Below are 50,958 nucleotides of genomic sequence, written 5' to 3'. Positions count from 1 at the left end.
GACGACGGCCACGCCCTCCAGGGTGGACCAGCGCGCCCGGTCCACCTGGCAGAGGGCGACCCGCAGCCCGGCCGGCCCGGGCACCGTACGATCGCGCCCATGGCCCATGATCCGCGCGACCTCGACGACGCCTTCCTCGCCTTCTGGCGGGAGCGGCACATCGCCACCCTGACCACCGTCCGCCCGGACGGCACGCCGCACGTGGTGCCGGTCGGCGTGACGTACCAGCCGGAGACCGCGACGGCCCGGGTGATCACCAGCCGCACCAGCCGCAAGGCGCGCAACGTGGCGGAGGCCGGGCCGGCCGGGCTGCGGGTCGCCCTCTGCCAGGTGGACCGGGCGCGCTGGTCCACCCTGGAGGGCGTGGCCGTCGTCCGGGACGAGCCGGAGCAGGTCGCCGAGGCCGAGCGGCGCTACGCCGAGCGCTACCGCGAGCCCCGGGTGAACCCGGACCGGGTGGTCATCGAGATCGCCGTCGACCGGGTGCTCGGCCGGGCCTGAGGGGCGGCAGCCGCGGCCCGAGCGGCGGCACCTGGTTCTGAGCCGTGGCGTCCGGCGCGGTCAACCGGCGAGCGCGCCGTCGGTCACCCGGCGAGCGCCGGGGCGAGCCGGCCGAACACCCGGGGCCAGCCCTTCTCGCCCATGCCCTGGTAGGCCTGCCGGCCGATCGGGGTCTCCAGGTCGAAGCCCGCGTTCTCCAGCAGCAGCCGGGTGCCGCCCTCCTCGGGCACCAGCCGCCAGGTGACGGTGGTGTCCAGCTCGCCCTCGGCGAAGGTGTAGCTGATCAGCCGCTCCGGCTCGACGGCGAGCACCTCGCACGGGGTGTGGCCGAACTGCCCCATGTCCAGCGTGAACCGGTGGCCCACCTCGGGCTTCACGTTCCCGGGGACCCACCAGCGGGCCAGCTGCTCCGGGACGGTGAGGGCCTCCCACACCCGCGCGGGCGGGAAGGGCAGGAACTCCTCACGGTTGATCACGGCCTTCCCGGCCGGCGCGGTCGTACCAGCCGTCGCGACCTGTTCGGTCCGCTCGGTCATCGGTTCTCCTCGTTCGGTGGTGTGCCCGGCGGACGCGCACCCGCGCCCGCCGCTCCTGCTCCGGGGCGCCGCCTCAGCGCTCCGCGTACGCCAGGTGCGGGCGTTCGGCGGTGGCGGCCCGCGGCGTGTCGTGCCGGGTGCCCGCCCGGTGCGCGGCGTCCAGGACGGCCGTGACGGAGGCGGCCACCGCCTGGGCCTGGGCGCGGATCTCGGGAATGGCCGTGCTCTCCAGCAGGCTGCCCCGGCGCAGCGCGCCGAGCGTCCACAGCGGGGCGGGGTCGGCACCGGTGGCCGGCCGCAGCCGGCCCTGCGCGGTGGTGCGGAACCCCAGCCCGACGTCGTCCGGGTCGGCCAGTCCGGCCGCCAGCAGGTCCGCCACGAGCGGATCGCCGACCCGGCGGATCTCGGCCTGCGGGCCGGTGCAGTTGACCACCGCCGCGACGTCCAACGTCCGGCCGTCCCGCAGGCGCACCCGGACGGCGTCCGCGGTGACCTCGGCGTCCGCGATCTCGCCCGGGCCCACCTCGATCCGGCCCGCGATGACGGCCTCGGCGAAGGCCCGGGCGGTGGTGACCGGGGCGCGGTGCCGGTGGACGTCCCAGAGCCGCTGGTCGGTGGCGAGGAACCGGGCCCGTTCGGCGGGCGTGAGGCCCTGCCACACGGTGGCGGTGACCGGCCGCAGGCTGTCCACGCCCACCCGCCAGTCGCCGTGCGTGCGGCGACAGGCCGAGACGTGGGCGAGCAGGGTGCGGCGGACCCTGGTCAGGCCCTGCGCCGGGTCCACGGCCGGCGGGGGGACGGCCGGCAGCGCGGAGGCGGCGTGGGCGCGCGGGAGCAGCCCGTGCCGGGACACCGCGTGGACGCGCCGCCCGGGGTGGTGCACGGCGAGCGCGACGTCGATCATCGTCAACCCGGTGCCGACGAGCAGGAGGTCGCCCTCCTCCGGCAGGGCGGCCAGCGCCCCGGGCGTCCACGGGTCGGCGACGTAGCGCGCGGAGGGGCGCAGCGCGGCGGGCACCCAGGACTGGTCCGGCGGGAAGGTTCCGAGCGCGAGCACGGCCGCGTCCGCCCGGAACGTCCCGCCGCCGTCGAGGCACAGCGACACCCCCGGGCCGACCCGGCGCGCGGCGACCACCCGGTCGCGGACCCGGGACAGCCGGGCCGGGCCGGGGCGGGCGGCGGCCGCGGTGAGCACGTCGTCCAGGTAGGCGCCGTAGAGCCCGCGCGGCACGTGGTCGCCCGGGGCGAAGGTGCCGGGGGTGCGGCGCTCCAGCCAGGCGGTGAAGTGGTCCGGCGCGTCGGCGAAGGCGCTCATCCGGCCGGCCGGGACGTTGAGCAGGTGGTGCCCCGCCGAGGTGGCGTACGCGGTGCCCCGGCCGGTGCCCGGGCACGGGTCGACGAGGTGGACGTCGAGCCCGAGGCCCTGCTCGGCCGCCCGGAGGAGGAGGTGCGCCGCGGTGAGGGTGCCGGCGGCACCGGCACCCACGACGGCGACGCGCTGGAGGTTCGTGGTCATCCGAGGGTGCTCCGTCCTTCTGGGGTGAAGCGTCGCCCTCACGATCACCGGTCCGGGTGGAGTCCGGGTCGGCGGCCGGTCGAGACGCCCTGGAGCACCGGCGCCCGGGCCGGCGGCCACCCGGCCCCCCGGCGGCCGGCCGGTCGCCACCCGGCACTGCCCGGCGGCTACCCGGCGGCGCCCGGCTGCGGGCGGACGGTGAGGCTCTGCTGCGCGCAGCCGACCGGGCCGTGGCGGTCGTGCAGGACGCTGCTGGTGAGGCCGAGACCGGTGGGGCCGAAGGAGACGGTGGTGTCCAGGCCGGTCCAGCGGCCCTCGGGGTGGCGGTGCAGGTGGACGGTCAGGTCCACGTTGGGGAACATCCAGTCGGTGTGCGGCTGGCGGGGTGCGATGCCGTTGGCGGTGTCCACCAGGGCGAGGTAGGAGGCGAGCGCGCTGCTCGGCTCGCCGGCGACCAGGGTCACCGGGCTGGAGATCCAGGCGGTGGCGCGGCCCGGCCGGTGCTCCGGCCCCCGGCGGACCTCGATGGAGGAGACGTAGCCGCCGTCCCACTCGCCGTCCATCGCCCAGGGCTCGCACTCCTCGGGCGGCGCCATCCGCTCCTGCGCGGTGGCGGCGACGGCGGCGGTGTCGGAGGCGGCGAGCAGCCAGGCGCGGGCCCGCACCACCGGGCGGTCGCCGATCACCACGACGGCCTCCAGCAGTTCGACCGTGCGGCCGGGCCGGATGCTCTCCACGCTGATCGTGCACTCGTCCAGCGGGAGCCGCCCGAGGATGTCGTAGCTGATCCGGGACAGCGTCAGACCGGTGTCCGGGCGCGCGGCGAGGTGGCGGTCGACCGCGTGGACGACGAGGCCGGCCAGCGGGCTGAAGTGCTGCTCGGCGGTGTCCCAGGCGCCGCCCGCGTGGGCGGTGGGCTTGTAGTGGTCCTCGTCGATGCGCTGGTAGTAGCTGTCGGGCGCGGTGGTGCCGGTGGTCAAGGGACGTGCTCCTCGGGCCGATCGCGGGGTGACGAACAGGGCGGGCCGGGCGGCGGCCCGGCCCGCGCTGGTGATCGTAGGGGCCCGAACCGCCCACCGGTGCCCGGCGGTGACGCATCCCACAGCCCGCCCCGCGGCCGCGCTGACGGCCCGCCCCGCGCCGACGATCCGGGGCGGGCCGCAGCGATGGGTGCCGTCCTGGTGGATCCCGGTCGTCGTGCGGGCGGGAGCGGCTGGACTGATGGGCCGTCAGATCGATGCGTCGTAGGGCCCGGTCCCCCGACGTGTCCGCCGACCCGTCCGGCTCGGTGGGAGCCCCGTCCGGCCGTAGGGACGTGTGCGTATGATCATCCGGACTCCAGTCGATCACTCGTCGAGAGGGCTGAACGGCAATGACGGACCAGCGAGTTGTCATCGTCACCGGCGGGGGGACCGGCATCGGTGCCGCAACCGCGCGGTTGCTGCGCGCGGCCGGGCATCACGTGGTCGTCTCCGGGCGCAGGCCCGAGCCGCTGCGTCGGGTCGCGGAGGAGTCCGGAGCCCTTGCGCACCCCGCCGACATCGGCGACCCCGACGCCGTTCGCGGCCTCGTGGACGCGACCGTGGCGGCCTACGGTCGGCTGGACGGGCTCGTGCTCAACGCGGGCACCGGGCGCAGCGGGGGTGTCGGCGACCTGTCGATCGAGGACTGGGAGGCCGTGATGCGGATCAACGTCACCGGCCCCTTCCTCCTTCAGCGCGCCGCGCTCCCTCACCTGCTGGAGGCCCGTGGCTCGGTGGTCGCCGTCGCCTCGGTGTCCGCGCTGCGCAACGGGGTGGGCAACGCCGCTTACGCGACGTCCAAGGCCGCCCTGCTCCAGCTCTGTCGGTCCCTGGCCGTCGACTACGGGCAGCACGGGCTGCGCGCCAACACCGTGTGTCCCAGCTGGGTGCGCACCGATATGGCCGACCGGCGGATGGCGCGCTTCGCCGACGAGGCGGGCCTGGGGGAGGGGGGCACGGAGGCGGCGTACGAGGCGGCGACCCGGCTCGTTCCCGCGCGCCGCCCCGGCGAGCCGGAGGAGGTCGCGGAGGCCATCGCCTGGCTGCTCTCGCCGGCCGCGTCCTTCGTCAACGGGGCGGTGCTCACCGTCGACGGCGGTGTGACGGCCGTCGATCCCGGGACCGTCGCGTTCGACTTCCGCGTCGAACCGCGCAGCACGCCCGCGGGCTAGGGACAAGCCCCGGTACCGACGTCGTTCAGTCGGCGGCCGTCGGGGTTCGCCCTTCAGGGCCGGCGGGGTGTCAGGGCGCGGCGACGCCCGGGGTCAGGTGCAGGCGCCCGGGCCGGGCCGGCGGGCGCCGCAGCTCCGGGGCGAGGGCGTCACGGCGCTCCAGCCAGTCGCGCAGCCGGGTGCGGGCCTGGCGGTCGCGCTCGTCCGCCGACTCGGCCGGTCCGCCCGGGCCCACCTCGCGCAGCAGGACCCGGTCCGGGCAGCCCTCCGCGGCGGGCAGGACCTCCAGGACGGAGAACCGGGAACCGGGCGGGAACACCACCTCGGGCTCGCCGTCCTCGGCCATCACCGACGTCCGGCGGCCGGTCGCCGACCACACCAGGAACTCGACCGCCGTCCCCGGCAGCACCTCCGCGGCGGGTGTCCCGACCACCGGCGCCGGCTCCACCAGCAGCGCCCCCGGGGTGTAGTGGCGCAGCACCTCGGCCCCCGCGTCGGCACCCAGCAGGACGGCCCCGCGGTGGTTCGGCAGCCGCCGCAGCCCGGACCCGAGGCAGGCCAGGTACGCCGCCAGTGCACCGCCGCCGGGCCGGCGGGCGGACGCGACCAGCTCGGCGCGGGACACCGGGACGCCCGTGTCGACGTGGTGCAGGTAGACCGCGGCGAGGTCGCTCTTCAGGTCGTCCCGGGTGTGCGAACGCAGTGCCGGCAGCCGGGTCGCGGCCTGCTCGGCCCGACTGGCGCTGCGCTGGAAGTGCTCGCCCACCAGGGCCCGGAAGGCGGCCCGTTCGGCGGCGGTGCTCGGTCGCCCGGAGACGGTGCCGCCGTCCGGTGCGAGGAGCCGGGCGGGGGAGGGAGCGGGGGCGGGGGCGACGGGAGGTTCCGCGGGCGCGGTGGGCTCCCGGGGTTCCTCGGCGGCTTCGGGCACCTGCGAGGCCTCGGGCGCCCGGGAGGCCTCGGGTTCCGCAGCGGCCCCGCTCGCCCCGGTCGGGGGCCCGGCGCTGAGAACCGCGGGCGGCGGGACGGCGGCGGCCGGCTCCCCGGCGGCACCGCGCGCGGACACGCCCTGGACCAGCAGGTCGGGTGCGGTCGCGCCCGGGGCGGTGAGGGCGGCGCGGAGGTCCTCCAGGACGCCGAGCACCTCCGGCGGCACCGGCAGCCCGTCCGCACCGGCGATCAGCAGCGGGCGGGCCCGGTCCGGCTCCCGCAGGCGGGGGCCGCGGTCCTGCGGCTCCGCCCGGGGCCGCAGCCAGAGCCCCGCGGGCACCGCCTCCAGGAGCCAGCCCGGGACGGGGGTCCGGTACAGCGCCGGTCCGCAGCTCGGCGGTCCGCCGGGGGCGGTGCGCCAGGCGGAGGCGACGACGCGGCCGCGGGCGGGGGAGGCGGTCAGTTCGGTGAGCCAGGGCTCCCAGGCGGGGGTGCCGTCGGCGGCGAGCACCCGGGAGGAGGCGCCGGCGGCCGTGCGCAGCGGCAGTCCGACGGCGGCGCGAAGGTCGCGCCCGAGTGCGGTGGCGAGGCCGTCGGCCAGGGCGGTGAGCGCGCTGACGGTGGCCCAGGGGGCGCTGAGCAGCAGCTCCGGGGGCTCGCCGCCGGGCCCGCCGGGGAGGAGGGCGCCGAGCCGGTCGGCGAGCTCCTCGGCCGGGGGGAGGGGCGTCCCGGGGTGGCCGACCACCAGGACGACGGTGCCCTCGTCGGCCCGGGCCCTGGTCAGCGGGCCGGGGGGACCGTCGGGGGCGGGGCGGGTGCGGATCCAGTAGCCGTGCGGCAGCGCCGTGACCAGCGGGTCGGCGGGGTGCGGGCCGTCCGGGGCTTCCGGAAGGTCCGGTCCGGGCATCGCGGCGGCGGGGGGTGCGGCGGCGGGCCGTGCCGGGTCGGCCGCGGGCGGCACGGGTGCCGACCGGGCGGGCGGTGCGGCGGGTTCCGGGGGCAGCGGCCAGAGCGGCCCGAGCCGTCGCAGGTGGCCGGCCGGGGTGCAGAGCCACCAGGAGGACGGCGTGTCGTCGCTGGGCCCGCTGGTGAGCAGCGTGCCGTCGGGCCGCAGGGTGACCAGGCCGTCCGGGGCGACGACCCCGAGCCCGGCGAGTTCAGCGATCCGTTCGGCGGGCCGGCGCCCGGTGTCGGGGGCGGCGGCCAGTCCGGAGGCGGCGAGGACGAGGGCGGTGGCGTCCCGGGCGGCCGCGGTGCGGGTGAGCTCGTCCAGCCGGCCGAACAGGACGGCGGGCGCGTCGGGGGCGGCGGCGAGGACGGTGACGGTCCGGGCGACGGGGCTGAGCAGCTGCAGGGCGTCGGTGAGCGCGCCCGGCAGGGCGGTCGGAGCGTCACCGTCCGCACCGCCGGGGGCGATCACGAAGTGCGGTCCGACCCGGTGGAGCGCGGCGGGCGGCGGCGCGGCGGCGGTGCGGCGGCGGGTCAGCAGGCGCCGGCCCGCCCCGGCGGTGCGGGGGGCGTCCCCTGCCGCGTGCGCTGGTGTGCTCATCGTCCCGCCTCCTCGGCGCCCGGTCGCGTCTGCCGGGCGCGTCACCCGGCTCTACGGCCGCGGCGCCGGACCGGGTTCACCGCCGAACCGGGTTCACCTCCGGACCGGGTTCACGGCGGGGCCGGGTTCACGGCGGGGCCGGGTTCACCGCCGGACCGGGTTCACCCCGTTGCCGGCCGGCGGCCGCCCGCCCCGACCTCCTCCCTGCCGCCCGCCCCGACGAGGCTCCCCTCAGGACGCCTCCTCGATGTCGCCCTCCTCGACGACCGCCGTCTGCAGCTGCACCGTGCGGCGCCGGGTGATGTACAGGCCGCGCCCGGCCGGGAGGACGCGGGGCTTGGTGTCGCCGAACAGGTAGCCCTCGCTGGGCGGGCAGGACAGCAGCACCGCCGGGGTGTTGACCTCCGCCAGCCGGCGCAGCAGCTGGTCCGAGGAGGCCCGGCCGACGCCGTTGGCGCTGCGCGCGACGATCAGGTGCAGGCCGAGTTCGGCGCCCTGGGCCAGGTAGTCGAGCAGCGGCTCGAAGGGGTGGCTGCCGTAGCCGCCGGGGGAGCCGGAGACCAGTTCGTAGTCGTCGACGACGATGAACAGTTCGGGCCCCTCCCACCAGTCGCGCAGCCGCAGCCGCGCGGGGGCGATGTCGGCGCCGGGCAGCCGGTTGGCCATGGCACGGGCGGCGCCGTCGACGATCTGGCGCAGCACGTCGACGCTGACGGCGTGTCCGAGCCGGTACTCCTGGGGCACCGCCTCCTGGAGGACGCGACGGTAGTCGATGAGCATGATCCGCGCCTCGTCGGGGCGGTAGGCCGTGGTGACGGCGTCGGCGACGAGCTTGAGCAGGTTGGTCTTGCCGGCCTCGCTGTCGCCCACCACGACCAGGTGCGGGGTCTCCTCGAAGTCGTGCCAGAGCGGGGCGAGCGTGACGTCCTGGAGCCCGAGCGGGACGCGCAGCCGGCCCTCGGGGGCGGGCAGGGCGGACGCGGGCAGCTGCAGCGGCAGCATCCGGATCTCGGGAGCGCGCGGACCGCTCCAGTGCTCGGCGACGGCGTCGACCAGGTCGGCGACGCCCTCGCCGAGGTCCTCGGCGCTGCCGCCGCCGTCCAGCCGGGGCAGGGCGGTGAGGAAGTGCATCGCGTCCGTGGTGAGGCCCCGGCCGGGGACGTTCGGGACGGTGCCGGCGGCCCGCATGTTGACGGCGGAGTCGACGGCGTCGCCGAGCCGCAGTTCGAAGCGGGTCCCGAGGAGGTCGCGCAGGGCGCCGCTGACCTCGCCCCAGCGGGTGGTGCCGACGATCAGGTGGATGCCGTAGTTGAGGCCGCGCTGGGCGATCAGGGTGAGGGCGGGGGCGAGGTCGGTGAACTCCTGGCGGACGGTGTTCCAGCCGTCGATGACGAGGAAGACGTCGCCGTGCGGCTCGTCCGGCAGCTCGCCGGCCGCGAGTCGGCGGCGGAAGGCGGCGACGGAGTCGATCCCGAGCTCGGCGAAGCGCTGCTCGCGCCGGACGAGGATGCCGTTGACCTCGGCGACGGTGCGCAGCACCCGCTCCGGGTCGTGCCGACCGGTGATCCCGCCGACGTGCGGCAGCCCGCGCAGCGAGGAGAGCGTGCCGCCGCCGAAGTCCAGGCAGTAGAACTGCACCTGACGCGGGGTGTGGGTGAGTGCCAGCCCGGTGATCAGGGTGCGCAGCAGGGTGCTCTTGCCGCTCTGCGGGCCGCCGGCGACGCCGACGTGGCCGCCCGCCCCGGACAGGTCGGCGGTGAGCAGGTCGCGGACCTGTTGGAAGGGGCGGTCGATGACGCCGACGGGCACCGTCAGGGTGCCGCGGCCGGACCCGGTCTCGGTGGTGAGGCCGCGCTCGGGGTGCGGGGCGAGCGGCGGCAGCAGCTGGTCGAGGGTGGGCGGGACGCCCAGCGGCGGCAGCCACACCTGGTAGGCGGGCGGGCCCGCGTCGGTGAGCCGTTCCGCGGCGAGGTCGAGCAGGGTGCGGGTCTGCTCCGGGGTCTCCTCCGGCTCCGTGGCGACCGGCGGTGCGACGGGCTGACGCGGCGCCACGTAGCCGGTGCCGTAGTGGGCGACCTGGCCCGCCGCGGCCTCCTGACGGGCGGCTGCGGGGCGCCGGGCCCGGTAGGGGCCGGAGACGTAGGCGGCCTTGAACCGGGTGAGGGTGGCGATGTCGCTGCGCAGGAAGCCGTTGCCGGGCTGCGGGGGCAGCTGGTAGGCGTCGGGGACGCCGAGCACGCCGCGGCTCTCCATGGCGGAGAAGGTGCGCAGGCCGATCCGGTAGGAGAGGTGGGACTCGAGGGCGTGCATGCGGCCCTCGTCGAGGCGCTGGGAGGCGAGCAGCAGGTGGACGCCCAGGGAGCGGCCGAGGCGGCCGATCATGATGAAGAGGTCCATGAAGTCGCGGTGGGCGGCGAGCAGTTCGGAGAACTCGTCGACCACCACGAAGAGGGTCGGCAACGGGTCCAGCGGGGTGCCGGCGGCGCGGGCGGTCTCGTAGTCCAGCAGCGAGGTGTAGTTGCCCGCCGAGCGGAGCAGCTCCTGACGGCGGACGAGTTCGCCGTGCAGCGCGTCGCGCATGCGGTCGACCAGGGCGGCCTCGTCGGCCAGGTTGGTGATCACCGCCGAGGTGTGCGGCAGGCGGTCCAGGCCGAGGAAGGTCGCCCCGCCCTTGAAGTCGACGAGCACGAAGTTGAGGGTCTCCGAGGAGTGCGTCAGGGCGAGCGCCAGCACCAGGGTGCGCAGGAGTTCGGACTTGCCGGAGCCGGTGGCGCCGATCAGCATGCCGTGCGGGCCCATGCCGCCCTGCGCGGACTCCTTGATGTCGAGTTCGACCGGCGTGCCGTCGCCGGCGATGCCGAGCGGCACCCGCAGCCGCTCGCGCGGGGCCCGCCCGGCCCACCCCTGGCCGACGTCGTGCCGCTGCAGGTCGCGGATGCCGAGCAGGGCGGCGAGGTCGAAGTCGGTGGCCAGCGGCTCCCCGGCGTCCGCCGTGTCGCCGATCCGGTAGGGGGCGAGCAGGGTGGCCAGCCGGCGGGCCGCCGGCAGCGAGAGGGCGTCGGGCCGGCCGAGGTCGGTCACCTCGTCGCGGTGGTTGCGGTCGGCCCCGACCATGGCCAGCCGGCCGTCCTCGATCCGCAGCCGCAGCCGGTGCCGCAGCGGCTTCCACTCCAGGGTGTCGCCGAGGTCCAGCAGCACGGCGTTGCGCCAGCCGGCCAGTGCGGCGCGGCCGGCGGGCGGCGCCTGCGGGCCGTCGAGCACGATCACGGTGAACGGCTCGTCCCGGCCGGGCTGGGCCTCCGGCTCGTACGGCGGGCGGCCGGCGAACTCGTCGCCGAGCAGCTGCTCGATCTCCACCAGCGACCCCGCCACCAGCCGCACGGGCCCCACCCCGTCGACCTCCTCGGGGTGCAGGGCGTGCGGCAGCCACTTGGTCCACTCCCACTCCTGCTGCCGCGCGGGCTCCGTCACCACGGCGATCCGCAGCTCGTCGGGGGCGTGGAAGAGCGCCAGCTGCGCCAGCATCGCGCGGGCCAGCGCCCGGTTGGCGGCGTCGTCCCCGCCGCGCAGCAGGACCTGGGCGTAGCCGCGCAGGTAGACGGCGATCGGCTGGTCGGCGACGGTGCCGTACGCGTGGATGAGACGGCGCAGCGCGTGTGCGCACAGCGGCTCGAGGTCCTCCACCGGCTTGGTGGACAGCGGGGCCAGCCGCACCGCGAGCCGCTGGTGCCCGGTGCCGATCCGCACGTCGCCGAAGTCGGGGTGGGCGCTGCGCCGCTCCCACAGCCGGGAGGTGCGCACCAGCGAGCCGAGTGCGGCGGGCGCAGGGTGGCGCCAGGCCAGCGCCGCCTGCTGACGGGCGATCCGGTCGCGCACCTGGCGGCGGACCTGGGAGAGGTAGCGCAGGTAGTCGCGGCGTTCCGCGCGCAGTTCCCGCTTGCGGTCACTGGCTCCGCGGATCAGCTGGGTCACCAGCATGCCGACGGCGGACAGCGCCATCATGCCCATCGCGACGTAGGTCATGACGCCGCCGCCGTCGCCGGGGCGCAGGAAGACGAAGACCATCGACAGCGAGCTGAGCGCCATCGGAGCCATCATGATCATGTTGGACATGCCGCTCTGCGACTCCGGCAGGACCGGCGGCTCCTGCAACTGGATCTCGCCGTCGGGCATCGCCGGGCCGGGGCGCCGCGGCGGACGGTTGACCAGCACCACACTCAACGAAGGGCTCCTCGGCTCGGAACGGCTCGGGACGGCTCGGAACGGCTCGGGACCGGCCGCCCGGACCGCCGGCCGCGACGGACGCGCACCGTCCACCCGGGACGACGGACCGGGCGCCGGGCCGGGTTCAGCGCGAACCGGTTCCACCCGCGGTGAACCCGGCGCGCTCCGCCGCCCGTGGCTCCAGGTGAGGTGACGCCCGGGCCCGCCCCTCCCCCAGACGGGCCCGGGCGGCCACCTCGCCACACCGGATCTGGGCGTGTCGTGAGGGAGAGCAGTGAACGGGAGCGCGAACGGGACCGCCGTCGCCGGACTGTGCCGACTGAGGTTCCGCACCCCCGCGGCGGTGCTCGAACTCGCCGTCCCCGCCGACGTCCCGCTGGCCGACCTGCTGCCGGCCGTCCTCGCCCACGCCGGCCCCGAGCTGGAGGAACAGGGCGTCGAGCACGACGGCTGGATCCTGCAGCGCCTCGGCGGCCCGCCGCTGGACGAGGAGCTGGGCGCCGACGCCCTCGACCTGCACGACGGCGACGAACTCCACCTGCGCCCGCGCCGCGACGCGCTGCCCGAGGTCCACTACGACGACCTGCCCGACGCCGTCGCCACCGGCATGCGGGCCCGCTCCGACACCTGGCGCCCGGCGCTGACCCACCACCTCGCGCTCGGACTGGCCGTGACCGCCCTGGCCGGCGGCCTCGCCGTCCTGCTGCTCCCCGGCCCCGCGCAGCCGCGGGTGCTGGCCGCGGCCGCCACCGGCCTGCTCCTGCTGCTGGGCGCCCTGAGCGCCTCCCGGGCCGTCGGCGACGCGGGCGCCGGCACCGCGCTCGGCGCCGCCGCCGTGCCCTACCTGGCCCTGGCCGGGGCCCTGCTGCCGACCGGCGGCGGGCCCGGCGCGACCGGCGCCCGGTTCCTGGCCGGCGGCTGCGCGGCCGCCGGGGCCGCGGTGCTGGCCCTGGCCGCGGTCGGCTGTGCGGCGCCGCTGTTCCTCGGCGCGGTGCTGACCGCGCTGTACGGCGTGCTGGCGGGCGCCCTGCTGCTGGGCGGTCAGGACGGCGGGCAGACGGCGGCGGTGCTGGCCGTGCTCGCGGTGATCGTCGGGGCCTTCGTGCCGGGGATCTGCTTCCGGCTGTCGGGGCTGCGGCTGCCCGCGCTGCCGCGCAACGCCGAGGAACTGCAGGAGGGCATCGCGGCCGTGCCGAGCGCCACCGTCCGCAGCCGCAGCGCCGTCGCCGACGGCTACCTGACCGCCTTCCACCTGGCGCTCGGCGCCGTCCTGACCGGCTGCGTGACACTGGTCGCCGACGAGCCGGGCTGGGCCGGCACGGCCCTCACCGCCACGCTGTCCGTCCTGCTGCTGCTGCACGCCCGCGCCATCGGCAGCATCCCGCAGCGGCTGTCCGTCCTGCTGCCCGGCGTCTACGGCCCGGCGCTGCTGCTCGGCCACCGGGTGGTCGGCGAACCCACCGGCGGCCGGCTGTCGGTGCTGGTCCTGCTGCTCGTGGTGGCGGCCGCGCTGGCCGTCACCGCCTGGACGATCCCCGGGCGCCGGCTGCTGCCGTACTGGGGCCGGGCCGCCGACCTGCTGCACACCGCGGCGGCGGTCGCGGTGATCCCGCTGGCGCTGGCGGTGGCCGGCGTCTACCACGCGCTGCGCGGCCTGGCCGGCTGAGCCGGAACCGGCACGCACCCCCCGTCCCCGGCCCGGCAGGTGCCGGGAACACGCCCTAGGAGACCCCGAGATGCAGTCGAAGCGCGACCAGGTGCAGGCCCACCTGTTCGTGATGGGCAGGCTCGCCACCGGCATGCTGCGCGGCGAACCCGACGCGGCCGACACCCCCGCCGGGCGCACCTCCCGCGGCACCGTCGCCGGACTGGTCGTCGCCGTGCTGGTCTGCCTGGGCGTCGCCGTGTACGGCGTGATGGTCCCCGGCGGGGCCACCGGCTGGCGCAAGCCCGGCACCCTGGTGGTGGTCAAGGAGAGCGGCGCCCGCTACCTCTACCTGGACGGCGCCCTGCACCCCGTGCTGAACGAGGCCAGCGCCCGGCTCCTGACCGGCGAGCAGCTGGTCGTCGACCAGGTCGGGGTGCGCTCGCTGGCCGACACCCCGCGCGGCGCCCCGATCGGCATCCTCGGCGCCCCCGACGGCCTGCCCGAGCCCGGCCGGCTCGCCGACGCGCCCTGGCTGGCCTGCGCCGTCAGCCGGCCCGGGCCCGCCGGCGGCCGGCTCCCCGAACTGGACCTGGCCGTCGGCGCCGCCGCCCGGGGCGCCGGGCTGACGGACGGCCAGGCCGCCCTGGTCGCCGCCCCCGACGGCACCGAGTACCTGCTCTGGCACGGCCGCCGGCTGCGCCTGGACGGCGCCGGCGGCGCCCGGCGCGCCCTCGGCCAGCCCGCCGTCACCGCCTTTCCCGTGACCTCGGCCTTCCTCAACGCGCTGGCCGCCGGTCCCGACCTGGCCTTCCCCGACGTCGAGGGCCGCGGCACCGTCGGACCGCAGCTGGCCGGGCAGCCCACCCGGATCGGCCAGCTCTTCACCGGCCCCGGCGGCGACCCCTACCTGCTGACCGCCGCCGGCCTCGCCCCGCTCGACCGGATGGCCTTCGAACTGCTCGCCAACGACCCCCGCACCCAGCACACCGCCTACCAGGACGGCGCCGTCACCCCGGTCGCCCTCGGCCCGGCCGACCTCGCCGCGCACACCGCGCCGGCGCGCCCGGCCGGGCGGTCCGGCACCCCCGGACTGCCCTCCGCGCCGCCCGAGTTGGTGACGGTCCCCCCGGGCCGGGGCGTCTGCGCCGAGCTGCACCTCACCGGGCAGGCGCCGACCACCTCCGTCACCCTGCTCGACGCCGGCGCCGTCACCGGTGCGCCGCCGGCCGCCCAGCCCGGGGTGGCCCCCGCCTGCGCGGGCGCCGACCGGATCGCCGTCCGGCCGGGCGGCGGCGCCCTCGTCCGGGCGCTGTCCAGCGCGGGCCTCGGCAGCACCCTCTACCTGGTCACCGACGCCGGGGTGAAGTACCCGCTCGCGTCGGCGGCCGCCGTCAAGCAGCTCGGCTACGACGGCACCGCGCCGTCCGCCCTGCCGGAGAGCCTGCTGGCCCTGCTCCCGACCGGCCCCGGCCTCGACCCGGCCGCGCTGGCCGGCCCCGCGGAGCCGGCCCCGGCGGCCACCGCCGCCCGCCCGTCCGATCCGCTCTGTCCGCGCTGAACCACCGCGTTCCGCACCGCCGTTGAACCGGATGTACCGGGCTCCACCGGCAGCCCGCACCGACGAAGGGAAACCCGTGACCGCCTTCTTGCAGGTCCAGGACGCGGCCGTCAGGAGCGTCCTGACCACCCTCGACACCCACATCCAGGCCATGTTCCAAGCCGGGATGAAGGTCGAGGACGTCAACCTCGAGGTCCACCGCCACTTCCAGGCCGCGTGCAGCACGGCCTACCAGAACAAGATCCACGAGTGGCAGGACCAGTACCGGCAGCTCAAGACCGCCTACCAGACCTTCCAGGACCACTTCTCCAGCGGGCACCAGCAGATCCGCAACGCCCACACCGAGGCGCTCGGCGCCAGCACCAAGTGGAGCGGCAGCAACCTCTCCCTCGAGGTCGAGCACGGCCTCAACCCCCGCTGACCCCCTCTCACCAGACCGACGTACCACCGAAAGGACGGCCATGGCCGACACCCCGCGGGACCAACCGAGCGACATCGCGCTCCACCACGCCAACATCGACGAGGCGGCGGACGCCCTGCAGCAGGCCAGTGACGGCATGCACGCGGCGATGAAGGACTGCATGACGGCGATCAGGACCGCCCAGGCGCAGCTCAGCGGTGACCTCGCCACCGCGGCCGACACCTTCTACAACTCCCTGTCCGACCGGGACCAAGACATGGTGAACGAGATCAAGGACGGCGTCGGCACGCTGCGCCTCATGCACGGCCTGCTGCGCGACGCGGACCGTCGCGCCGGCCAGGGCGTCGGCTGATGACCGCGGCGCACCGGGTCCGCGGGACGGGCGGGCGCGATGGGTAGCCCGACCCCGCCCCCGGACCCCCAGGTCACGACCCTCAGCGTCGACCACGACGACCTGGTCAACTTCGCGGACACCGTCCTCCCGGCCTACGTGCGCAAGCTGGAGGGCGACCCGGGCTTCACCGCGATGCTGGGGTTCAGCGGCAAGGGCGGTGAGAGCGGGACCAACCACTTCACCGAGCTGCTCGCGGGCAACTTCGAGAACGGCACCCACCTGCACGACCTGTTCGCGAACAGCCTGGCCGGCCCCGTGGTGGAGGACTTCAAGAAGTTCCACGCCCAGCTGGAGAAGTCCCGGCTCGACATCAAGGACTTCCTCCGGCAGATGGACGACGCCCACGAACACGCCCTGACGGCGGCCCAGATGATGCAGATCCTGCAGGACGTCATCGGCGCCGGCGGGGGCGGCGGGGGCGGTGCGGGCGGCGGGAAGTAGCAGCCCGCCCCCGACCGCCCCGGCCCGCCCCGTCCGTCGCCGGCCCCCGTCCGTGACCGGTCCCGTCCCGTCCCCGCCCGTTCACCCCTCCGGAGACCCTCGTGCCCCTGCTCTGGGAAGACATCCTCACCGCGTTCAACCCCAGGAAGTCGGGGGTGCCGGTCGAGATCGTCCGACGGGCCGACGTCGCGGGGCCGAAGGCGGCCCCCTGGCTGACCGGGAACTTCGAGGTCCTCGACGGGTACTTCTCGGCCGACCAGAAGGCGTGGGACGGGTCGGGGACGGGCGTGCCGGACGTCTGGTGGGCGATGAACTTCTACGACGGCGCGCAGAAGAAGGAGCGCCACTTCCGGGTCTCCATCCACATCGACTACTCGAAGTGGGGGAACGACCCCACCGGCCCGCTGTCGAAGTTCAACCACCAGGCGGAGCTGATCCTCGGGCCGATCCGTCCGGACGTGAAGGTGAAGGTCCCGGCGGGCTCCACCGAGAAGCTCGCCATCAGCACCAGGGGCAACGACACGATCCACCCGCAGAGCCTGCTCGCCGCGGCCACGGCCATCGACGACAGCGTCAAGTGGCTGACGATGCAGGCGAAGGCGGCCCGCGAGTGGGCCTCGAAGATCAATTCCTCGGGTGACACCTGGGAGGGCGACGCGGCGGGCGAGTTCAAGATCCTCCTGCAGCGCTTCGCCGGTGAACTCGACGACCTGCAGAACCAGTTGGTCGGGGCCAACTACAAGCCGATGCTGGAGACCGCCGCGCAGCAGATCGGCGTCACGATCGAGGAGCTCTGGACCGCCCAACAGGCCTGGTACGCGACCGGCTTCCCCTACCAGTGCATCCTGGAGGAGCTGGTGAAGGTGATGCACGCCCACGCCCCGGACTGGACCGGGGAGACCACCGGCTGGAAGTTCGACACCCCCTTCGGGGACCCGCACAACGCCGAGTTCTACACGGCGCTCGACGCCGCCGCCAAGACGAACTGGCTGGCCAAGGTCCAGACCGGTCTGGACGGGCCCGGCAACACCGCGATGACGGCGCTGGACACCGCCTACCAGCCGCTGATCAACAAACTGTTCTTCGGGCTCCTGCCCGTCGGCATCACCCTCCCCCCGAAGGACGCGCCGGACCCGGGCACCGGCACCGGAGGCGGCCCGCCGCCCCCCGGCGGCGGCGACGGGAGCGAGACCAAGCTCGGCGGCGACGGCAGCGGGGGCGCCGGCGACAAGAGCGACCTCGGCGGCGGCACCGGCCTAGGCGGCGACCACCAGAACACCGGCGGCGGGGGAGGCGGCACCGGGCACGTGCCCCCGCCGGTCATCGGCGGGATCGGCACCGGGGGGAGCGGCGGCACCGGGGGGACGGGCGGCGGCACCGGCGCCGGCACCCCGATCCTCGACAAGGACGGCAAGCCGCTGCTGGACAAGGACCGCAAGCCGGTCCTCCTCCCGCCCGGCGGCTACATCGGCGACGGCGGCAAGGTCTACGACGCCAACGGCAAGGAGGTGCTCGGCAAGGACGGCAAGCCTGTCGTCGTCCCCCCGGGAGCCTACGTGCCGGCGGGCAGCGGCGGCGGTGTCTACGGGCCCAACGCCAAGGTGCCCAAGGGGTCCACCGTCAAGGAGGACGGCTCGGTGGTCGACGCCGACGGCAAGCCCGTCCTCGACGCCAACGGCAACCCGGTCGTCGTGGAGAAGGGCTCCAGCGTCGCCGCGGACGGCACCCTGCTGGACCCCCAGAAGAAGCCGATCTCCGACTACCTCCAGCGCGTCCGCGACCAGCAGCAGGCCCTGGCCTCGTCGGGCGGCGGCACCGGCAGCGGCGGCCTCGGGAACTGGACCGGCGGAGCGGGCAGCGGCGGCCCGGGGAACTGGACCGGCGGCAACGGCAGCGGGGGCCTCGACGGCGGCTCGCGCTGGTCGGGCTCCGACCCGGCCTCCTGGACCCTCGACCCGGGCACCGTCGACGGCACCTCAGGCACCGGCTCGCTCGGCCTCTACCCCGGGCTGTTCGGCTCCGGCGGCACCCAGGAGGGCATCGGCGGAGCCGGCGCGAACGGCTCCCGGATCGTCGGCACCGCCAGCGGGCTCGGCCCCCGGGCGCTGGAGAACGGCGGCCCGGTGCCCACCGTCGGCAAGGGCGCCATGGCCGGTTCCGCGGCCGCGGCGGAGAAGGCCGCGGCGAGTCAGAAGGCCGCCGCCGAGCTCGCCGCGGAGGAGGCCGCCGCGCTGCGGGGCCGCACGGTGAACACCAGCGGCGCCGGCGGGATGCCCATGGTCCCGCCGATGGCCGGCGGCATGGGCGGGACGGGCCAGGGCGAGAAGGGCCGCCAGCGGACCACCTGGCTGGCCGAGGACGAAGAGGTCTGGGGCACCGACACCGGTGCGGTCAGCGGCGTGATCGGCCGCTGAGACCCGGCCGGCGATTCGAGAGTGGAGAGGGAGACACGGAGATGACGTTCTCGATCGAGCAGCACCTCGCGCAGGCGATGGCTGCCCTGGAGGAACAGCAGGCCAGGATGGCCGAGACGGCGCGCGAGCTGCAGGCCGCGACCGCCTCGGCGACGTCCAAGGACCGGATGGTCACCGCGCAGGTCGGCTCGCAGGGCGAGGTGCTCGCGCTCACCTTCCACACCACCGCGTACCAGGAGATGGCCCCCGCCCAGCTCGCCGCCGTCCTCAAGGACGTGCTGAACGAGGCCAAGGCGCGGATGGGCGAACAGATCACCCGGTCCATGCGGGCCTTCGACGGGGTCGGTGAATCGCTGCGGCTGGCCGTCGCCGGCGAGGGGGAGGACGAACTCCTCTCGGTGGTGAGTGGCCTCGACCTGGACGCACTGCTGGCGCCGCTCACCGCCATGCGGCCGGGCGCCGACGCGGCCCGGCCCTCCCACCGGCAGGAGGAGTTCAATGGCTAAGCGGCTGATGAAGCTCGAGGACCTCAAGTCCGCGTTCGGCAAGTTCGACGAGATGTCGGAGCTGGTCGAGAAGGTCAAGGTCGAGATCGTCGAGGTCGGAGCGAAGAACCGCACGGCCGCCGGATCCGACCAGATCGGCAAGCAGTACCACGAGAAGGTCGACGAGCCGACGGAGAACCTGACCAACCTGGTCGACGGCATCCGTAACAAGCTGCTGAGCATCTCCCGGCACGGCCAGGACACCGCCGACCTGTTCGATGCGACCGACCAGCACGCCACCGACCTCGTGAAGTGAGCCTCCCCCGGCGCCACTGAGGCGTGTCCGGCAGGCGCCCTCCCCACCCCGCACCAGCAGCTCCACGCCCGGAGGCTCCCCCCGCCATGGCCCACTCCACGCTCCAGGTCTCGCCCGGTGTCGCGTCGTTCTTCCACATCCTCACCGGGATGCCGTGGCCGGAGTCCAAGGAGGGGGAGCTGCGGGACGTCCGCGACGACTACCAGGCGCTGTCCGAGGACCTGCCCAAGCTCAGGGAGTACATCGCCGAGCTGGTGGCGGTGTGCCAGCAGCAGTTCGAGGGTGAGGCGGCGGACGCCTTCACCCGCGAGATGGGCCGGTTCATCGGCAGCTCGGGTGAGGACGACTACCTGACCACGGCCGGCAGGCTCTGCCACGAGCTGGGCGAGTTCGCGGGGAAGGTCGCGAACACCGTCGAGTACACGAAGTGGATGATCATCGGTCAGATCGTCCAACTGGTCATCGAGATCGCCCTGGCCATCTTCTGGGCCCCGTTCACCGGCGGCGCCTCGCTGCTCGCCGTCGAGGGCGCCAAACAGGCGGCGAAGGCGATCATCATCGCCCTGCTGAAGAAGCTCCTCCAGGTGATCCTCACCCACACCTTCTTCGGTGTCCTCGGCGCGCTGGTGCTCGACGGCATCATCCAGGGCGTCCAGTTCGCCCAGGGCAACCGGCACGAGTGGGACAAGGACCTCACCAAGCAGGCCGCGATCTTCGGCGCGATCAGCGGCGTGATCGCCGGACCGCTCCACCTGCTCGGCATGGGCCTGGGGAAGCTCTTCGGGATGGGGATCGGCAAGCTGTTCGTCCAGAAGGAGCTGGGCAACTCGCTGAAGGGCCTCGCCGGCGGCCTCGCCAAGGCCGGCGCCGGAGACCTCGGGAAGATCGGCGGCAAGGAGCTCGGCAACCTCGGGGGCAAGGAGCTGGGCAACGTCGGCGGCAAGGAACTCGGCAGCGTCGGCGGCAAGGAGGCCGGGGCGGGCGCCGGACACGCCCTCGGCGACGAGGCCGCCAACCGGTTCGCCGCCAGCATCGACAAGATCCTCCGGGAGAACTCCTCCTTCCTCGGCAGGGGCTTCACCGCCGGCGGCAAGAGCGGCGCCAACGCCGGCGCCCGGTTCACCGAGAGCCTGGCCACCTCCTTCGAGAAGCACCTCGGCGACGGCATCGGCAAGGACCTCGCCCGGCAGCTCGGCACCAGGTTCGGCGAGGCCTTCGTCGAGAAGTGGGCCAAGTCGCCGGAGAGCCGCGCGGCCCTCGCCACCGCCCTGCGCGAGATCGCCGAGAACTCCAGGGTGGCCAACGGCGAACTGCGCCTGCTCGCCGAGAAACTGCCCGAACTCGCCGGGCGCGTCGACAAGCTGAACACGATGTTCGTGCTCGGCCACGCGCTGGGCGAGCAGGTCAAGATGGGCGCCAACCAGTACCTCAGCGAGGGCTTCTACAACCTGATCTTCGAGCCGGAGCACCAGTTCACCGCCAGCGGTGCGAGCTTCCTCGCCGGCTTCCTGATGGGCGGCGCACGCCACCTGCTGCACGCGGCGGCCTCGCCCCTGATGACCAAGTACGTCAGGTTCGTCGACAGCCTCCAGCACGCCGACATCCCCCCGGGCGCCAGCAAGTACTTCGGCCCGCTGCACCCCCTGACCCTGCTCTCGCTGGCCACCAACCTGTCGGGCCACGCCGTGCCGTTCCCGGTGCCCAGGCTCGGTGAGCACGTCCCCGGCCCCACCGAGGGCGGCGGCGCGCACCGGACCGGCCTCGAGGGCGGCAGCACCACCTCGCTCACCCCGCCCCGCACCGAGGGCGGCGGATCGGCGAAGAGCGGCCCCGAGAACGCGAAGGAGACGGGCGGGAAGCCGTCCGTCTCGACGGAGTCCTCCTCCCGCGGCGGTGCGGACGGTAACGCGGGGTCGACCTCGCAGGGCGCTCGCGCGACCGCGGAGGGCGGCGGTGGCGGGAACGGGAACCCCAGGGGGAACGCGCCCGGCGACGGGAGCGGCAGCGGAAGCGGCGGCGCCGGCGGCAACCGGAAGGTCCCGGAGCCGCCGACCCGCCGCGCCACGGAGTCCGGGAACACGGCCACGACGGGCGACGGACCCAAGGCGGATCCGAAGGCTGACCCGAAGCCGGACCCGAAGGCTGACCCGAGGCCCGAGCGGAAGCCGCCGCACCCGTCCGGGGAAGGCGACGGTGACGGCCCGCCGCCCGGGACCCACCCCGACCCCGACGGCGGAAGGGGCCCCGAACCGGAAGGCCCCGGCCCGCAGAACGACCAGCCCAAGAAAGCCGAATCGCTGCAGGAGCAGCTGCGGCGGGCGTTCCTCGACCGCCAGGCGGAACTCCGGGACTTGCGGCGCCCGACGGCGGACAAGGCCTCCGAGGAGGCCGATCCGGTGGTGCCGTCCTCGGGTGGGGGGCACAGGTTGGACGGGGCGTCGCACGGGCCGCGTGGTGAGCGGGTGTCGGCGTTCCTGGATCGTCAGGCGGAGTTGAAGGGGGACCGGAAGCCGACCGCCGATTCGCCGTCGGAGAGCCCGCGTGGTGGCGGTGATGGCGGTGGTGAGGTGCCGCCGGTGGTGCCGTTCTCGGGTCGTGGGGATGGTTTGGGTGGGTCTGCGTCGGGGCCGCGTGGTGAGCGGGTGTCGGCGTTCCTGGATCGTCAGGGGGAGTTGAGGGGGGATGGGAGGCCGACGGCGGATTCGCCGTCGGAGAGCCCGCGTGGTGACGGTGGCGGCGGTGGTGAGGTGCCGCCGGTGGTGCCGTTCTCGGGTCGTGGGGATGGTTTGGGTGGGTCTGCGTCGGGGCCGCGTGGTGAGCGGGTGTCGGCGTTCCTGGATCGTCAGGCGGAGTTGAAGGGGGACCGGAAGCCGACCGCCGATTCGCCCTCCGAGGGCCCGCGCCGTGACGGCGACGACGGAAAGCCGCGGCCTCCGCGCAGGTCCAGGATCGTCGCGTTCAACGAGCTCAAGGAGAGGGACGGCGACGACTCCGGTGCCGTCGCGCCCAACAAGGGCTCCGGTGGCCGCGACCAGGCGGGTTCGGCTCCGTCCGAATCCGGTGTGCAGACCCGCCGGCAGTCCGAGGGCAGCCGGACGCAGGTGGTACCCGGGCCTGCCGGGCCCGAGCACCCCGGCGGCTCGGACACCCCCACGGCCCCGGACAGGTTCCCGGGTCAGGGGCACCGGTTGACGGACGGGCCCGGTGACGGCCCGCGGGAGGAGCGCCCGCCCGCGGCACCCCCGAAGGCGCGCGGCGACTTCCCCGGCCAGGGCCACGTCCTCGGGGGGAAGGACGCCACCCGCGACGGGCGGGCCACCGAGTCCGGTCAGCAGAGCGCGAGCCACCAGGCCGCCGAGCGCCGACGCGAGGAGCAGACGAACGACCCGCAGGCCCGCGAACGCGCCGCACAGCGGGCCCGGGAGGCCGCCGAGGCGGAGCAGCGCAGGGCCGAGCGGCAGGCGCAGCGGGAGGCCGACGCGACGGCCAGGGCCCGGGCGCGCGCGGAGGCCCTGGAGGAGCAGAAGCGTCTCCTCGCCGACGAGCAGGCCCGCGAGGAGCAGCGCGATGCCGATCGGCAGGCTGCCCACCGGGCGACGCGGGAGAGTGCCCGGCAGAGCCGGAAGGCTGCCGAAGAAGCCGACTGGCAGCGGCTGTTGGCTGACCTGCGGGACAAGTCGGGCGGCAGCTCCGGCGAGCACGGGGACCTCTCGCTCGCCGATGCCCGCGCCCTGCTCGCCCGGTACGAGGCGGACGGACTGGCAGACCCCTGGCACCGGCTGGCCGCCGAACTGGGTGTGAACGTCGAGTCGTTGGCCCGTCGAGGCTTGATGCCGGACTTCCCCCGTGGCAGCGGCGAACGGGATCGGTCCGACGCCGCCTCCGAAGTCCGACGGACGGTGGCGAGGCACCTCCTGGGGGAGGACGACGACAGCGTCTACGGAGAGGATGACGACAGCGTCTACGACGAGGACTTTGACAGCACCGACGACGAGTACGACGACGACTACGACGACGACACGACGAGCTTCTCCGGACGGGCCAAGAAGCCCGCGGTGACCACGCCTCCCACCTCACCGGCGGCGATCCTCACCCGTGGCATCGACGGTGCGGGCGGCACGGTCACCCGGGACGCACTGGACGAGGTCGCGCGCGAGCTGGCCGAGGAGCCCACCACGACCGGTGACCCTGCCGTGGTGCCGCCCGGCGAGGAGTCCTCGGCATCCGCGCCCTCCTCGCGGGAACGGCTCGCCGCCGGTGCACTCTTGAAGATCCACGACGACCTCTACCACCGGGACGTGGCCCCGGAGGCGATCACGCGCGACCTCGACAGGGTCAGGGCGCTCCGGCGACTGGAGCAACTAGCCCGCGACCACTACCGGATGAGGGTCGCCTACCTGACCGGCGGCTGGCTGGCGGGCATGGCACACGACCTGCACGGCCTGCCGGACCGGCAGCGCCCGTCGCCGGAGCACCTGAAGGCCGTCGTGGACGCGATCCGAGCGATCGATCCGTCCCTGAGCGGGTCCGCCTTGCGGGATGCCCTGCTGAAAGTCCTGCTCCCGGCCGCGCTGCAGGGGGAGCAGTCGGCGTCCGGCGAGACGGCCGCGCCGCAGACGCTCCCCGAGCCCCTCTCCGAGGGCGCCGGTGAGGCGAAGGAGGAGCCGGACAAACGGCAGAAGCGCTATCAGACCCGCCCCTTGACCACGTCCGGAGGCGTCACGGTCGGCCTGTTGCTGCGGGCCCGGGCCTGGCCCGACGAGCTGCCCGCCGTGGCCGATGACGTGCGCAGCGTCTATCACTGGTCCTCGCCGGTGAAGCCCGTCGACGGGCCGTACCAGCCGGTGGAGCGGAGCGTGGCGGCTCCGGACGTCACCGCGGAGGGCGCGGCGGCGGAGAGCCTGCCGAGCGCCACGACCGCCGTGCAGGCCGGGAAGAAGGCCAGGTCCGCGAAGCCGGAGAAGCCCGCGAAGCCTGAGAAGGCTGCGAAGCCCCCGAAATCGACGAAGCCGGCGAAGGACGCCGAGGACGGGAGCGACCCGGAGGATCAGGACGCCAAGGAGCAGAAGAACAAGAACTACAGCCTGACCGAGATCACCGGGCACGAGCCCTTCCTCCTGCTGATCCCCACGAAGCTGTCGGACCTCGACCCCGACGACCTCGCCAAGGCCGTGGCGGCCGACCTGCCGGGCGACGTCCTCGCCCCGGAGACCCCGCTGGTTCTGGTCGGACCCTCCGACCTCGGCACGGACCTGGTGTTCCCGCGGGCGCTGGCCGCGGCGACCGGACGGACGGTGTGGACCAGTTCGGTGGCGACGACGTTGACGGACGGCCAGATCCGGGTCCGGGGAAGGCTGCGCTCCGACCTGAAGGGCAAGGGCGGGGCGAAGGCCGAACGGGGCTTCTGGATCAAGGAGGTCCCGCCGGATCCGACGATGCCGGAGGCGCCCGAGGGTTCCAGCATCCCGACCAAGGGCGTCACCAAGGAGAACGGGCGCCGGGTCGACGCGAAGAAGCCGGACATCGTCGACGAGGACGACCTCGACAGTCAGCCCATCCTCTTCCCGCTGGGCAGGCAGTCGGGCGGCCGCTTCTTCCGGGACGACTCGCTCACCCGGGAGTGGGAAGCAGTGCGTGACGGCTTCGATCCGACCAGTCCGCACTTCGAGTACCTGTCCTCCGACTTCCGGGACAATCCCACGCTGGCGGCCGCGTCGGACGATCCGGACCTCGGCTCCATCGGCCTCGTCCCCTGGGACGTCTCGGCGCCGATCTACACCGTCATGACGCACGCCACGCACCTGGCGGCCATACTGCCGACGCTGTCCGGGCAGCCGGCCAACGGGAACAAGAAGAAGGTGTACGTCTCGGGCACGGGGCTCGGCCAGGTCGTGCGTCGGCGCCCCAGCTTCCGGCGAATGCCGCCGGACACGCAGATCGTGCTGCTCGCGTGCCAGGCGGGAGCCCTGGGCGACAGCGGGAAGGCGGTCGCGCAGGAGCTCGCCGAGGCCACCGGCCGCGTGGTCTGGGCGTCCACGACCACCATCCACGTGGCCGTCGGACAGCGTGTCGCCCAGCTCGGCATCCTCAGCGACGAACACGGCACGCGCGGGCGCTGGGTCAAGTTCGTGCCGGGGACGGAGCCGGACACGGAGCGGGGCTCGCACCCGCCCGTCGAGCCGGAATCGACCAAGAAGACCAGGAAGTCCAAGGACTCCCGGCGTGTCGGAGGGCTCGGCGGGTTCCTGCAGGACGACCAGCCGTCATCGGACGGGCCGGAGGCAGGGCCGGGCCACCGCGTGGTGCGGCGGGTGACGCGGGCGGACGGGTCGTCCTTCGACGTCCTGGAGACCCCGGGCGACGGCGACTGCCTGTTCACCGCGGTGCTGGCCGGCGCGGACCGCCGGCTCGGCCCCTGGGAGCACCGTGACCTCGGTGCCCGGGACGCCCGCAGGGTCGTCTCGCACTGGTTCCGGGGCCCGGCGGGCGCCCCGCTGCGGGAGAGCATCGACTCCCGGGAGCAGAGCCCGCTGCACTTCCTGCTCGACGATCTGACGGAGCGTCAGGTGCGGGCGATCGCCGGAACGGCGTTCGACGGCGTGGGTCGGGAGGACCTGGTCGAGCACCTGCGGGCGGTCTTCGCCGCCGGGGCGCCCGCGGCGGACGCGGACGCCGCCTGGAGCCGGATGCTGGAGCAGCTTCCCGCGCTCGCAGGGACGTTGTGGGTGCACGACGGTGACACCGATCCCCGGCGGCTGACCCTCGCGGACCTCCGCGACCAGCCGCTCAGCCTCTTGGTGGACATGGCGGTGCGCAACCGGTCGCTGTGGAGCAGCCGTTTCTACGACGAGATCGCGCAGGTCGTCGCGCACGCCCTGGCCGTGCGCCTGGTGGTGCACGACGACCACGGCAGGTCCTTCGTGCTGAACCCCGAGGCCGCGCGGACCGTCGACGTGCACCGCTCCAACCCCGCCGACATCCGCGGCGCGCACTACAGCGCGCTCACCTGGGTGACCCGCCCGGCGGGTCCACCGAACGAGCCGGTCCAGGAGAGCCACGGGCACGAGCCGTCGCAGCACGAGCCGCCGAAGCACGAGCCGCCGAAGGAGGCGGACACGCCGCAGGAGGACCGGCTCCAGGGGGACGAGAACCCCGAGGAGGAGCACCACGAGGGGGAGGAGCCGACCAAGCCGCCCGTCCCCCCGCAGGAGCAGCCCGCCACCGTCCCGGCCCCGACCCCGCTCCCGACTCCGCTCCCGCCCCTGCCCGCCCCGCCCCGCCGGATGACCGAGGAGGGATGGATCAGCGCGGGCGACCGCGTGGTGCTGGTCCACGGTGCGAACGGCCGGGTCGTGGAGGCCGTGCTCGCGCACCTGCCGGCGGGCGTGTCGGCGGGCCGGCGCGAGGAGATCCGGAAGCGGCTGGCCGAGCAGCTCGACGTGCGCACCCTGCAGCCCCACCTGTCCCGGATGACCAGGGGCGACGACCTGCTGCTGCCGCTGGACCTCGGCGGTGGGCCGGGCCTGCTGCGGGTCGGTGCCACGGTGGTGCGGGCGGTCACCGCGCACCGGACGGAGAAGTTCGAGTTCGAGGACGGCGGTGACTCGTCCGCGGGGACGGGCGCGCTGCGCGAGAGCCGCACCCGGTGGGCCGGGGGGCTGGTGGTCAGCGGGAAGCCGGCCTCGGCCGTCGGCGTGACCGGTCCGGCGACCCGCGTCGCGGAACGCGCCGAGGGGACGGCGGTCGCCTCGACCGGGCGGCTGACGCACCGCAGCAAGACGGCGGAGCCGGTGCTGTGGGTCGACGCGGAGATCCTTCTCGACCTCGACTTCTCCGCCGTCCCGGGCGTGCGCACACCGGCCCGCCCGCTGTCGCGGACCCCGGTGGTGGCGGCCGCCCCCCGGCCCGGGCAGGAGGGACCGGTGTCGGTGCGGCTGTCGGCGCGGGTCGTCACCCCGGCCGCGGAGGCCGGCGGTGACGCGCCGTCGCCGACGACCCACCACGCCCCGCCGGCCCGGGTGCTCCGCACGGCGACGCTGGGCGGGATGGACGTGGTCAAGGACGTCCGCACCCGGTACGGGCGCGGCGACCGCGCCGACGGGCACACCGCCCTGTTCGGGCCCGCGGACGCGGACACCGGGCTGGAGGCCTTCGGTCGGCGGCGGTTCGGCGACGACTGGCCCGCGGTGCGGGCCGAGCTCCTCGCGCAGCTCGACCTGCCCAGTCTGCAGGCGCAGCTCAGGGCGATGACCGCGGGGGAGCCGCTGGAGGTCCCGCTGGCGGAGGGCCGGGGCAGCGTCCTGGTCTCGGCGACGGTCCTGGAGCTGGTGCACCTGCGCAACACCGACCCGAGCGAGTTCAACACCGGTGCCGACGCGACGGGTGCCGTCACCTCCTCCAGCACCAGGGCCGTGACCCTGGGGCTCGGGTTCTCGGCCAAGGTCTCCGGAACCGGGAAGGACGATCCCGTCAGCGGCACGGGCAGCGGCGTGCTGACCGGGCAGCGCGGCAGCGACCGGAACACCGTCGGGCAGAACGCGCAGCGGACGGGTGCGGCGCTCAAGGCCAAGGTCCCGGGCGCGATCTTCGACGGCGTCGTCCGGCTCTCGCTCGCCCACCGGGACCGGACCGGCGCCGTCGGCCCCGACCGGGCGAGGGCGGACCTGGGGTTCCAGGTGCTCTTCCAGGCCGCGGAGTGCGAGGCCGGCGAAGCGGGGCGGACGTTCCGCACCGACGACGAGCCCGGGCCGCTCCGGGCGCCCGTGCTGCCACCCGGCACCACCGCCCGGATGCCCGCGCCCCAGGTGTGGGGCCCCGACCCGGCCCACGGCCGCACCGGGCTGCCGACGGGCGCCGTCGTGCTCGACGTCCTCCCGTCCGGCCCCCAGGACGGTCCTGACGCGCTCCCCGGGTTGACGGACGTCCTGGAGGGCCTGGGCCGGCGCACCTTCGGTGCCGAGGGCTGGACGGCGCTCGGCCCGGCCGTGCGCGGGGCCTTCCGCCGCGAACGGCTCGCGGCACTGCTCCCGGGGATGAGCCACGGCATCGACCTGCGTTCGCCGCTGCTGGTGCGGGCCGGGCAGCCGGACGCCCTGGTGCTCGCCGGCGCCGAGGTCCGGCGGCTGGCCTACGTCCGGGCGTTCGACGAGGCCGAGCTGAACATCGTGAACGAGTGGACGGCCGGCAGCGGGGACCGGCGCAACACCTTCCGCTCGGCGGCCGGCCGGCTCCAGGGCGGCCCCCGGTTCCCTGCGGCCGACACCACCGTCGCGGCCACCGGCGGAGGCGGCTACGCCGCGCGCTCGCGCCGCGGCGACCGGGCCGCGGACAGCGCCGGCGGCTCCGCCAACGCCAAGTTCGCCGAGCCGATGGTCGTCTACCTGGCCGACGTCGAGGTCGACGTCAGGGTCGCGCACGACGGTGCCGGCGCACCGACCGCGTCCGAACGGGCCGTCGTCCGGGCCCTGCTGGCGCTCCCCAGGTCCCTGACGACGCCGCACCCGACCGCGGCGGACGGCGGCCCGTCCCGCCTGGTCTTCACCCGCCCCGACGTCCCGCCCACCGGGCAGGGCGAGGAGGCCGGCGGGCAGCAGGCCCCCGGCGACCACCCGTCGCCGGGCGAGCACCAGCCCTCCGGCGACCAGCAGGCCGACGTCCGCCCTCCCGCCGTGCCGCCCCGCCCGGTCGAGCCGCTCGCCGTGCAACCCCCGGACCGGGTCACCCGGACCGGGGAGCTCGGCGCCTCCGACCCCGTCCTCGGACTGCACGACGTCCGGGCCGTCCTGGACGCCGTGGGCGCCCGGCTCCGGCCGGTCTTCGGCCGGCACTGGGCCTGGGTCGAGGCCGCGCTCGCCCCCCACCTCGACGAGACCTCGCTGCGCCCCCGGCTGGCGGCCCTCACCACCGGCGCCGGGTGGACGGTGACCGTCTCGCACCGGGGCTACACCGCCGAGGTCCGGCTCCTGCGCGCCGCGGCGACCATGCGGGAGTACCGGGGCCTGATCGAGAAGTGCGAGTTCGAGCGCGGCGGCGAGACCGTCTCCTCCACCGGCACCCTGCGCGACACGCGCGGCGGAGCCACCGCGACGGCGGCGGTCGACGGCACGTTCCCGCACGTGGCGGTGACGCTGAGCCAGACCTCCGCCGCCCACGGGACGGTGGGCACCACCCGCGACACGGTGACCAGCCGTTCCGAGAAGGAGAAGACCGTCGAGCGGGCGGCCCGGTTCACGGGGGACGTGACCGTCGAGCTGTCCGTCGTGGTGACGTCGAACCGGCCGTCCGTGCTGGTCGGCCGGGCCGTCCGGCAGCGGCTCGCCGACGCCTCCGGTCCGACGACCGCCGTCACCGGGATCGACGTGGTCTTCCCCGTCCGCGAACTGCCCGTCGACCCGAAGACGGGGCTGGCCCCGGCGCCCGCCGAACACCGCTCGGTGCCCCGGCGGATCGTCGACTCCGGGGTGCTCGGCGGCTCCGACGTGCTGCTGCGGGTCTGGGCACCGGAGCCCCGGGCCCTCCCCTCCGGGCACGACCGGCCCACCCCGCAGCCGGACCGCGGACCGGCGCCGCAGCCCGGGCCGGTGTCTCGGCAGCCGGCGCCGCAGCCCGTGCCTGTGCCTCCGCAGCCCGGGTCGGGACACCGCCCGTCGCTGCTGGACCAGCTCGACCGGCCGGGCCGGAGCGTCTACGGCGCCGGCTGGGAACGGGTGCGGAGCACGCTGGAACCCCTCCTCCGGGCCGGCGCCGTGCAGTCCAGGATGCGCGCGCTGATGGCCGGCCAGGAGCACTTCGTCAAGGTGCCCGGCGGCACGGTGGTCCTGCGCTGGGCCGGTGTGCGGGAGATCCGGCACACGGCGGACACGACGGAGACCGAGTTCGCCGCCGGCGGCGCCGGTGGCGTCGCCCAGGGCGGCCCCGACGGCCGGACCGGCCACAACACGGCCACGGACGACGGAGTCGCCGGGCGGTTGGTGGTCACCACGGACCCGGTGGGCGCGCTGCCCGTCTCCCTCGTCCTCGGCGGCACGCTGAGCCACGTCCGGGGCCAGGAACGGATCACCGAGCACGACGGCGCCGGACGGACCGGCACCGCCACCAAGACCAAGGTCCCCGGCAGCGTCTTCACGGGCACCGGCGTGCTCCAGGTGGAGCTGCGCCGCAGGGGCAGGCCCCGGCCCGTCCGCGGCACCCTCCCGCCGGCGGCCCGCGCCGAACAGCAGCGCCAGCGCGCGCTCCGCCCGGCCGCCGGCCTGCCCGCGGGCGCGCCCCTGCCCCGGCCTTTCGTCGAGGAGCTGGACCGGCAGAACCAGCGGATCCGCGACGCGGCCCGCTCCGCGCCGACGCCACGGCCGGTGCCGGATGCGGACCGACGGTCCGGGCGTGCGCGCCGGGCGGTCACCACCACCGTCGAGTTCGGCTTCGACGTGCTGCTGGAGACCTCCGACACCCAGGTGGTCGGGACGCCGGCGCAGGCGCGCCACCGGGCCCCCGACACCGGCGAGGAATCGCTGCGGGCGCCGCGCGGGGCCGTCCCGACGACCACCCACCTCGTGCCGCCCCGGGAGGTGTGGAGCGGGCTCGGCGCCGAGGACCTGCTCGTGGACCTCCCCGACGTCGGCTCGCTGCGGAACCTGCTCGGCACCCTCGGCCGGAACCTGTTCCGGCTGGACCCGGACTCGGCGGACGCACGCCGGCTCCGGCGCGCCTTCGACCGCGGGACCCTCATCGACGTCCTGCCCGACCTGACGGCGGGCGGGACGCTGGTCCGCACCGTCCGGCTGGGCTTCGTCGACACGGTGAGCGTGACCGCGCGGGCGGAGCTGGTCGCACTCGGCCGGGGCCGCGAGGAGCCGAAGTCGGAGATCTCCCAGTCCGCCGAGGTGTCGACCCGGTTCACCGAACGCGCGCTGGCCTCCCGGATGACCCAGCTCATGGGCCAGTTCGGTCTGGAGTTCTCCAAGGTCAAGGGCAAGATCATGGGCGGCATCACCTTCGGCGGCGGCGCGGGGCGCCGCACCGGAGGCGAACGCACCGTCGCCGAGAGGTCCGTGACGAACTCCAAGTTCCCCGAGCCGCTGGTGCGCTTCGAGGGGTACGCCAAGTTCACCTTCTCCTTCCAGCACCGCACCGGACCCTGGTCGTGGCGGCCGCACACCGTCGTCGGCGACGTCCCGGTGCTGGTCGCCGTCCCGAAGCGGTCGGTCACCCGGCAGCACACCGGCCCCGACGACACCTACTTCACCCCGGACAACTGGCTCACCGGCCGCCGGCCGTCCGACCCCTACGACCTGCCGCCCGACCAGGAGGAGGAGACCGGACCGCCCGTCCCGGACGCGTCGGCGAACGACCTCGCAGGACGGATCGCCGAGACCCTCGGCCGCGTCCCGAGCCCGCCGGAGCCACCGGGCGACCGGACCGGGGGCAGTGCCGGGGGCAGCGCAACGGAGCTCGCGGCGGCGCAGCGGGCGGCCGAAGAGGCCGAGGCGGCGAGGTCGGCGGAGTTGGCCCGGCAGCAGGCGGAGCAGGCTGAACGGGAGGAGTTGGCGCGTCAGCAGGCGGAATTGGCCGAGAAGGCTGAGCTCGCCAGGTTGGCGGAGTTGGCCCGGCAGCAGGCGGAGCAGGCTGAGCGGGAGGAACTGGCCAGGCAGCAGGCCGAGTCGGCCAGGCTCGCGGAGCTGGCGCGCCGGCAGGAGCAGGCGAAGCAGGACGAGCGGGACAAGGAGGCCGTCACCGAACCTCTGCCGGTGGTGCCCCGCCCCGACGCCTCGCCCGAGCCCGAGCCGCTTCCCGAGCCCGAGCCGCTTCCCGAGCCCGAGCCGCTTCCCGTGCCCGAGCCCGAGCCGGTTCCGCCGACGCAGGTTCAGGAGACTCCGCCGGCGGAGGCCTTCCTGGTGCTGGGTCCGCAGGAGCGTCTGCTGACGCTGGACTCGCTCGCGCCCGGGGCACGTCGCGAGCTCGCGGCCGACCCCGACTTCGTCGGGACCCTCCGGGAGCGCCTGCTGCCGGAGGAGTTCGCGGTGGTCGCCGCCCGCCTGCTGGTGGACGTGGACCCGGGGGTGCACCGGCCGGTGGCCGCCCGGCAGGCCGCGCACGCCCAGTTGGAGCGGATGCTGGGCAACCCCGACGTCGCCGCGGACCTGCTGAGGCGAGGGGTGCGGGTGGTGGTCGTGCCGAACGACGTCCCGGTCACCGAGGTCGACGGCTTCCGCCATCTGGCCGGCAGTGCCGCCGGGGGCGCGGCGGGAGCGTTCCGCCGCTGGCACGACGTGCGGGGCGCGACCGAGGGCCGGTACGTCGCCGTGACCGCGGAGAACCTGCTCGGCGAGGACACCTCGGTCGGCGAGGCGGCGGGCTTCGAGGACGGCTACTCCACCGCCACCCACGAGTTCGCCCACGCCCTCCACGCGTTCGCCCTCACCGACGAGGAGCGCGAACGCATACGGGAGGTCTTCCTCGACAATCACATGGCCGACACCCTGAGCGGGCTGTTCGACACCGAGTCGACGGCGGCCTGGCCCGACGGGCCGGTGCACGACCTGGGCGGGCACCTGGTCGGCAACTACTCGTCGACGGACGAGCACGAGTTCTTCGCCCAGCTGACCAACACCTACCTCGGCACCAACCACGGCCACGACCCGGACACCGACCGGCCGCGCAACAACGGTGCCGGGTGGGTGCGCGACCACCTGCCCACCCTCCTGCCGGTCCTGGAACGGCTCTACGGGGAGCGCCCGGACAGTGGCCGCCCGGTACCGGCGAACCCGGTCCGCGAGACCTCCGCGGACGACGCGATGCTGCGCGGCTTCCGCGAGTTCGTGCACGGTGTGGAGGGCGTGGGGCATCCGGAGGAGCAGCCGCTCGGGGACGATCCGGACGCGGCCCCGGAGGCGCCGGACCACTCGGCGTCGATGGCCGATCTGGTGCAGCAGGCGCTCAACCCGGTCGTGGGCGCCTCGGCGCACCCGGCCTCCCGGGGCGGACGTCCGCAGGGCCAGGGCCAAAGCCAGGAGCAGGGCCAAAGCCAGGAGCGGGGCCGGGGCCGGGGCCGGGGACATCGCGGGAACGACGCGGGTCCGCCGGCACCGACCGAGACGACGCGCGGCGGCCGAGGCGGGTCCGGCGCCGGTCGCGGCCGTGGCCGCGGGGCCGACGTCGGCACCGGCAACACCGGCCACCCCGCGTCGGCGCCGTCGACGCGCGGTCGCGGTCGCGGCGGCCGGGGCGGGGGGACCGTGGCACGTGGCGGGAGCCGTCCGCTGACGAACCAGGACCACATGGCCCGGGTGGAGGACCGGGACGGCGTGGCCTACGTCGTCAAGGGCACGCCGGGTACGGCGGGTCACACCGCGTTCCCGCTGGAGCTGCGCCCGCCCAGCCTGGACGCCCGGCTCGGGGAGGAGACGGACTCGCTGCGCGGCGCCTTCGGCCGGGCCCTGGACCGGATGTCCCGCGTCATGATGGGCGCGGACCGGTTCGGTGTCGGCCTGTCGTTCAAGGTGACCGGAACGCCGCACATCGCCCTGACCGTCATCGACGGGGTGGTCCACGTCGCGGGCAACTCCGGTATGTCCAAGGAGAAGCAGGACAGTGCGAGGAACCGTCTGTCGAGTCTGGACGACGTTCCGAACCCGGCCATGAACCACGACCTGGGGAAGCTCCGCGCGATCAGGGACGGTCGGTACCGGCGCAAGGGCGACGACGTCGACGACGCCGCGGGTCTGGACGCGGTGCGCAGGGCGCTGATCGACCCGAGCCGCATCAACTGGAGGCCCAACGAACGCGCCGAAGCCGGCTGCGTGCACGGAGAGATGGACCTCCTGAACGTGGTGCAGGAGCAGATGCGGAAGGAGTTCGAAGCCGCGAGGAAGGCGGAGGAGGAGCGCAAGACGAAGGAGGCGGAGGAGACCGCGGAGCGGGAGGCCGAGTCGGAGCAGGAGCCCGGGGAGGAGACCGAGGAGACGGCCGGGGAGTCCGGCGACGAGAGCTCCACCCACGAGGACGACCCGGCCGCCGGGAGCAGCAGCGGCACGTCACGGGCCCGGGACAAGGGCAAGCAGCGTGCGGAGGAGCCGAGGCTGAAGCCCTGGCCGATCGGCGGCCGCAAACGCGACTGCATGGCCTGCCACTGGGCCCACGCCGTCTTCAACGAGTACATCGCCAAGGATCTGGGCTTCGTCGTCGTGACGGGCGGCACGCACGGGAAGATCTTCGGCAACTGGGCCGCGCCGGAGTGCCTCATGAAGCACGAGCAGGCGCGGGCGGCACTGACGGCGAAGATCACCGGGACCTCGGTGCAGGTGAAGGGCAAGCAGCAGTCCCTGCTGTTCGGTACGGACGGGAGGATCACTGCTCCGGAGGGCTACACGCCGCCACTGGGGCAGCACGACGAGCCGTACCTGTCGGACTCCGAGCCGGGGGAGGTCAGCGAGGAGTCGGACGCGGAGGGCACGGACAGCGAGGGTCAGGACACCGGGGAACAGGACACCGGGGAACAGCGCGAGGAGAACACGGCCGGGGACACCACGACGGAGGAGCCCGCAGCGGAGAACACCGCTGCCGACGACACACCCACCGGTCAGCCGTCCCCGGCACCGGTGCCGACCCCGACGCCCGTCCGGCCCCCGACCGGTGGCGACGTTCCGCGCGGCGGTGGCCGTGGTGGCCGGGGCGCGCCCCGGGGCGGTGGCCGGGGTGGGCGTGGCCGGGGCGGGACCGGTGGCGGCGGGGAGCCGCCGGTCGTCTGACGAGTTCGCCGGGTGCTGAACCTCCCGGTGCGCTCCGGCCGTCGAGTCGGGTGGACGCGTCGTTCCGGCCGACCCGACCGGGTCCGGGCCGGCGGCGGGTCCCTGCCGAGGATCGTCGTCGAGGGCCAGGGGGCCAGGGTGGGCAAGGACCGGAGCGGCCGGGCGAGCCGGACCGAGGGGTCGGAGGGCGCCGGGATCCAGCTGCCCGCCGTGGCGTGGGTCGTGCCCGAGGAACTGGCGTCCCGTCAGGCGGTCTCCGCGGCGGGCGCTGCCGCGGTGGCGGTCGGGGCGGTCGCCGAGGAGGCGCCCGAGGCCGGGGTGAACGCGAACGAGGCGAAGGCCGCTCCCGCCTCCGGCGCGGCTCCCGCACTGCCCGACCCGGACCCGGCGCCGGCTGCCACGGCGTCCCCGACCCGAGCCGCCACCACCCCCGCCACCGCGACGTCCCCCGCTACGACGTCCCCCGCTACGACGTCCCCCGCCGCGGCGGCCGCCACCGCCGCCAGCGCGCCCGCCGGGGTGAGCGCCGTCCCCGGCGAGGCGCCGGGCGAGGAGGAGGAGAGCGGCGGCCCCCGCCGGATCTCCCGGCCGATGGTGGCCGCCGCGGTGATCGCGGGTCTGGTGCTGGTCGGTGTGCCGCTCGGCATCGCGAAGTTCGGCGGGGAGGACCCGGGGCCGTCCGGCGCGGAGGGCCCGCCGCCCGCCGGGTACACGCAGCAGGACGGCGGCAACGGGTTCGTCCCGGGTGCCGACGCGCACGGGAACGTGCCGGCCGAGCAGCCCGTGGCGGCCGGTCAGCCGGTCGACGCCGCGGGCCCGCCGCCCGGTGACGGCGCTGCGGCGGCGGCCGGTGGTGCGGCCGCCGCCGGCGGTGCCCCGGTGGACCAGGGCGCCGGTGGCGGGCAGTCCGTGCCGTTCGCCGGCCGGGTGGCCGCAGGGGGCCCCGCACCGGCGGCGACGACCGGCAAGCCGGACGCAGCCCGCACCTCCGGTGGCGCCCCGGCCGGGCAGGGCGGTGGCGGCGCCGGGGCACCGCAGAGCCAGCCGCAGCAGGGCCAGGCGCCCCAGCAGCCGCCGGCCGCGCAGCAGCCGCCCGCGGCCCCGCAGCCCGCCCCGCCGGCCCCCGCCCCGCCCGCGGCCAAGCCCGCCCAGCCGGCGCCGCCCCCGCCGCCGACCTACGCGGCCGTGGCCGGACCGTCGTGCGGCGGCAGCACCACCACGCAGTCGTACGGCTGGTACGACAACGGGCAGTCGGGGTGGCGCACCAACTCCGGCGGCTACTCGGGCGACGGCTGCAACGGGTCCTACTACTCGGTGCCGATGTCGGGCGACGCCAAGGACGACGGCAACTCGGTGGTCTGGACGTTCAACACCGCGCCGGTCACCACGGGCAGCTGCAAGCTGTCGGTCTACGTGCCCGGCAGCGGGGACGTGAAGGCGGTCGGCGGCGCCCCGACGTACTACTCCGTGCAGAACAAGTCGGCGCCCGGCACCGGGACGATCGACTCGTTCACCGTCAACCAGGTCTCCAGCCGGGGCCAGTGGGTCTCGGTGGGGACGTTCCCGCTCAGCGGCGGCAAGATCGCCGTGATGCTGCACACCCGGGGCCTGGACTGGTCGGGTTCCACGAAGACGTACGCCCACCACGCCGCGTCCGCGGTCCGGGCGTCCTGCACGGGCTGACCCCCGGCCCGCCCCGCCCGGACGGCCCGCCCCGCCCGCCCTGCCTGCACCGCCCGCCCTGCCTGCACCGCCCACCCGGCCCGCCCGACGGCACGACGCCACCCGGCCCGGCCCGCACCACGGCCCCCGGGCCACGAACGACGGAGGAGAACGCACCATGATCCGCCATGTGCTGACGGTCAGCGCGGAGCAGCACGACGGCGGCGGCTACCGCACCATCGGCGCCGCGCTCGACGCGGCCCGCAGCGGCACGGTGATCAGCGTCCGTCCGGGCCGCTACGAGGAGAACCTGGTGATCACCAAGATGGTGACCATCACCGCCGAGGAGGCCCGCGGCAGCGTCCGGATCTCCCCCCGGCGCGGCGCGGTGGTGCAGGTGGTGGCCGAGGCGGTCCAGCTGACCGGGCTGGTGCTCCAGGGCCGGGACGAGGAGCTGCCGGCCGTCGACGTCCCGCGCGGGCAGGCGGCCCTGGACGACTGCGAGGTCGTCGGCAACTCGTGGACGGCCCTGTTCACCCGTGAGCAGGGGGCGCTCGCCATGCGCGGCTGCCGGGTCGTCAACCCGGCCGGCGCCGGGATCGTCGAGACGTCCACCGGGACCAGCGTGATCGAGGACTGCGTGGTCGAGCACCTCGGCAGCTCCGCCGTGGTGATCGGCGAGCGGGCCGACCCCGTCGTCCGCAACTGCGTCCTGCGCGACGCCCGCGGCAACGGCGTCTGCGCCAACGGGGAGGGCCGCGGCACCATCGAGGACTGCGAGATCTCCGCCACCGACAAACCGGGGATCGCGCTGGAGGAGCACAGCAGCACCCGGGTGCTGCGCACCACCGTGCGCGCCGCGCCGATCGGGGTCTTCGTCGACTCCGCCGCCCGGGTGCTGCTGGAGGACTGCACGGTCGAGGACATCCGCGGCCACGGCCTGGTCCTGGCGGGCGGCACCGATCCGCTGGTGCGGCGCTGCCGCACCGCGCGCACCAAGGGCCACGGCATCCACGTCACCGGGCGTTCCCGGGGCGGCTTCGAGGGGTGCGAGGTGCTCGCCCCGGAGCTGGCCGGCATCCTGGTCGACGAGGCCTCCAGCCCGGCCCTGACCCGCACTGTCGTGCGTGACGGCGGCGCCGCGGGCGTCGAGCTGGTCGGCGAGAGCGCCGCCGAGTTCGACCGGCTGGAGGTGCGTGGCGCGGCCGGCGCGGGGGTGAGCGTGCGCGACGGCGCCAACCCGCTGCTGCGCCGGCTGGACGTCACCGAGGTGCGCGGCCACGGCGTCGAGGTGCTGCGGGAGGGGCGCGGCCGGCTGGAGTCCTGCGTCCTGGCCGCCACCGGGCTGGCCGCTCTGCGGGTCGCCGACGGCGGCAACACCCAGGTGGGCGGCACCACCGTGCGCGGCACGGCCGGCGGCCGGGCCGCCGGAGGCAAGGGGGCCGCGGCTCCGGGCGGCGTCCCCGGGGTCGAGGTCGGACACGGCGGCACCGCCTCACTGCGCGACTGCGACATCGCCGGGTGCACCGCCGACGGCGTCGTCGTCGAGGACGGCGGCGAACTGACCATGGCCCGCTCCCGGTCGCACGGCAACCGGCGGCACGGCGTCCTGCTGGCCGCGGGCAGCCGGGCCGCCCTGACCGGCTGCGAGATGGCCGACAACGCCCGCGACGGGCTGCGCGCCGAGTCCGAGGAGCCGATCAGGATCACCGGCTGCACCGTCACCGGCAACCGCGGCGCGGGCCTGTCCCGGACCGGGTCCGGTGACCGGCTGTCCGTCGAGGACCTGACCAGCCGGGAGAACGGGCGGGCCGACGGCGGGGGCACCGCGACCGCCGGGGCGGGGAGCGGCCCGGCGGCCGACCGGCCGGGCGGTGCGCCGGGCGACGGGGGCGTCGACGGAGCCGGGCCCCCGGCGGAGCAGCCCGCCGACCCTCCGCCGGCCGAGCCCGAGGGCCCGCAGGCCGCGCTGCAGGCGCTGGTCGGCCTGGAGGGGGTCAAGGAGCAGGTCGCCACCCTGGTCAACCTCAACAAGCTGGCCCGGCGCCGCGAACAGGCCGGCATGCCGGCCCTGCCGATGGGCCGCCACCTGATCTTCGCGGGGCCGCCGGGCACCGGCAAGACCACCGTCGCCCGCCTCTACGGCGCCATCCTCGCCGAGCTCGGCGTGCTGCGCAGCGGGCACCTCACCGAGGTGGCCCGGGCGGACCTGGTCGCCTCCATCGTCGGCGGCACGGCGATCAAGACCACCGAGGTGTTCCAGTCGGCACTCGGCGGAGTGCTGTTCATCGACGAGGCGTACACGCTCTCCGCCGGATCCGGCGGCACCGGGCCGGACTTCGGCCGCGAGGCGATCGACACCCTCGTCAAGCTGATGGAGGACCACCGGGACGACGTGGTGGTGATCGTCGCCGGCTACTCGGAGGAGATGCGCTCCTTCCTCGGCTCCAACCCCGGCCTGGCCTCGCGCTTCAGCCGCAGCGTCGAGTTCCGCAACTACTCGGCGGAGGAGCTGGTCACCATCGTCGAACGGGCCGCCGCCGGGCACGGCTTCGAACTCGCCGACGACACCCGGGAGGTGCTCGGGGAGCACTTCACCCGGATGCCCAAGGGAGCCGACTTCGGCAACGGCCGCGCCGCCCGCAAGGTCTTCGAGGAGATGGTCGACCGCCAGGCGTCCCGGCTGGCCGCCCTCCCCGACATCACCGACGCCGACCTCGCCCGGCTGCTCCCCGAGGACCTCGGCGCGGAGCTCGCCGCCACGGCCCGCCCCGCCGGCCCGGGCGGGCCCGGCGGCGGCAGCGAACTGCTCGACCGGCTGCGGTCGATGGTCGGACTGGCGGCGGCCAAGGAGCAGGTCGAGAACCTCGTCAACCTGATCACCCAGGCCCGTCGCCGCGAGGAGGCCGGCCTGCCGACCGCCCGGATCAGTCACCACCTCGTCTTCGCGGGGCCGCCCGGCACCGGCAAGACCACCGTCGCCCGGCTGTACGGCGCGCTGCTCGCCGAGCTCGGCGTCCTGCCGCGCGGCCAGCTGGTCGAGGCCGCCCGGGCCGACCTGGTCGGCCGCTACATCGGGCACACCGCCCAGCTCACCCGCGACGCCTTCGAACGCGCCCGCGGCGGCGTGCTGTTCATCGACGAGGCCTACACCCTCACCCCGCGCGGCGCGGCCGCGGGCGGCGACTTCGGCCAGGAGGCGGTGGACACCCTGATGAAACTGATGGAGGACCACCGCGACGAGGTCGTCGTGATCGTCGCCGGCTACCAGGACGAGATGCAGGGCTTCCTCGGCTCCAACCCCGGTCTGGCCTCCCGCTTCTCCCAGCAGATCGCCTTCGACCACTACAGCACCGGCGAACTCGTCACCATCGTGCGGATGCAGGCCGAGGAGGCCGGCTACGTCTGCGCGCCCGAGACGCTGGCCGCGCTCGCCGAGCTGTGCGAGGCCGTCCCGCGGGACCGCACCTTCGGCAACGGCCGTTTCGCCCGGCAGACCCTGGAGTCGATGGTCACCCGGCAGGCCGGCCGCCTCGCCCGGCTCGACGTCGGCGACCTCTCCGAACTCAGCCTGCTGCTGCCCCAGGACATCCCCGGGTCGGCGCAGCGGAGCGCGGTGTGACGGCGGGGGAGAGGAGGACGCCCGGGACACCGGCGACACGGGCGACACGGGCGACTCCGGGGCCGGCGGGCACGGCGGCCCGCGCGGCCGCGGCCGCGCTCTGTTGCGGCGCCCTGCTGCTCCCGGCCGGGCCCGCCCTGGCGGCCCCGGCGGCGCCCCCCGCCGCCCCCGGGGCGTCCGGGCCCGCCACCGTCCCCGGCACCGTCGCCGGCACGTCCGCGGCCGTCGCCGGGACGCCGGCGGCCCGCGCCCGACCGGCCGCCCCGGGCGCCTCCGCCGCCGCCCCCGGCGGGGCCGAGCCCTCCGCCCTGCCGCTGGTCGCCCAGAACCGGGGCAGCGGGCGGCCCGACGGCTGCCTCAAGCCCTCCGACAAGGGCACCGACCGCACCCCCTGGGCGCAGGCCTACCTGCGCCCCGAGGCCGCCTGGGAGCTCAGCCGCGGTGCCGGGGTGACGGTCGCCGTGGTCGGCTCGGGTGTCGACCCCGGCTCCGGCGTCCTGGAGGGCCGCCTCACCCCCGGGCCGCGCGAGTACGGTGGCACCGGCGACTCCACCCGCGACTGCGTCGGCCACGGCACCTTCCTCGCCGGGCTCGTCGCCGCGCGCCGCCAGGACGGCGTCGGCTTCGCCGGGATCGCGCCCGAGGCGCGGATCCTCGCCGTCGCCGTGACCGACGACGCGGGGAACACCACTCCGGCCGCGCTGGCCAAGGGGATCCGGGACGCCGCCGACGGCGGGGCCCGGGTGATCGCCGTCGGCGTCACCGTGTCGACGGGCGAGGCCGAACTCGCCGACGCCGTCCGCCACGCCGCCGAGCGCGGCGCGCTGGTGATCGCCCCGGCCGCCCCTGACCAGGGCGGCTCAGGGTCCTCCGGTGCGGCGCCGCCCCCCGTCCTGCCCGCCGCCCTCCCGGGCGTCCTCGCCGTGGCCGACCTCGCCCCCGACGGTGCCCCGCCGAGCGGCGCCGCGGATCCGGCCAGGGTCGACCTGGTGGCCCCGGGCGACGCCGTGCTGAGCGTCGGCCCCGGCGGCAAGGGCCACTTCACCGGCGCCGGGCCCAGCTTCGCCACGGCCGTGGTGGCCGGCGCCGCGGCGCTCGCCCTGGCCTACCGGCCGGACCTCACCCCGGAGCGCCTCGCCGACCGGCTCCGGACCACCGCCTACCACCCGGGCACCGCCCTGCCCGACCCGCTCCTCGGCTACGGCACCGTGGACCCGCTGGCCGCCGTCAGCGCTCCCGTCGCCGGTGACCCGGCGCCCCGCAGCGCCCCGACGGTCACCGTGCTCCGGCCCCCGCCAGCGGACCCCTCCGGGCACCAGGCCGTCGTCATCGCGGCCGCCACCACCGCCGGGGTGGCCTTCGTGGTCGGCGCCGCCGCGCTCGGCACCGCCGGTCGCCGCCGCTCCTGGCGCCCGGGCCGCTGGTCCGTCTGACGCCGGGTCACGGCCGCGGCACCGCACCGCCTCCCCGGCGCGGCGGCCCCGGCCGCCCTTTCGCCTCCCGCCGTCGGCGCCACGAGTGTGCGTACGGGGCCGTCGGACGGCGGGGCTTGAGTTGGAGTGCACTCCAACGTCTAACGTCCTGTCATGACCGCGGGCCGCCCGGCCCGGTGGTCGGACACCACCGGTCGGACCGCACCGGACAGGACGACGGGCCGCCTCCGCGCGGCCGGAACGGAAGCACCCGCATGGACACCCCCGTGAACCCCGCCGAGACCCGCCAGGACCGCTTCGACCGGGGCATGGAGGTCCTCACCCGGGTCGACGGCGAGGGCGGGCAGCGGGTGGTCGACGCGCTGGCCGACATCAGCCCCGAGCTCGCCCACCAGGTGGTCGCCTGGGGCTTCGGCGAGATCTACCGGCGCCCCGGGCTGGCGCCGCGGGACCGGCAGCTGGTCACCCTGGGCATGCTGACGGCGCTCGGTGGCTGCGAGCCCCAGCTGGACGTGCACGTCAACGCCTCGCTCAACGTCGGCCTCACCCCCGAGGAGATCGTCGAGGCGCTGCTGCACTCCGCCGCCTACTGCGGCTTCCCCAAGGCGCTCAACGCGACCTTCGTCGCCAAGAAGGTGTTCGCCGAGCGCGGCCTGCTCCCGGTCGCCGCCGACTGACACGCTCTCGGCCTGATTCGGCACCTGCCCGGCCTCCGCGGCCGGGCAGGTCCGAACACCGACGAGGACCCTCGGCCCCGACGACGCCCGCTTCGCCGCCGCCCGGACCCGCTGCGGGCTCGCCGGAACGCTCCACGCGATCGGCGGCCCCGCGGGCAGCGGTCACTGGTGCGTGCCGACGTCGGAGGAACCGTGCGACGAGGTGGCCGGCTACATCGCCGTGCTGCTGGACCGGCCGGGGCGGTGGTCGGGGCCGGCGACCGCCCCGGCCGGCCCGCTGCTCCGGGCCGGACTGCTCCGGGCCGGTCGGACCGGTCCCGTCATTCCCGGCCCGCGACCGTCACCTCGGGCTCGTGCAGCACCGGGAAGTTGACCGAGTTGGCGATGAAGCAGCCGCGGTTCGCCTCCGTGTGCAGGGCGAGGGCCCTCTCCACCATGCCCGCCTCGGCGACCTCGATCCGCGGGTGCAGCACCACCGAGGTGAAGTGCCCGCTGCCGGCGGCGACGGCCATGGTGCCCACCGGGCGGTCGACGTACGAGGTCACCACGACCCCGTTCACCGCGCACTGGTACAGGTACGACATCAGGTGGCACTGAGCGAGCGCGGCGAGCAGCAGCTGCTCCGGGTTCCAGCGCGCCGGGTCGCCGCGGAAGGCGGGGTCGGCTGAGCCGAGGATGGTCGGCAGGCCCTCGACGGCTACGTCGTGGTCGCGGGAGTAGGAGCGGTAGTCGCTGGTGCCGGCGCCCAGATTGCCGGTCCAGGTGATCTCGGCGGTGTACGCGTACTGCCTGGCCATGCGGATGCCTCCGAGCGGGCGGATACGGGCGTTCTCCGGGCGGACTCCGGCCGGGCCGTGGGCCGGAAGGGCCGCGGCCCGGCCAGTCAACCGCAGCGAGGCGCCCCGCGCGAGGCCCGGCGTCGTTCGGCCACCCGGTCGAGGACCACCCGGAGGTCGGCGTGACGCGCTTGATGCCGACCGGCGACCGGTTGGCAGCGCGGGCTTCGAGGTGGGTGGTCGCGGCCCGCTTCTGCATCGAGGGCCGGGAGTACCACGGCTGACCTCCGCGGTCACGGGCCGAGTACGGGCCCGAGTGCGGGCGCGGGCGCGACGAGGGGGATGCCCGCGGCGACCAGCGCGGTGAGTTCGAGGTAGCTGCGACGGGTCCGCGGGCGGAGCTTGGCGGGGTCGAACTCGCCGCCGAGGGCCAGGTGTTCGTCGAAGGGCAGGACGACGACACCGCGGCACCGGCGCTCGAAGTGGGCGACCAGCTCCTCGACCCGGATGGACCGGCCACCGGCCCGGATGCCGGAGATCAGCGTGACGCTGCGCTCCGCGAGGTGGGCGTAGCCGTTGGCGCGGAGCCACTCCAGGGTGCTGTCGGCGCTGCTCGCGCCGTCGACGCCGGTGGTGGCGGTGACGACGAGCTGGTCGGCGAGGTCGAGGACGGCGCGGGTGGAACCGTGCAGCAGGCCGGTGCCGCAGTCGCTGAGGACGATCGGGTACTGGCGGCTGAGCAGCTCGACGAGCCGGCGGTAGTCCTCGCCGCCGAAGCCGTTGGCGACGGCGGGGTCGGCGTGGTTGGCGATGACCTCCAGCCCGCTGGGGGTGAGCGAGGTGAAGCGCCGGACGTCCATGTACCCGGAGATGCCGGGTGCGGCGGCGAGCAGGTCCTGGATGGTCGCGGGGGTCTCACGGTGGATCCGGCGGCCGAGGGTGCCGGTGTCCGGGTTGGCGTCGACGGCGATGACCTTGTCGGCGCGGGTCCCGGCGAGGACGGAGCCGAGCGCCAGGGTGGCCGAGGTCTTGCCGACCCCGCCCTTGAGGCCGACGACGGCGATCCGGAAGGAGCGGTGCAGCGGGGTGCGGATGGTGGCCGTGAGCCGCTCCCGTTCGCGTTCCCGCTCGCCCCGGGCGAGGCCGAGGCCGCGGCCGAGCCCGCCGGACAGGGCGGGGAGGCCGAGGGACCGCCGGGGCCGGGGCGCGGCGGCTGAAGGCTGCGGCGCCGGGGCCGCAGCCGGGACGTGAGCGGCGGGTGCGAAGCGTGGCGCCGGCAGGGCCGGCGGCACGGGGGCGAGCCGGGCGAAGGGCGGCGGGACGGCCGGGGCCGACGGGACGGCCGGGGCCGACGGGACCGACGGGACGGCCGGGGCCGGGCTCGGGGCGGGCCGGGCCTCCGGGGGCACCAGGACGGTGCCGAGGACGTCCAGCGGCCGGCGCCAGTCGGGTGAGGGCTCCGTTGCCGGCCCCGTCGTCGTCGGCCCGGGCCCGGTGGGCGGCGCCGCGGTCGCCCCGGCGGGCCCCCCGACGGCTGCCCCGGCGAGGACCGGGGCGGCCACCCCGGCGGCTGCCCCGGCGGGCGCGGTGCGGGGGCCGTAGTCGGGGGCGAGGTCCCAGTCCGGGCCCTGCGCCAGACGGTGCACCCGCCCGGTGTGCATGTGGTCGGCGGCCACCTGTTCGCCTCCTGTCGCCGTGTCGGCCCCGTCTCGTGCCGCGGTCGCCGGCGCCCCCGACGCCGACCGCGCGCGGGCCGTCCGACCCGTTCAACGGACGGGAGGGGCCACCGCGTTCAACGCCCCCGACGGCGGCGTCCTGCTCACCTGCGGGGTCGCGCCCAGGGAGGGCGCCCGGCCGGGAGGGGCGGGACCGGTCCGCGCCGCAGCCCGACCGGCGCGGAACCCACCCGAACGGCACGGCGGACGGGCGCCCGGCCCGGCGGCGGCCAAGAATCGGGAAGGTCGTGCGACGGGCGGGGCGCCCCCTCGCCCGCGCCGCCGCCCCTGGCGACTGGAGGCAGGAATGACGGCGCTGGACTTCTCCGACCGGACGGACTTCGAGGACGCCGACCGCGGGTTCCTGGCCGGGCCCCCGTCCGGCACGGTCACCGGTCGCGACGGCCGGGTCGTCTGGGACTTCGAGCGCACGGCGTTCCTGGCGGGCGACTGCCCGGAGACCGTCCACCCGAGCCTGTGGCGGCAGTCCCAGCTGTGCGCCCGCGCCGGCCTGTACGAGGTCACCGAGGGCGTGTACCAGGTCCGCGGCTACGACCTGTCGAACATGACCCTGATCGAGGGGGAGCGCGGCGTCGTGGTGGTGGACCCGCTGGTGTCCGCCGAGACGGCCGCGGCGGCCCTCGCGCTCTACCGGGACAGGCGCGGTGACCGGCCGGTCACCGGGGTGGTCTTCACCCACTCGCACATCGACCACTTCGGCGGGATCCTCGGGGTCCTCGCCCCCGGCGACGGCACGCCGGTCCTCGCCCCCGCCGGATTCCTGGCGAACTCGGTCGCGGAGAACGTCTACGCGGGCACGGCGATGCTGCGCCGCGGCATGTACTACTCGGGCGCGGCCGTGCCGCCCGGCCCGACCGGGCAGGTCGGCATGGGGCTCGGCTTCGCCGCCTCGGAGGGCGAGCCCGGGCTGGTCGCGCCGACCCTGGAGATCACCCGCACCGGGCAGGAGGAGACGCTCGACGGCGTGCCGTTCCGGTTCCAGCTCACCCCCGGCACCGAGGCGCCGTCCGAACTGAACTTCCACCTGCCCGCGCACCGCGCGCTCTGCACGGCCGAGAACGCCACCCACAACCTGCACAACATCCTGACCCTGCGCGGCGCGCTGGTCCGCGACGCCCGGGTCTGGTCGCGCTACCTGAACGAGACGCTGACCCTGTTCGGCGCGGACAGCGACGTCCTGTTCGCCTCGCACCACTGGCCGACCTGGGGCACCGACCGGATCGCCCGCTTCCTCGCCGAGCAGTGCCAGCTCTACGGCTACCTGCACGACCAGACCCTGCGGCTGCTCAACCAGGGCCTGACCGGTGCCGAGATCGCCGAGCGGGTCGAACTGCCGCCGCGGCTCGCCGCCGCCTGGCACACCCGCGGCTACTACGGCTCGGTCAGCCACAACGTCAAGGCGGTCTACCAGCGGTACATGGGCTGGTACGACGGCCACCCGTCCTCGCTGTGGGAGCACCCGCCGGCCGCGAGCGCCCGCCGCTACGCGGACTGCATGGGCGGCGTCGACGCGGTGGTCGCCAAGGCCCGCGGCTACGCCGACGACGGGGACCTGCGCTTCGCCGCCCAACTGCTGCGGCACGCCGTCTTCGCCGACCCGGAGCACGCCGCAGCGCGCGAGCTGCTGGCCGACACCTTCGAGCGGCTGGCCTACGGCGCGGAGTGCGCGACCTGGCGCAACTGCTACCTGATGGGCGCCAGGGAGCTGCGCCACGGCGTCGAGCGCACCGCCATCGCCTCCTCCGGCCTGGCCGGCGCGCTGACCGTGGAGCAGCTCTTCGACGCGATCGCGATCCGGATCGACGGCCCGCGCGCGTGGGACCTGCGGGCGGTGATCGACTGGCACGTCACCGACCTGGACCGGTACCACCGCACCACGCTGGAGAACGGCGTCCTGGTGCACGCCCCGGTCGCCCCCGACCTCTTCGGCGCGGGGACGGACGCGGCCTTCACGCTGACCAGGGAACAGCTGGTGGTCCTGCTGGCCGGCCGGCAGCCCGAGGGCGTCACCGTGGCCGGGGACCCGACGGCGCTGAGCGCGCTGCGCTCGGTCGTCGACCGGGTCGACCCGGACTTCCCGATCGTCACACCGTAGGGAGTGTCGTGCGGATCACTCCCCGGGGCCCGTGAACCGCCCCCGGCGGGGGGCCCGTTGAGCGGGTCGGGGCGCGCGGCGCGCCCCGACGGCCCGGGAGGACCCGTATGCGCACCACCCCGCACCCCACGATCCGCGCCACGGCCCGGCCGAGGGCCCGCCACGGCTCCTCGGGCACGGCCTAGGACGCCCCCGGCGGCGCCTTGTGGATCTTGACGGACACGGCGGGGATCCGCAGGATACCGCCGAGCCGTACCGGCCGGGCCGACCCGGTGGCAGCCGGGCGGCCGTACCGGAAAACCCTCTGCCGGACCGGCCGTCAGTGGATACCGTCTCCGGGTGGCACTCGGTGCACGCCGAGTGTCATGCAGGAGGAACCGGCGTGAGTCCCGTGCGAACGGGACGGGGGAGGGACAACGATGGATCCGGACGGGCCGGACGTGCGCGAGGTCGTCGCGGCGCTGGTGCGGCAGGTCGCTCCGAGCGAGCCCGGGCCGCCCGTGCTGGCGGTGCCCGAGGGGCCGGCCGAGGAGGTGATCGCCGTCGCCAGGCGGCTCGCCCTGCGGGCGCTGCCGGCCGAGCGGTGGCGGCCGGAGCCGCCGCCCGGCCTGCGACGGCTCGCCGAGGCGCTGGTGGTCGACGAGCACCCGTCGGCGACCGACTGGTCGTCCGCGGAGCGGGACCGGCTCGCGACCTGGGTCGCGGTGCTGATCGAGTACCACGGCGAGGACGGCGTCCAGGAGCTGGTGCGGGCGCTCAACGCGGCCTGACCCGGTGCGGGCCCGGCCCCGCGGCGGCGGCCCGGCCCGAGGCCGGGCCCGCGCGGGGCCGGGGGCGTTGGCGGATCGTTGGTGCGGCCTTGGCGGGCCCCGGCAGGCTGCTGCCGTAGCCGCCTGGGACGTCCGGTCGGTGGTCGCCCCGCCCCTGGCCCGATCTGAGAGGTCGCGCGTGTCGAAGCAGCCCGTCGCCCAGCCCCTGTCCGTCACCCAGCCGTCCGCCGGCCCGGCGGCCGGCACGGACCCGTCGGCCGCCACGGCTGCCGTCCCCGCGCAGCGCACCCCGCGGGACGCCCGCCCCACTCTCGACCCGGAGATCCTGGCCGAGATCCACCGGCTGCACGGCGGCTACCTGCTGCGCGCCCTGCTGCGTGCCACCGGCGGCGACCGCGGCAAGGCCGAGGACATCCTGCAGGAGACCCTGCTGCGCGCCTGGCAGCACCCGGAGGCGCTGTCCGCCGGAGCCGAGCAGGCCCGCCCCTGGCTCTTCACCGTCGCCCGCCGGATCGCCATCGACCACTACCGGATGGCCGCCGCCCGCGCCAAGGAGGTCATCGGCGAACCCCTGGAGGACCGCCCGCTCTGCGACGACCCGTACGAACAGGTGGTCGTCGCCCGGGACATCGCGCTGGCGCTGCGGCGGGTGCAGAAGCACCACCGCGAGGTGCTGGTCGAACTCCACCTGAAGGACCGCTCGGTGGTGGAGGCGGCGGCCCGCCTCGGGGTACCGCCGGGCACCGTCAAGTCCCGCAACTTCTACGCGATCCGGGCGCTGCGCCCGGTGCTGTCCGCGGAGCACGGCTACGGCCCGGGTGAGGGCCGCGGCGCCCGGGGCGGGGCCCGCTCCGGCGCCGTCGCGCAGTGACCCCGGCCGCGGCGCGGTGACCCCGGCCGTGGCGCGGTGACCGCCGGTCAGTCGGTGCCCCCCGGTCAGAACGACCGGGACGAGCGCAGCTTCAACGACTCCTCCAACCCGCCGGTGAACTCGCTCACGAACCCGGCCAGCCGGTCGTGGCGGTCGAACCGGTCCAGCGCCAGCCGCAGCCGCTTCGTCCCCTCGCGCTCCCGGCCGCGCGCCAGCAGCAGCCCGGCGTAGGACTGTTCGGCGATCGCGTGCAGGTAGAGCAGGCCCGCCTCCTCGCAGGCGGCCAGCAGCCGGTGCCAGGCCAGGTCGACCTCCTGGTCGTGGACGGTCGGCGGCAGCGACTGCGCCTCGGTCAGCATCGACCAGATGTGGACCTGGGTGACGGGGACGGCCGGCAGCAGCTGCCTGGCCTCGCGGGACCGGCGCTGCGCGCCCTCCCGGTCGCCGCCCGCCAGGTTCACCCAGCCCTGGTGGACGAGGGCGTCGACCAGCCGCCGGCGGTCCCCGGCCTCCAGCGCCAGCGCGGTCGCGGAGGCCGCCAGCCGGTCCGCCTCGGCGGCGCTGCCGGTCATCGCGGTGACCAGCCCCAGGGTGGCGAGCGCCCGGACGCGCGCCGACACGGCCACCGGCCCGGCCATCGACCGGGTGGCGTCCACGGCCTTGCGCACCACCTCGGCCGCCTCGTGGCGCCGTTCGAGCGCCACCAGGGCCTGCGCCCGGCTGACGTGCAGCAGCGCGCTCGCGACCGGGTCGCCGCAGCGCTCGGCCGCCGCCTCGCCCACCCGGGCGCACCGCAGCCAGTCGGTGAAGCGGCTGGCGCCGTAGTACAGCGACCCGCAGGTCAGGGCGAGCCGCCAGGCCCGGTCCGGGGCGGTGCTGTCGGCGGTGTCGATCAGCGCGCGGATCGCGGGTTCCTCCGCCCGGAACCAGTCCAGGGCGGTGCGGATGTCCGTCGCGGGCGGCAGCGCGTGCAGCGGCAGCACCGGGGCGTCGTCGTCCTCCTGGCCCGGGTCGAGGTACGCGCCGCAGTGCCGCAGCGCCGCGTGGTAGTAGTCCACCAGGCGCTCCCAGGCGAGGCGCCGGCACTCCTCGGGCTGCTCGGCGAGCAGCCCGGCGCTGAACAGCCGGACCAGTTCGGTGCGGCCGTAGCGGCCCGGGGCGGTGCCGGTGAGCAGGTGGTGGGCGGTCAGCTCGCCGAGCGCCCGGCGGGCGGCGACCGCGTCGGCCCCGAGCAGCGCGGCGCCGGCCAGGGCGTCCACCTCCCGGCCCGGGTGGACGGCGAGCAGGGTGAGCAGCTCGGCCGCGGTGGGGGAGAGCCGGCGGAAGGTGCGCCGCAGTTCGGTGGCGACACCGGTCGCGCCGTCGGCGTCCAGGACGGACAGGCGGGTGCCCTCGTCGGCGAGTTCGGCGGCCAGCTCGGCGATCGTCCAGTCCGGCCGGGTGGCCAGCCGGGCGGCGGCGATCCGCAGCGCCAGCGGCAGGTGGTCGCAGAGCGCGGCGAGCTCGGCGGCCGCGGCCGGTTCGGCCCGCAGCCGCTCGGTGCCCAGTGCCCCCTCCAGCAGCCGCAGGGCGTCGGCCTCGGGCAGCGCCTCCAGCCGCAGCAGTGCGGCGCCGTCGGCGGACACCAGGCCCTCCAGGGAGCCCCGGCTGGTCACCACGGTCGCGCAGCCCGGGCCCTCCGGCAGCAGGTCGGCGACCTGGTCGGCGTCGGCGGCGTCGTCCAGCACCACCAGCAGGCGCCGCCCCCGGGTGCGGTCGCGGTAGAGCGCGGCCCGGCCGTCGCGGTCCGCGGGCACGGCCTCCCGCGCGACCCCGAGGGCCTGCAGGAAGCGGTCCAGGGCGGTGTCCGGGTCCACCGGGCCCTCGGGGTCCAGCCCCTGCAGGTCGGCGAAGAGCTGCCCGTCCGGGAAGTCCGCGGCGCGGCCGTGCGCCCAGGAGGCGACCAGCGTGGTCTTGCCGGACCCGGCCGGGCCGACCACCAGCGCGAGGCCGTCCCCGGAACGCTCCGGGCCGCACTCGCGGTCCAGCCAGCCCGCCTCGGCCCCCCGGCCGACGACGTCGAGCGGCCGGCGGGGCAGCTGCCGCGGCACCCGCGGCACCGCCGCGGGGACGGCCGGGCCCGCGGGGGAGACCGGGGCGGTGAGCGTGGCGGTGCCCGCCGGGTCCGCGTCCTGCGCGCGGTCCCCGGACAGCACCTCGGCGAGCGCCGCCTCCAGCGCCGGGCCGGGCCGCAGCCCCAGCTCGCGGTCCAGCCGCCGCCGGGCCCGGTGGTAGGCCGCCAGCGCGTCCGCCGGCCGCCCGGCCTGGTGCAGGCAGCGCATCAGCAGCGCCACCATCTCCTCGCGCAGCCCGTCGGCGCGCACGTTCTGCTCGAGCGCGGGCACCGCCGCGGCGCCGCTGCCCTGGCGCAGCCGCAGGCCCGCCCAGCTGAGCACGGCGGCCGAGTGGG

Annotated in this window: 26 protein-coding genes (1 of these 26 cut by a window edge); 18 read left to right on the top strand and 8 right to left on the bottom strand. The window is 76.0% G+C overall.

The features are described 5' to 3' along the window. Positions 1-99: 99 nt before the first annotated feature. Positions 100-501, top strand: a complete 402-nt coding sequence (locus AB0N04_RS25425; protein WP_360216841.1) for a TIGR03618 family F420-dependent PPOX class oxidoreductase — start codon at positions 100-102, stop codon at positions 499-501. A gap of 83 nt (positions 502-584) precedes the next feature. On the opposite strand, the gene AB0N04_RS25420 is transcribed toward AB0N04_RS25425, so the two are convergent. The 3 genes from AB0N04_RS25420 to AB0N04_RS25410 all read right to left on the bottom strand — a co-directional run bounded on the left by AB0N04_RS25420 (position 585) and on the right by AB0N04_RS25410 (position 3,533). Next, entirely contained in the window at positions 585-1,037 is a 453-nt protein-coding gene (locus tag AB0N04_RS25420; RefSeq protein WP_360216844.1) for an SRPBCC domain-containing protein, read from the bottom strand. 73 nt (positions 1,038-1,110) lie between these two features. Further along, positions 1,111-2,553 carry an FAD/NAD(P)-binding protein gene (locus AB0N04_RS25415; protein ID WP_360216847.1) on the bottom strand — a complete coding sequence of 481 codons (1,443 nt, stop codon included), beginning with the start codon at positions 2,551-2,553 and terminating at the stop codon, positions 1,111-1,113. A gap of 167 nt (positions 2,554-2,720) precedes the next feature. Continuing rightward, positions 2,721-3,533 carry a thioesterase family protein gene (locus AB0N04_RS25410; protein ID WP_360216850.1) on the bottom strand — a complete coding sequence of 271 codons (813 nt, stop codon included), beginning with the start codon at positions 3,531-3,533 and terminating at the stop codon, positions 2,721-2,723. 392 nt (positions 3,534-3,925) lie between these two features. Between AB0N04_RS25410 and AB0N04_RS25405 the strand changes: the two genes are divergently transcribed. Beyond that, entirely contained in the window at positions 3,926-4,747 is an 822-nt protein-coding gene (locus AB0N04_RS25405; protein WP_360216853.1) for an SDR family oxidoreductase, read from the top strand. 70 nt (positions 4,748-4,817) lie between these two features. On the opposite strand, the gene AB0N04_RS25400 is transcribed toward AB0N04_RS25405, so the two are convergent. Next, the gene (locus AB0N04_RS25400) at positions 4,818-7,223 is read right to left on the bottom strand and encodes a hypothetical protein (RefSeq protein ID WP_360216856.1); all 2,406 of its coding nucleotides are present in this window, start codon (positions 7,221-7,223) and stop codon (positions 4,818-4,820) included. A 231-nt stretch (positions 7,224-7,454) separates the two neighbouring features. Beyond that, on the bottom strand, positions 7,455-11,444 hold the full coding sequence (eccCa, locus tag AB0N04_RS25395; RefSeq protein ID WP_360216859.1) for a type VII secretion protein EccCa: 3,990 nt from the start codon (positions 11,442-11,444) through the stop codon (positions 7,455-7,457). A gap of 277 nt (positions 11,445-11,721) precedes the next feature. Here eccCa and eccD point away from each other — a divergent pair, with 277 nt between their 5' ends. From eccD to AB0N04_RS25330, 13 genes are all read left to right on the top strand, one after another. Next, complete coding sequence (gene eccD, locus AB0N04_RS25390; RefSeq protein WP_360216862.1) at positions 11,722-13,113, top strand: type VII secretion integral membrane protein EccD; 1,392 nt, start codon at positions 11,722-11,724, stop codon at positions 13,111-13,113. Positions 13,114-13,183: 70 nt separating this feature from the next. Continuing rightward, positions 13,184-14,653 (top strand): type VII secretion protein EccB, encoded by a 1,470-nt coding sequence (eccB, locus tag AB0N04_RS25385; protein ID WP_360216865.1) that lies wholly within the window; start codon positions 13,184-13,186, stop codon positions 14,651-14,653. 76 nt (positions 14,654-14,729) lie between these two features. Further along, on the top strand, positions 14,730-15,074 hold the full coding sequence (locus AB0N04_RS25380; protein ID WP_360216867.1) for a hypothetical protein: 345 nt from the start codon (positions 14,730-14,732) through the stop codon (positions 15,072-15,074). Positions 15,075-15,114: 40 nt separating this feature from the next. Next, the gene (locus AB0N04_RS25375; protein WP_360216870.1) at positions 15,115-15,426 is read left to right on the top strand and encodes a hypothetical protein; all 312 of its coding nucleotides are present in this window, start codon (positions 15,115-15,117) and stop codon (positions 15,424-15,426) included. Positions 15,427-15,465: 39 nt separating this feature from the next. Then, the gene (locus AB0N04_RS25370) at positions 15,466-15,909 is read left to right on the top strand and encodes a hypothetical protein (RefSeq protein ID WP_360216873.1); all 444 of its coding nucleotides are present in this window, start codon (positions 15,466-15,468) and stop codon (positions 15,907-15,909) included. A gap of 101 nt (positions 15,910-16,010) precedes the next feature. After that, positions 16,011-18,323, top strand: a complete 2,313-nt coding sequence (locus AB0N04_RS25365) for a hypothetical protein (protein WP_360216875.1) — start codon at positions 16,011-16,013, stop codon at positions 18,321-18,323. A 41-nt stretch (positions 18,324-18,364) separates the two neighbouring features. Further along, positions 18,365-18,829, top strand: coding sequence for a YbaB/EbfC family nucleoid-associated protein (locus AB0N04_RS25360; RefSeq protein ID WP_360216878.1), 465 nt, complete (start codon positions 18,365-18,367; stop codon positions 18,827-18,829). Beyond that, positions 18,822-19,124, top strand: coding sequence for a hypothetical protein (locus tag AB0N04_RS25355; RefSeq protein WP_360216881.1), 303 nt, complete (start codon positions 18,822-18,824; stop codon positions 19,122-19,124). The genes AB0N04_RS25360 and AB0N04_RS25355 overlap by 8 nt, the downstream gene beginning before the upstream one ends. A gap of 86 nt (positions 19,125-19,210) precedes the next feature. Beyond that, positions 19,211-34,867 carry a hypothetical protein gene (locus AB0N04_RS25350; RefSeq protein WP_363365322.1) on the top strand — a complete coding sequence of 5,219 codons (15,657 nt, stop codon included), beginning with the start codon at positions 19,211-19,213 and terminating at the stop codon, positions 34,865-34,867. A 138-nt stretch (positions 34,868-35,005) separates the two neighbouring features. Next, positions 35,006-36,550, top strand: a complete 1,545-nt coding sequence (locus AB0N04_RS25345) for a hypothetical protein (protein WP_360216887.1) — start codon at positions 35,006-35,008, stop codon at positions 36,548-36,550. 157 nt (positions 36,551-36,707) lie between these two features. Beyond that, positions 36,708-40,151 carry a right-handed parallel beta-helix repeat-containing protein gene (locus AB0N04_RS25340; protein ID WP_360216889.1) on the top strand — a complete coding sequence of 1,148 codons (3,444 nt, stop codon included), beginning with the start codon at positions 36,708-36,710 and terminating at the stop codon, positions 40,149-40,151. Continuing rightward, positions 40,148-41,584 (top strand): S8 family serine peptidase, encoded by a 1,437-nt coding sequence (locus tag AB0N04_RS25335; RefSeq protein WP_360216892.1) that lies wholly within the window; start codon positions 40,148-40,150, stop codon positions 41,582-41,584. The genes AB0N04_RS25340 and AB0N04_RS25335 overlap by 4 nt, the downstream gene beginning before the upstream one ends. Positions 41,585-41,838: 254 nt before the next feature. Beyond that, the gene (locus tag AB0N04_RS25330; RefSeq protein ID WP_360216894.1) at positions 41,839-42,261 is read left to right on the top strand and encodes a carboxymuconolactone decarboxylase family protein; all 423 of its coding nucleotides are present in this window, start codon (positions 41,839-41,841) and stop codon (positions 42,259-42,261) included. Between the two features lie 320 nt (positions 42,262-42,581). On the opposite strand, the gene AB0N04_RS25325 is transcribed toward AB0N04_RS25330, so the two are convergent. Both AB0N04_RS25325 and AB0N04_RS25320 read right to left on the bottom strand, forming a co-directional pair. Continuing rightward, positions 42,582-43,058, bottom strand: coding sequence for an OsmC family protein (locus tag AB0N04_RS25325; RefSeq protein ID WP_360216897.1), 477 nt, complete (start codon positions 43,056-43,058; stop codon positions 42,582-42,584). Positions 43,059-43,330: 272 nt separating this feature from the next. Then, on the bottom strand, positions 43,331-44,713 hold the full coding sequence (locus AB0N04_RS25320) for a MinD/ParA family protein (RefSeq protein WP_360216900.1): 1,383 nt from the start codon (positions 44,711-44,713) through the stop codon (positions 43,331-43,333). A 346-nt stretch (positions 44,714-45,059) separates the two neighbouring features. Here AB0N04_RS25320 and AB0N04_RS25315 point away from each other — a divergent pair, with 346 nt between their 5' ends. From AB0N04_RS25315 to AB0N04_RS25305, 3 genes are all read left to right on the top strand, one after another. Further along, complete coding sequence (locus AB0N04_RS25315; RefSeq protein ID WP_360216903.1) at positions 45,060-46,868, top strand: alkyl sulfatase dimerization domain-containing protein; 1,809 nt, start codon at positions 45,060-45,062, stop codon at positions 46,866-46,868. 419 nt (positions 46,869-47,287) lie between these two features. Continuing rightward, positions 47,288-47,638: a hypothetical protein gene (locus tag AB0N04_RS25310; RefSeq protein WP_360216906.1), complete on the top strand. Its 351-nt coding sequence runs from the start codon at positions 47,288-47,290 to the stop codon at positions 47,636-47,638. Between the two features lie 178 nt (positions 47,639-47,816). Then, a complete protein-coding gene (locus AB0N04_RS25305; protein ID WP_360216909.1) occupies positions 47,817-48,509 on the top strand; it encodes a sigma-70 family RNA polymerase sigma factor in 693 nt (230 codons plus the stop codon). A gap of 65 nt (positions 48,510-48,574) precedes the next feature. Here AB0N04_RS25305 and AB0N04_RS25300 read toward each other — a convergent pair whose 3' ends face one another. Beyond that, positions 48,575-50,958 carry the 3' portion of an AfsR/SARP family transcriptional regulator gene (locus AB0N04_RS25300; protein ID WP_360216912.1) on the bottom strand. Its footprint extends 475 nt past the window's final position, so only the last 2,384 of its 2,859 coding nucleotides appear in the window; its start codon lies off the right edge, out of view — the gene reads right to left on this strand; the stop codon is at positions 48,575-48,577.

Origin of the sequence: Kitasatospora sp. NPDC051702 (assembly GCF_040681575.1) — a bacterium.
In the GTDB taxonomy this organism is placed as follows: Bacteria; Actinomycetota; Actinomycetes; order Streptomycetales; family Streptomycetaceae; genus Kitasatospora.
This window is presented reverse-complemented; position numbering and strand designations above follow the sequence as displayed.

Excerpts from the sequence above, each read along its gene's own strand:
- AB0N04_RS25425 (WP_360216841.1), top strand. The coding sequence starts at position 100 with ATGGCCCATGATCCGCGCGACCTCGACGACGCCTTCCTCGCCTTCTGG.
- AB0N04_RS25420 (WP_360216844.1), bottom strand. The coding sequence starts at position 1,037 with ATGACCGAGCGGACCGAACAGGTCGCGACGGCTGGTACGACCGCGCCG.
- AB0N04_RS25415 (WP_360216847.1), bottom strand. The coding sequence starts at position 2,553 with ATGACCACGAACCTCCAGCGCGTCGCCGTCGTGGGTGCCGGTGCCGCC.
- AB0N04_RS25405 (WP_360216853.1), top strand. The coding sequence starts at position 3,926 with ATGACGGACCAGCGAGTTGTCATCGTCACCGGCGGGGGGACCGGCATC.
- AB0N04_RS25400 (WP_360216856.1), bottom strand. The coding sequence starts at position 7,223 with ATGAGCACACCAGCGCACGCGGCAGGGGACGCCCCCCGCACCGCCGGG.
- eccB (WP_360216865.1), top strand. The coding sequence starts at position 13,184 with ATGCAGTCGAAGCGCGACCAGGTGCAGGCCCACCTGTTCGTGATGGGC.
- AB0N04_RS25375 (WP_360216870.1), top strand. The coding sequence starts at position 15,115 with ATGGCCGACACCCCGCGGGACCAACCGAGCGACATCGCGCTCCACCAC.
- AB0N04_RS25370 (WP_360216873.1), top strand. The coding sequence starts at position 15,466 with ATGGGTAGCCCGACCCCGCCCCCGGACCCCCAGGTCACGACCCTCAGC.
- AB0N04_RS25360 (WP_360216878.1), top strand. The coding sequence starts at position 18,365 with ATGACGTTCTCGATCGAGCAGCACCTCGCGCAGGCGATGGCTGCCCTG.
- AB0N04_RS25355 (WP_360216881.1), top strand. The coding sequence starts at position 18,822 with ATGGCTAAGCGGCTGATGAAGCTCGAGGACCTCAAGTCCGCGTTCGGC.
- AB0N04_RS25350 (WP_363365322.1), top strand. The coding sequence starts at position 19,211 with ATGGCCCACTCCACGCTCCAGGTCTCGCCCGGTGTCGCGTCGTTCTTC.
- AB0N04_RS25340 (WP_360216889.1), top strand. The coding sequence starts at position 36,708 with ATGATCCGCCATGTGCTGACGGTCAGCGCGGAGCAGCACGACGGCGGC.
- AB0N04_RS25330 (WP_360216894.1), top strand. The coding sequence starts at position 41,839 with ATGGACACCCCCGTGAACCCCGCCGAGACCCGCCAGGACCGCTTCGAC.
- AB0N04_RS25325 (WP_360216897.1), bottom strand. The coding sequence starts at position 43,058 with ATGGCCAGGCAGTACGCGTACACCGCCGAGATCACCTGGACCGGCAAT.
- AB0N04_RS25315 (WP_360216903.1), top strand. The coding sequence starts at position 45,060 with ATGACGGCGCTGGACTTCTCCGACCGGACGGACTTCGAGGACGCCGAC.
- AB0N04_RS25310 (WP_360216906.1), top strand. The coding sequence starts at position 47,288 with ATGGATCCGGACGGGCCGGACGTGCGCGAGGTCGTCGCGGCGCTGGTG.